53 protein-coding genes (1 of these 53 running past the window's edge) are annotated in these 56,756 nt (G+C 61.2%); 31 read left to right on the top strand and 22 right to left on the bottom strand.

The window, feature by feature from the left end; genetic code table 11:
- The 10 genes from ACTO5E_RS00640 to xylB all read right to left on the bottom strand — a co-directional run.
- Positions 1–898 carry the 5' portion of a hypothetical protein gene (locus ACTO5E_RS00640; RefSeq protein WP_482300667.1) on the bottom strand. Its footprint begins 599 nt before the window's first position, so 898 of the gene's 1,497 nt are visible here — the first part of the coding sequence; its start codon is at positions 896–898; its stop codon lies off the left edge, out of view.
- On the bottom strand, positions 895–1,455 hold the full coding sequence (locus tag ACTO5E_RS00635; protein ID WP_482300665.1) for an RNA polymerase sigma factor: 561 nt from the start codon (positions 1,453–1,455) through the stop codon (positions 895–897). Before ACTO5E_RS00635 ends, ACTO5E_RS00640 begins: the two co-directional genes overlap by 4 nt.
- A gap of 309 nt (positions 1,456–1,764) precedes the next feature.
- Entirely contained in the window at positions 1,765–3,708 is a 1,944-nt protein-coding gene (locus tag ACTO5E_RS00630; protein ID WP_482300664.1) for a S1C family serine protease, read from the bottom strand.
- Entirely contained in the window at positions 3,701–5,380 is a 1,680-nt protein-coding gene (locus tag ACTO5E_RS00625) for a HAMP domain-containing sensor histidine kinase (protein ID WP_482300662.1), read from the bottom strand. The genes ACTO5E_RS00630 and ACTO5E_RS00625 overlap by 8 nt, the downstream gene beginning before the upstream one ends.
- Positions 5,381–5,387: 7 nt before the next feature.
- Entirely contained in the window at positions 5,388–6,083 is a 696-nt protein-coding gene (locus tag ACTO5E_RS00620; protein ID WP_482300660.1) for a response regulator transcription factor, read from the bottom strand.
- A gap of 173 nt (positions 6,084–6,256) precedes the next feature.
- The gene (locus tag ACTO5E_RS00615; RefSeq protein WP_482300659.1) at positions 6,257–6,442 is read right to left on the bottom strand and encodes a hypothetical protein; all 186 of its coding nucleotides are present in this window, start codon (positions 6,440–6,442) and stop codon (positions 6,257–6,259) included.
- Positions 6,443–6,545: 103 nt separating this feature from the next.
- Positions 6,546–6,776: a hypothetical protein gene (locus ACTO5E_RS00610; protein WP_482300658.1), complete on the bottom strand. Its 231-nt coding sequence runs from the start codon at positions 6,774–6,776 to the stop codon at positions 6,546–6,548.
- Between the two features lie 100 nt (positions 6,777–6,876).
- Positions 6,877–7,536 carry a YczE/YyaS/YitT family protein gene (locus ACTO5E_RS00605; protein ID WP_482300656.1) on the bottom strand — a complete coding sequence of 220 codons (660 nt, stop codon included), beginning with the start codon at positions 7,534–7,536 and terminating at the stop codon, positions 6,877–6,879.
- 4 nt (positions 7,537–7,540) lie between these two features.
- The gene (locus tag ACTO5E_RS00600) at positions 7,541–8,419 is read right to left on the bottom strand and encodes a DegV family protein (protein ID WP_482300654.1); all 879 of its coding nucleotides are present in this window, start codon (positions 8,417–8,419) and stop codon (positions 7,541–7,543) included.
- 45 nt (positions 8,420–8,464) lie between these two features.
- Complete coding sequence (gene xylB / locus ACTO5E_RS00595; RefSeq protein ID WP_482300652.1) at positions 8,465–9,991, bottom strand: xylulokinase; 1,527 nt, start codon at positions 9,989–9,991, stop codon at positions 8,465–8,467.
- 499 nt (positions 9,992–10,490) lie between these two features.
- Between xylB and ACTO5E_RS00590 the strand changes: the two genes are divergently transcribed.
- The 6 genes from ACTO5E_RS00590 to trxB are packed head-to-tail and all read left to right on the top strand — an operon-like array spanning position 10,491 to position 15,625.
- Entirely contained in the window at positions 10,491–11,927 is a 1,437-nt protein-coding gene (locus ACTO5E_RS00590; RefSeq protein ID WP_482300650.1) for an NAD(P)/FAD-dependent oxidoreductase, read from the top strand.
- 3 nt (positions 11,928–11,930) lie between these two features.
- Positions 11,931–13,220, top strand: coding sequence for an NAD(P)/FAD-dependent oxidoreductase (locus ACTO5E_RS00585; protein WP_482300648.1), 1,290 nt, complete (start codon positions 11,931–11,933; stop codon positions 13,218–13,220).
- Entirely contained in the window at positions 13,211–13,609 is a 399-nt protein-coding gene (locus ACTO5E_RS00580) for a DUF1667 domain-containing protein (RefSeq protein WP_482300647.1), read from the top strand. The genes ACTO5E_RS00585 and ACTO5E_RS00580 overlap by 10 nt, the downstream gene beginning before the upstream one ends.
- Positions 13,599–14,324 carry an HAD family hydrolase gene (locus ACTO5E_RS00575; RefSeq protein ID WP_482300645.1) on the top strand — a complete coding sequence of 242 codons (726 nt, stop codon included), beginning with the start codon at positions 13,599–13,601 and terminating at the stop codon, positions 14,322–14,324. Before ACTO5E_RS00580 ends, ACTO5E_RS00575 begins: the two co-directional genes overlap by 11 nt.
- 57 nt (positions 14,325–14,381) lie before the next feature.
- Positions 14,382–14,693, top strand: a complete 312-nt coding sequence (trxA, locus tag ACTO5E_RS00570; RefSeq protein ID WP_482300643.1) for a thioredoxin — start codon at positions 14,382–14,384, stop codon at positions 14,691–14,693.
- Positions 14,694–14,719: 26 nt separating this feature from the next.
- Positions 14,720–15,625, top strand: coding sequence for a thioredoxin-disulfide reductase (gene trxB, locus ACTO5E_RS00565; protein ID WP_482300675.1), 906 nt, complete (start codon positions 14,720–14,722; stop codon positions 15,623–15,625).
- A 129-nt stretch (positions 15,626–15,754) separates the two neighbouring features.
- On the opposite strand, the gene ACTO5E_RS00560 is transcribed toward trxB, so the two are convergent.
- The 8 genes from ACTO5E_RS00560 to ACTO5E_RS00525 form a co-directional block, all read right to left on the bottom strand.
- On the bottom strand, positions 15,755–16,183 hold the full coding sequence (locus ACTO5E_RS00560; protein ID WP_482300642.1) for a hypothetical protein: 429 nt from the start codon (positions 16,181–16,183) through the stop codon (positions 15,755–15,757).
- Positions 16,184–16,359: 176 nt separating this feature from the next.
- A complete protein-coding gene (locus tag ACTO5E_RS00555; RefSeq protein WP_482300640.1) occupies positions 16,360–16,794 on the bottom strand; it encodes a cell wall hydrolase in 435 nt (144 codons plus the stop codon).
- A 199-nt stretch (positions 16,795–16,993) separates the two neighbouring features.
- Complete coding sequence (locus tag ACTO5E_RS00550) at positions 16,994–17,866, bottom strand: AraC family transcriptional regulator (RefSeq protein ID WP_482300639.1); 873 nt, start codon at positions 17,864–17,866, stop codon at positions 16,994–16,996.
- Between the two features lie 89 nt (positions 17,867–17,955).
- Complete coding sequence (locus ACTO5E_RS00545; protein ID WP_482300637.1) at positions 17,956–18,378, bottom strand: hypothetical protein; 423 nt, start codon at positions 18,376–18,378, stop codon at positions 17,956–17,958.
- A gap of 58 nt (positions 18,379–18,436) precedes the next feature.
- Entirely contained in the window at positions 18,437–19,012 is a 576-nt protein-coding gene (pgsA, locus tag ACTO5E_RS00540) for a CDP-diacylglycerol--glycerol-3-phosphate 3-phosphatidyltransferase (protein ID WP_482300636.1), read from the bottom strand.
- A gap of 16 nt (positions 19,013–19,028) precedes the next feature.
- Positions 19,029–20,357, bottom strand: coding sequence for a 30S ribosomal protein S12 methylthiotransferase RimO (rimO, locus tag ACTO5E_RS00535; protein WP_482300634.1), 1,329 nt, complete (start codon positions 20,355–20,357; stop codon positions 19,029–19,031).
- Between the two features lie 12 nt (positions 20,358–20,369).
- Complete coding sequence (locus tag ACTO5E_RS00530) at positions 20,370–21,404, bottom strand: NUDIX hydrolase (protein ID WP_482300632.1); 1,035 nt, start codon at positions 21,402–21,404, stop codon at positions 20,370–20,372.
- Positions 21,405–22,334: a YihY/virulence factor BrkB family protein gene (locus ACTO5E_RS00525; RefSeq protein WP_482300631.1), complete on the bottom strand. Its 930-nt coding sequence runs from the start codon at positions 22,332–22,334 to the stop codon at positions 21,405–21,407. It lies immediately after the preceding gene.
- 330 nt (positions 22,335–22,664) lie between these two features.
- Here ACTO5E_RS00525 and ACTO5E_RS00520 point away from each other — a divergent pair, with 330 nt between their 5' ends.
- From ACTO5E_RS00520 to ACTO5E_RS00490, 7 genes are all read left to right on the top strand, one after another.
- Positions 22,665–24,224 (top strand): Na+/H+ antiporter NhaC family protein, encoded by a 1,560-nt coding sequence (locus ACTO5E_RS00520; protein ID WP_482300629.1) that lies wholly within the window; start codon positions 22,665–22,667, stop codon positions 24,222–24,224.
- Between the two features lie 335 nt (positions 24,225–24,559).
- Positions 24,560–25,435 (top strand): polysaccharide deacetylase family protein, encoded by an 876-nt coding sequence (locus ACTO5E_RS00515; protein ID WP_482300627.1) that lies wholly within the window; start codon positions 24,560–24,562, stop codon positions 25,433–25,435.
- Between the two features lie 13 nt (positions 25,436–25,448).
- Positions 25,449–25,958, top strand: coding sequence for an N-acetylmuramoyl-L-alanine amidase family protein (locus ACTO5E_RS00510; RefSeq protein WP_482300625.1), 510 nt, complete (start codon positions 25,449–25,451; stop codon positions 25,956–25,958).
- A complete protein-coding gene (locus tag ACTO5E_RS00505; RefSeq protein WP_482300624.1) occupies positions 25,955–27,325 on the top strand; it encodes an alanine/glycine:cation symporter family protein in 1,371 nt (456 codons plus the stop codon). Before ACTO5E_RS00510 ends, ACTO5E_RS00505 begins: the two co-directional genes overlap by 4 nt.
- Before the next feature lie 659 nt (positions 27,326–27,984).
- Positions 27,985–28,308: a cyclic-di-AMP receptor gene (locus ACTO5E_RS00500; RefSeq protein WP_482300623.1), complete on the top strand. Its 324-nt coding sequence runs from the start codon at positions 27,985–27,987 to the stop codon at positions 28,306–28,308.
- Complete coding sequence (locus ACTO5E_RS00495) at positions 28,308–29,282, top strand: DNA polymerase III subunit (RefSeq protein WP_482300622.1); 975 nt, start codon at positions 28,308–28,310, stop codon at positions 29,280–29,282. The genes ACTO5E_RS00500 and ACTO5E_RS00495 overlap by 1 nt, the downstream gene beginning before the upstream one ends.
- A 48-nt stretch (positions 29,283–29,330) precedes the next feature.
- Positions 29,331–30,197, top strand: coding sequence for a PSP1 domain-containing protein (locus tag ACTO5E_RS00490; protein ID WP_482300620.1), 867 nt, complete (start codon positions 29,331–29,333; stop codon positions 30,195–30,197).
- A gap of 56 nt (positions 30,198–30,253) precedes the next feature.
- Here ACTO5E_RS00490 and ACTO5E_RS00485 read toward each other — a convergent pair whose 3' ends face one another.
- Positions 30,254–31,279 carry a M23 family metallopeptidase gene (locus ACTO5E_RS00485; RefSeq protein ID WP_482300618.1) on the bottom strand — a complete coding sequence of 342 codons (1,026 nt, stop codon included), beginning with the start codon at positions 31,277–31,279 and terminating at the stop codon, positions 30,254–30,256.
- Between the two features lie 417 nt (positions 31,280–31,696).
- Here ACTO5E_RS00485 and ACTO5E_RS00480 point away from each other — a divergent pair, with 417 nt between their 5' ends.
- Positions 31,697–32,305: a helix-turn-helix domain-containing protein gene (locus tag ACTO5E_RS00480; RefSeq protein WP_482300616.1), complete on the top strand. Its 609-nt coding sequence runs from the start codon at positions 31,697–31,699 to the stop codon at positions 32,303–32,305.
- A gap of 278 nt (positions 32,306–32,583) precedes the next feature.
- Positions 32,584–33,801 (top strand): AfsR/SARP family transcriptional regulator, encoded by a 1,218-nt coding sequence (locus ACTO5E_RS00475; RefSeq protein WP_482300614.1) that lies wholly within the window; start codon positions 32,584–32,586, stop codon positions 33,799–33,801.
- A 287-nt stretch (positions 33,802–34,088) separates the two neighbouring features.
- On the opposite strand, the gene ACTO5E_RS00470 is transcribed toward ACTO5E_RS00475, so the two are convergent.
- Together ACTO5E_RS00470 and dtd are read right to left on the bottom strand one after the other, a co-directional pair.
- On the bottom strand, positions 34,089–34,979 hold the full coding sequence (locus ACTO5E_RS00470; RefSeq protein ID WP_482300612.1) for an acyltransferase domain-containing protein: 891 nt from the start codon (positions 34,977–34,979) through the stop codon (positions 34,089–34,091).
- Between the two features lie 150 nt (positions 34,980–35,129).
- Positions 35,130–35,615 carry a D-aminoacyl-tRNA deacylase gene (gene dtd / locus ACTO5E_RS00465; protein ID WP_482300611.1) on the bottom strand — a complete coding sequence of 162 codons (486 nt, stop codon included), beginning with the start codon at positions 35,613–35,615 and terminating at the stop codon, positions 35,130–35,132.
- Between the two features lie 379 nt (positions 35,616–35,994).
- Between dtd and ACTO5E_RS00460 the strand changes: the two genes are divergently transcribed.
- From ACTO5E_RS00460 to ACTO5E_RS00405, 12 genes are all read left to right on the top strand, one after another.
- Entirely contained in the window at positions 35,995–36,219 is a 225-nt protein-coding gene (locus tag ACTO5E_RS00460; protein ID WP_482300610.1) for a FeoA family protein, read from the top strand.
- A complete protein-coding gene (gene feoB, locus ACTO5E_RS00455) occupies positions 36,220–38,298 on the top strand; it encodes a ferrous iron transport protein B (RefSeq protein WP_482300609.1) in 2,079 nt (692 codons plus the stop codon). It abuts the gene before it with no gap.
- 143 nt (positions 38,299–38,441) lie between these two features.
- Positions 38,442–38,708 (top strand): hypothetical protein, encoded by a 267-nt coding sequence (locus tag ACTO5E_RS00450; RefSeq protein ID WP_482300607.1) that lies wholly within the window; start codon positions 38,442–38,444, stop codon positions 38,706–38,708.
- A gap of 183 nt (positions 38,709–38,891) precedes the next feature.
- Positions 38,892–41,642, top strand: a complete 2,751-nt coding sequence (gene secA, locus ACTO5E_RS00445) for a preprotein translocase subunit SecA (RefSeq protein WP_482300606.1) — start codon at positions 38,892–38,894, stop codon at positions 41,640–41,642.
- A 17-nt stretch (positions 41,643–41,659) separates the two neighbouring features.
- Positions 41,660–42,457: a hypothetical protein gene (locus ACTO5E_RS00440; RefSeq protein ID WP_482300604.1), complete on the top strand. Its 798-nt coding sequence runs from the start codon at positions 41,660–41,662 to the stop codon at positions 42,455–42,457.
- 205 nt (positions 42,458–42,662) lie between these two features.
- On the top strand, positions 42,663–43,334 hold the full coding sequence (locus ACTO5E_RS00435; protein WP_482300603.1) for an acyltransferase: 672 nt from the start codon (positions 42,663–42,665) through the stop codon (positions 43,332–43,334).
- A gap of 27 nt (positions 43,335–43,361) precedes the next feature.
- Complete coding sequence (locus ACTO5E_RS00430) at positions 43,362–45,134, top strand: FtsW/RodA/SpoVE family cell cycle protein (protein WP_482300601.1); 1,773 nt, start codon at positions 43,362–43,364, stop codon at positions 45,132–45,134.
- A 448-nt stretch (positions 45,135–45,582) separates the two neighbouring features.
- Complete coding sequence (locus ACTO5E_RS00425; RefSeq protein WP_482300600.1) at positions 45,583–46,947, top strand: penicillin-binding transpeptidase domain-containing protein; 1,365 nt, start codon at positions 45,583–45,585, stop codon at positions 46,945–46,947.
- A 137-nt stretch (positions 46,948–47,084) separates the two neighbouring features.
- Entirely contained in the window at positions 47,085–48,041 is a 957-nt protein-coding gene (locus ACTO5E_RS00420; RefSeq protein WP_482300599.1) for a type I phosphomannose isomerase catalytic subunit, read from the top strand.
- A 28-nt stretch (positions 48,042–48,069) separates the two neighbouring features.
- Entirely contained in the window at positions 48,070–49,029 is a 960-nt protein-coding gene (locus tag ACTO5E_RS00415; protein ID WP_482300598.1) for a sugar kinase, read from the top strand.
- Between the two features lie 225 nt (positions 49,030–49,254).
- Positions 49,255–49,680, top strand: a complete 426-nt coding sequence (locus ACTO5E_RS00410) for a cytidine deaminase (RefSeq protein WP_482300597.1) — start codon at positions 49,255–49,257, stop codon at positions 49,678–49,680.
- Between the two features lie 13 nt (positions 49,681–49,693).
- A complete protein-coding gene (locus ACTO5E_RS00405) occupies positions 49,694–51,004 on the top strand; it encodes a thymidine phosphorylase (protein ID WP_482300595.1) in 1,311 nt (436 codons plus the stop codon).
- 1 nt (position 51,005) lies between these two features.
- Here ACTO5E_RS00405 and ACTO5E_RS00400 read toward each other — a convergent pair whose 3' ends face one another.
- The gene (locus ACTO5E_RS00400) at positions 51,006–51,530 is read right to left on the bottom strand and encodes a peptidylprolyl isomerase (RefSeq protein ID WP_482300594.1); all 525 of its coding nucleotides are present in this window, start codon (positions 51,528–51,530) and stop codon (positions 51,006–51,008) included.
- Between the two features lie 171 nt (positions 51,531–51,701).
- Between ACTO5E_RS00400 and ACTO5E_RS00395 the strand changes: the two genes are divergently transcribed.
- The 4 genes from ACTO5E_RS00395 to tagD all read left to right on the top strand — a co-directional run.
- A complete protein-coding gene (locus tag ACTO5E_RS00395; protein WP_482300592.1) occupies positions 51,702–52,454 on the top strand; it encodes an exodeoxyribonuclease III in 753 nt (250 codons plus the stop codon).
- Positions 52,455–52,688: 234 nt separating this feature from the next.
- Positions 52,689–55,259 (top strand): DNA polymerase I, encoded by a 2,571-nt coding sequence (gene polA / locus ACTO5E_RS00390; protein ID WP_482300590.1) that lies wholly within the window; start codon positions 52,689–52,691, stop codon positions 55,257–55,259.
- 65 nt (positions 55,260–55,324) lie between these two features.
- On the top strand, positions 55,325–56,359 hold the full coding sequence (locus ACTO5E_RS00385; protein ID WP_482300589.1) for an iron-containing alcohol dehydrogenase family protein: 1,035 nt from the start codon (positions 55,325–55,327) through the stop codon (positions 56,357–56,359).
- 66 nt (positions 56,360–56,425) lie between these two features.
- On the top strand, positions 56,426–56,756 hold a 331-nt coding region (gene tagD, locus ACTO5E_RS00380), incomplete at its 3' end, for a glycerol-3-phosphate cytidylyltransferase (protein WP_482300587.1).

Raw genomic sequence — 56,756 nt, 5'->3', positions numbered from 1 at the left:
CCCGCCAGAAGCTCAGGGTCTTCTCTGTCTCCAAGCCTCCCAGGGCGGTGACAAGCACCCCGTCCCGGTCCGCCTGAGTCTGCTGGTTTTGCAGAATATACTCCCGCAGCCCCTCCTGCTCCACCAGAGGGATCTCCTCCGGCTGGTCCAGAATGTTGACCGTGATATAGCCAACCGAGGCGTCCAGTTCCTGAGACTGCCACTGAACGGACAGCCGGCTGGGCAGTTCGCTGTCTGGGTCCTCAAACTCCGGGAAGATATAGCTGCTGCGGTAGCCTTCCAGCTCCGGCACCATTTTTTTCAGCTGGGGGAAGTCCCAGAAGCGGTAGGCGTATTCAATGCCAAAGTCGCTTTCCAGATAGTCGTCCCACAGGGCCCGGTTCTCCGCTGTCTGGCTGTTGTACTTGAAGTACTCCTCAGCGGGCATCCCCTCCTCAAAGCTGGCAATATACTCCTGTCTGAGCTGGTTGGTGGTCAGCCCGGCATTCTCTCCGTCTATTTTTGACGTGATGACAATACCCGGCCCGTCCGCTGCAATCATCACGTCATCGGAGTTCTCGATGCTCCGGGCGTTCTGTGCCGCAGGGTTGTTTTCCCCGGCGTCACGCTTGGTCTTCTCCTCTCCGGCAAGCTCCGCGCCGCCCTCGGCAGGGGCCTGGTGAGAGGCCTCCCCCGCTCCTGCGGCCTCCTCCAACGGCAGGTCAGGGGGTGCAAAGGCCCAGCGCAGAATCAGGGGCAGGCACAACGCCGCCACGCAGGCAGCGGCGGCCAGCCAGGTGCCAAATCCCAGCCCGCGCCGGTGCTCCTGCCGCTGGGGTATGCGCCCGGCCTCCTCTACCAGCGCCGGGTCCAGGCCTTCCAGCTTCTCCAAAAACTCCTGGCCGTCCTTGATCCTCATATATCGTACCCCTCCTTTGAAAGATATTCTCTCAGTCCATTGCGGGTGCGGTACAGGCTGGTCTTCACCTTGCTCAGCCCTGCCCCATAACGCTCCGCAATCTTTGCCACCGGGTCCAGATACCAGTACCGCCGGATGAACATATTCCTGGGCTCCTCAGGCAGGGTGCGCAGATACCGCCCCACCTCCTCAGCCAGCATATGCCCGTCCACCTGGTCCTGGGCGTCCCCCTTGGCAGGAATGCACTGTTCCAGCTCCTTGGTCAGCTGGGCCAGGGGGGCGCTGCGCTTTTGCCGGGTACGCCGGCGGCACAGGTCGATGGTCAGCCTGCGGGTAATCTTCGCCAGAAAGGGAAACAGATACTCCCAGGGCTCATGGGGTGGAATGGCGTTCCAGGCCTGTAAATAGGTGTCGTTTTCGCATTCCTCCGCCGCCTGGGCGTCCCGCAGCAGGTGATAGGCCAGGCTGCGCAGCTGCCCGCCGTATTTTTCCGCAGTGTGGGCAAGAGCTGCCTCGTCCCGGGTCAAAAACAGCTCTACAATCCTCCTGTCCTCCATCTTGACTCCCTCCTTTTGAGCGCGCTCACCCCTGTTATCGCCATTCGGGGAGCGGTGGTCACAGTTTTTTCATAATTTTACCGGCTTTTTTGACAGGACTGCCGGAAGAAGCCATGCTTAGCCCTACATTTCTGTTTCAAATCTCTCTGGGATAAATGCAGAAAGGTAGCCTCTCTGCATTTACCCGCCCCAAAACAGACCGCCCGACATGTCCGACAGGAGGAGGCTCCTGCGCCTGACATATGCGCTGCCGCATCCGGCTCCCCTCCGCAACGGAAAAGGCCCCGGCTTCCCGCCAGGGCCTTTCTGTTAATCCTGGGTCTCCCCCTTGTCCTCCAGCAGGGTGATCTCCACCTCGACCTCCTCCCCGCCGGTCATCAGATTATTCCCCGGCCGGTACAGGGTCACCTTCACCTTGTCCCCGGGCTCATACCGCAGCAGCAGGTTGGATACGTCCCGCAGGCTCTCCACCCGCTGGCCGTCCAGCTCAATGATCACGTCCCCCTCCTGGGCTCCGCTGCCTGCAAAGCCGCTGTCCTCGGTGATCTCCGTAATCTGCAGCCCTCTGGGCAGGCCGTAAATCTGGGACATGGCAGAGCTGATCTCCCGGCACATAATGCCCAGCCGGGTGCGCCCCTTGATATAGCCCCCCGCCAGCAGCTCGTTGATAATGGGCTGGGCGCTGCTCACAGGAATGGCGAAGCCCATGCCCTCGTAGCCCTCGGTGATGATTTTGGAGGAGTTGATGCCCACCACCTGGCCGTACATATTCACCAGCGGCCCGCCGGAGTTGCCCGGGTTGATGGCCGCGTCTGTCTGAATATAGGTCATGCCGTTTTCGCTGTACTTGCCCACCTCCCGGTCCAGGCCGGAGATGATGCCCCGGGTGAGGGAGCTGGAAAACCGCTCGCCGCCAGGGTTGCCAATGGCCATCACCCACTCGCCCACCGAGAGCTCAGAGGCGTCGCCGAACTGGGCGGGAGTAAAGCCGTGGTCGTTGGTCTTCAGCACCGCCAGGTCCGTGGTGCGGTCCACGCCCACCACCACCGCGTCATACTCCTGACCGTCATAGGTGGTCACCTTGACCAGCGTGCTTTTGGAGTTGAGCACCACATGGGAGTTGGTGATAATATACCCATCGCTGGTGGCGATAATGCCCGTGCCGGTGCTCTCGCCGGTCTGGCCCTCCCGGGTAAGCTCCGCGGCCACCGTGACTGTGGAGGGCACCACCTGGTGGTACACGGTCTCCGCGTCCAGAACATTGCCCGCAGGCCGTTCCTGAATCTGAATGCCCTCGGTGTTGGGGGTCACGTCCACCTGGGGACGCTCCGGCTCCTCCTCATCCTCCGGCTCCTCAGAGCTCTCCGGCGGAATCTCCGGGTCGGCGTCCCATTCCCCGTCAAAGGGGTCGTCATAGCCGAACAGGGGGCCGCTGCTCTGGCCGCTGTTCGGGGCCAGGGCCAGGTACACCCCAAAGACCACCAGAGCCAGAACCGTGAGCACTCCTAATATCCACAAAAACACCTTTACGCTCCGGGACATCCGCCGGCGTTCCGGCGGAGGCTGGGGAGCCGCATAGCCTGGGGCATTCCCCCCGTAATAGGGGTAGGCCATGGGCTGGACCGGATACGCCCCCTGCGGGTACTGGGGCGGCGGATAGCAGCCCGGCTGGGCCGGAGCATACCCCTGAGGCTGTCCATACCCAGGCTGGCCCTGAGGATAGCCCTGGGGCTGGCTGTACCCCGGGTATGGCTGGGTAAAGGGAGCGCCCGCCGGGTAGCCCTGGGCGGGATACCCCCCATAGGGCTGCTGCACAGCGCCCGGCATGGGAGAGGGCCAGCCCGGCTGCCAGGGGGTCTGGCTGTTCTGGTCCGGCACAGGCGCCCCGCCTTGTGCTGCCGGCTGACTCCACTGGGGGAACGGCTCTTGGGGCGTAAAGGAAGGGGCCGGCCCCCATCCCTCCCCGGTCAGAGGCTCCGTGCCCTCCGGGGGCAGTTCCTCGGCGGGCTCAGGCTCTGGGGCAGGGGGCCTTTGGGCAAACTCCTCCGGTACAGGGGGGCGCACCGGCTCCGCACCCATAGGCTCCCGTGCCCGGGCGATTTCTTCCTGGTCCTCAGGCCGGGGCTCCTCCTGGCAGGGCGGTTCCTCCTGCTCCAGAGCCTCCGCCGGCACAGGCTGCTCTGGCTGTCCCCCAGCGGGCTGGGCCTCTTGGGACTGCTCCCATCCGTTCTCCTCTCTGCGCTCCTCATTCATCGCTGCTGCTCCTTTCCTTCTCCTCCGGCTCAGGGGCCTTTTCCGCCCCGCCGGCTATCCCGGTCTGCCCGGGCTGCGCCTGTTCTTCAGGCTGGCCGGGCGCTGTGTTTTTGTCTGCTTTTTCGTTTTTGCCGGACTTGCCCGGCCGCTCTCCCCGCTGGCTTTTGCGCAGGCGGGGCTCCTTGATTCGCGGGGCCCCCTCCTTGGCCTTGGGCTGGCTGTCCTTCAGCCGGGGCGCGCTCTGGGGCTTGGGCAGGTAGAACTGGAACCGGCAGAACTGCCCCTGCATGGAGGTGACCTGAATGTTCCCCCCATGCAGCTGCAAAATGGTGCGCACCAGATACAGCCCCAGCCCCATGCCGTTCTTATCCCGGCTGCGGGATTTGTCCCCCTTATAGAACCGGTCGAACACCATGGGCAGGTCTTCGGCGGCAATGCCCGGGCCGGAGTTCTCAATCATCACTGTGGTCCGGTCCACACTGTCTGCGGCCAGCACCTGAATCGTCCCGCCCGGGTTGGTAAATTTTACCGCGTTCTCCACCAGATTATACACCACCTGGTGCAAAAGGTCCTGGTCGCCGTAGACCTGGATGGGCTCCGCGTCCTCCAACCCCTGAATCTCGATCTGCTTTTCGTCAATACTCCGCTCAAAGGTGAGCAGCGTGGCCACAATGGTGTGGGTCACGTCAAACCAACCCGGGTGCAGCTTCATCTCCCCGCTGTCAATGCGGGAAAGGTCCAGCATGGACTTGACCAGCCGGGAGAGACGCTTCACCTCGTCAGACACAATGTGCAGGTACTTGTCCTGCTCTCCCTGGGGAATGGTGCCGTCCAGGATGCCGTCGATAAACCCGGCGATGGTGGTCATGGGGGTTTTCAGCTCGTGAGACACATTGGCAATAAAGCTGCGGCGCATCCCCTCTGAGTTGGACAGGGAGTCGGCCATATGGTTGAAGGAGGCCGCCAGCTGGCCCAGCTCGTCCGCGCTGGCCACCGGCACCCGAACCGAGAAGTCTCCGCCGCCCAGGCTGCGGGCCGCCGCGGACATCTGCCGCAGGGGCTTGACCAGCCGGAAAGCGAACACCCCCACCACGCAAAAGGTGACAGTGAGCGCTGCCCCTGCCGCAGCCAAAAACATTTTGAAGGCCTCCATCTGGGTGTTGTTGATGGAGGAGGGGCTGGTGGCGGCAAACACCACACCCACGCAGGGGCCTCCATCCTGCACGGTCATGGGTAAGCCGATGATGTAATACTTGTCCCGATACAGCCCGCCAAAGTCCCCCCGGCCCTCATAGAGGCCCATAGCGGCCTGGTCCACATAAAAGGCGGGCGCCTCCCTGGGGCTCTCAAGCTTGCTGTGGGCAAAGTTGCCCAGCAGCACTTTGCCGTCCAGGTCTGTGATAAAAATATCCGCGTCAATGCTAGAGGAGAAGCTGGCAATGAACCCCTTCAGGGTGTCCGCCTGCAGCTCATACCGGTCCGGCTCCTTCTCGGTGAGATAGCGGCTGGCAATGCCGGCAATCGAGCCCGCGTTTTTGGTGAGCAGCTCCTTTTTCTCCTGCTGCCAGAACCTGCCGAAAAAGGCCATCATCACCCCGCCCAGCATGACAAAGCTGAGAAAGATGATGGCCATGGTAATGCCAAGATACCGCTTGAAAATGCTTTTCTGCATAGGCCGCTCAGTCCTTTGCTTCAAACTTGTAGCCCACGCCCCACACGGTTTTCAGGGTCCATTTGTCCGAGACCCCTTCCAGCTTCTCCCGCAGGCGCTTGATGTGCACGTCCACGGTGCGGCTGTCTCCGTAGTAGTCAAAGCCCCACACCTCGTCCAGCAGCTGGTCCCGGGTAAACACCCGGTTGGGGTTGGAGGCCAGATGGTAGATAAGCTCCATCTCCTTGGGCGGCGTGTCCACCTGCACGCCCTTTACCTTCAGCTCATAGTTGGTCAGGTTGATCACCAGGTTGTCGTAAGAGACCTCCTTGCTGTCATCCTGCCGGCCCCCGGCTTTGCCGCTGCGGCGGAGCACCGCGTTGATGCGGGCCACCACCTCCTTGGTCTCAAAGGGCTTTACCACATAGTCGTCGGCGCCCAGCTCCAGGCCCAGCACCTTGTCGAAGACCTCGCCCTTGGCAGTGAGCATGATAATGGGGCAGGCTGATTTCTTCCGAATCTCCCGGCAGACCTGCCAGCCGTCCAGGCCGGGCAGCATAATGTCAAGCAGAATCAGGTCAGGAGAAAAGCTGTCAAATTTCCGCAGGGCGCTCTCCCCGTCGTTGGCAAGCTCGGCGGTAAAGCCCTCTTTTTCAATGTAAAGCCTCAAAAGCTCACAGATATTGGTGTCGTCGTCCACAATCAGAATTTTGCTGGAAGCCACGGTCCCACCCCTTTGTTTATTGTTGCAGCTACGAACTCCATCTTATTCTATACCGGAACTGTGGCAAAAGCAAGAAAAACAAGTGAATTTTGTGTGAATCCACAGACAAAGGGCGGCAGGAAAGAGCGGCAAGCCCAAAAAGGCCCGCCAGGTCTCCCCGGCGGGCCTTTCGTCTATTTGCGAATCTCGGGCGTGTTGAACCGGTGGGCAAGGCCTGTCTGGAACCTTCCGGCCACAGTGCGGGTCTCGTCCCGCTGCTGTTTTTTCTTGCGGCCGGACATAATCAGCCACAGGACCACTACCAATGCCGCCACTGCCACAAGAAACAGGACATGGAACAAAACCAGGCTCGGCGCCATACCCGCCGCCTCCTCTCCGCCAAATGCCGGCTGTCAAATCGGAGTCTCCCGCCAAAAACCGTTCAAAGGACTCGGTCCAACGCAAAGCCTTTCATTCCGTCCCTTAGCGGAATTTCCTGGGCAGGGAACGCCCAAGGGCGTTGAAATAGGCCGTTGTCTCAAAGAGCTTTTCGTTTTTGGCTTTGTTCTCTTTCTTTCCGCCGAATGCCCAATGTGTAATCAGACCGCCCACGACGAAAAGAACAACAGCGCCAATCACCGCTAAAAACATGTACAGCAAATCAGAATTCCATTGATACAACATATTCCATAAATCACTGAATATATTCAACATATGACAGACCTCCTTTTGGTCTCGGGTGGATGTTCTTTGTCTATCTATACACATTATACTCTGCTTTCAGGGGGCTGTCAATGTGTGATATGCACAAGGTTTACATAACGCTTTTGTACTCTTTCGCTTTGAGCAGCGGCTCTGAGACATAGCGGTTCAGCAGGGGCAGAATGGGCCCGGTGCCAAAGGCCATCAGCAGCGTGCCAATGCCCACCGAGGCCCCGCAGGCAAAGCCCACCCCCACGCACACCACGTCAATGGCAATGCGCCACCAGCGAAAGGGGATTTTGGTGCGCTCGGGCACAATATAGCTGACACAGTCGTAGGGGGCCATGCCCAGGCCGCAGGTGACATAAAAGGAGCAGCCAATGAGCTGCATGGAAACCCCCAGCAGGGTCATGCCCACCCGGGCGGGGATGCCCAGCGCGCTGGCGGTGATAACCTGGCTCAGCAGCCCCCCGGTGATGTCCGCCGCAAAGCCCACCAGAAACATGTTGCCAATGGTGCCCAGCCCCAGCTTGGACCGGTCTGTGGCCAGCACCACCGCCAGCAGCAGAATGTTGAAAATGGCCTGCCAGACGCCAAAGCTTAAGTGAAGCCGGGAGGACACCCCCAGGTTCAGGGTAGAGAAGGGGTCGCTGCCCATAGCGGCCATCATGAAGAACCCCACTCCCGCGCCCATCACGATGACCGCCGCCAGCATGGCCACGCTGCGTTTGACCAGATGCCGGCCCGCGTACCGGCTGAAAAAATGCTCCATGGGCTCAATCCTCCGTTTCAAACAGAATCCCCAGGGTGTTGGGGCCGCAGTGGCTGGCAATGGTGCAGCTGGCCCTGGTGGCGTGAATTTCCATAAACTCCTCGGCGGACTTGATTGTCTCCCGAACCAGCTCCTCCAGCTCCGGGTCGATGCTGGAATAGGTGATGAAAATGTGGTCCTTTTTGATGCGGGGATACTGAGCCAGCTTGTCCTTCACATAGCTTGGCAGCACCTTGCGCAGATTGCCCCGGTACTTTTTGCCCACATGCATGCTGCCGTCGGTGTTGTCCACCTCAATGCAGGGCTTCAGGCTCAGCAGATTGGCACTTACCGCCGCCACGGTGGAGCACCGCCCTCCCGCCCGCATAAAGTCCAGGGTGTCCAGAATAAAGCTGGCGTGCACATGAGAGCGGTTCTGTTCCAGCCTCTGGGCGATCTCTCCGGCGGAGAGGCCGGCCTTGATCAGGTCCCCGGCGTCAATTACCTGTAAGGCAATGCCTGTGGACAGGCTGAAGCTGTCGATGGGGTAGACCCGGCCGGGCGCGCCGCTCTCCTGAAGCTCTCGGGCGGCCAGCAGGCAGTTTTTGTGGGCGCTGGAAATCGCGCCGCCCAAGTTCAGGTGAATCACGTCGTACCCGGCGTTGACCCAGTCCTGAAAATACTCCACATACTCGCTCATGTTGATGGCTGCGGTCTGGGGCAGGGCCTTACGGTCGTAGTAGGCGGCAAAAATCTCCTTTACAGTGACGTCCACATTGTCCTGGTAGTCCCGGCCCTCCAAAATAATGTGAAAGGGGTAGAAATGCACGTCATAACGGGCTTTCAGCTCCTCGCCGATGTCACAGGTGCTGTCGGCACTGAGGACGATCTTTTTCTCAGGCATAGAAACGCCATCCTTCCTCTATGGGTTTGACGGAAAGGGGCAGGCTCAGCCCAGCTCCGCCAACTGCTTGAAGTTGTCCTTCAGGGCCGGGTACAGACCCCGGTATACCTGGTAGATCTTTTCGTACTGGGCCACATTCTCCCGAATGGGCTCCTGGGGTGGGTTCAGCCGGATCATGCTGTCGCAGGCTTCCTGTACCGAGGGGTACAGGCCAGCGCCCACGCCCGCCAGAATGGCCGCGCCCAGAGCAGGGCCCTCCTTGGACTGGACGGTCTGCACCGGCCGGTTGTATACGTCCGCCAGCATCTGCCGCCACAGGGGAGAGGTGCCCCCGCCGCCGCAGGCCAGCATTTGCCGGGGGTCTACCCCCATCTCCCGCAGCACCTCCAGGCTGTCCCGCTGAGAGTAGACCACCCCCTCCATCACAGCCCGCAGCAGGTCGCTGCGCAGGTGCATGGCCGAAAGCCCGAAGAATACCCCCCGGCAGTCCGGGTCCAGGTGGGGGGTGCGCTCGCCCATGAGATAGGGCAGGTACAGCAGCTTGTTGCAGCCCACCGGCGACTGCTCAGCCTGCTTGTCCAGCAGCACATAGGGGTCGATGCACAGCCCCTGGGCGGAGATGATTTCCGAGAAGCAGAAATTGTCCCGGAACCACTTGAGGGACAGCCCCGCCCCCTGGGTGACGCCCATTACATGCCAGGCCCCGGGCACAGCGCAGCAGAAGGTGTGCACCCGGCCCTTGGGGTCAATGGCCAGCTTGTCGGTATGGGCAAACACCACGCCGGAGGTGCCCAGGGTGGTAAAGGCTTTGCCGTCCCGGACCACGCCTGTGCCCACCGCAGCGGCGGCATTGTCTCCTGCGCCGCCCACCACAGGGGTGCCCGGGCGCAGGCCGGTGAGCTCTGCCGCCTGGCTGTGCACCACGCCGGTGACCTCCGGGGACTCGTAGACCTTTGCCAGCAGAGCAGGGTCAATGTCCAGCTTGTCCAGTACCTCCTGGCTCCACTGCCGGCGGGGGACGTCCAAGAACTGCATCCCCGACGCGTCGGAGACCTCGGTGGCGAAATCGCCGGTGAGCATATAGCGCACATAGTCCTTGGGCAGAAGAATGTGGGCGCACTGGGCGTAGACCTCCGGCTCATTCTCCCGCACCCAAAGGAGCTTGGCGGCAGTAAAGCCTGTAAGGGCCGGGTTGGCGGTGACAGCAATAAGCCGCTCGGCCCCCACTCTTTCGGTGATGGTCTCGCACTGCCTGCCGCTGCGCTGGTCGCACCAGATGATAGAGCGCCGGAGCACCCGGCCCTCCTTGTCCAGCATCACCAGGCCGTGCATCTGCCCGGAAACGCCCAGGCCCTTCACGTCCTTGGGGTCCACCCCGCTTTTTTCCATAACGGCCCGGCAGGTGGCCGCGGCGGCGTGCCACCAGTCCTCCGGGTCCTGCTCCGCCCAACCGTTCTGGGGCTGATAGAGAGGGTACTCCTCTGAGGCGCTGGCAATGACAGCGCCCTCCCGGTCAAACAGAACGGTTTTTGTACCGCTGGTGCCCAGGTCGATGCCAATGATATATTCCATAGACTGACGCTCCTTTTCAGGGTATTATTTCCTATTTTCCAACATTTGGGGACGGATGTCAAGGCGTAGTTGGGGGTTGCGCGAAAAATATCTTTGTGATATGATGGAGGAAAGAAGAAAGACCTTGTACAAAGAGGCGAAAGCCCGGGCCGGAGGCCTGGCGGTCACAGCCCCTGTCAAACGATTTGGAAGAAGCTTAAGGGTCTTTTCCCGAAAGCCCCTCTAAACTGCGGGCAAATCCCCCAGGCTCCTGGTCCTACTAATACACCCAAAACACAGGAGGGCAGGCAAGCGTTATGGTGAATGTTTGCCATAAGGGGCTCGACTTGGTCCCGACCGGTTCGCAGCCTGTCTGCCACTGGCAGACGCTCCCCGTCGAATGGGAGCAGATAGCATAGCCGCCCGGTTCTTCCTCCCCATTCCAGAAAACTCCCCCCACATCCAACCCAATGTCGACCCAAGCAGCCCCTATTTTCCCCCGTCACGAAAGGAGCACCCTATGCCTCAATATGACGCTGTCATCATCGGCGCAGGCGTTACCGGCTGCGCCGCCGCCCGGGCCCTCTCTCGCTACGCGGGCCGCTTTCTTGTGCTCGAGCGCGCCGGCGACCTGTGCGAGGGCGCCAGCAAGGCCAATTCCGCCATCATCCATGCTGGGTTCGACGCCCGGCCCGGCTCCTGGAAGGCCAGGATGAACGTTCAGGGCAGCCGGATGATGGACCGGCTGGCAGAGGAGCTGGACGTGCCCTTCCGGCGCAACGGGGCCCTGGTGGCCTGCCTCAGCGAGGAGGGCCTCCCCCGTCTGCGGGCCCTGTATGACCGGGGGCGGGAGAACGGGGTAGAGGGCCTCTCTCTGCTCACCGGGGCAGAGGCCCGGGCTCTGGAACCCAACCTCACCGGCCAGGTCTGCGGCGCGCTTCTGGCCGAAACCTCGGGCATTGTCTGCCCCTTTGAGCTCACCCTGGGCCTGGGAGAAAACGCCGCCCACAACGGAGTGTGTTTTCTGTTCGACGCCCAGGTCACCGGCCTTTGCCAGACAGAGGGGGGCTGGACCCTGGAAACCACCCGGGGCCCGGTGACCGCCCGGGCGGTGGTTAACGCGGCCGGGGTGTACGCGGGGGAGCTCCACAACCAGGTGTGCAAGGAGAAGCTCCGCATCACCCCCCGCAAGGGCGAGTATTGCCTGCTGGACCGCACCGCCGGAGGGCATGTGAGCCGCACCATTTTCCAGCTGCCCGGCCCCATGGGCAAGGGCGTTCTGGTGACCCCCACCATACACGGCAACCTGCTGGTGGGCCCCACCGCCGCTGATGTAGACGACCCCCAGGACGTCGCAACCACGGCCCGGGGGCTGGCGGAGGTGAAGGAGAAATCCGCCTGGGCTGTGAAGGACCTGCCCCTGGGGCAGACCATCACCTCCTTCAGCGGCCTGCGGGCCCATGAGGCGGGCGACGACTTTATTCTGGGCGAGAGCGCCCCCGGCTTTTTCGACGGGGCGGGCATCGAGTCCCCGGGCCTGTCCAGCGCTCCCGCGATCGGGGAGTATCTGGCGGGGCTGATTGCGGACCGGCTGGGGCTGGCAGTCAACCGCAGCTTTGACCCCTGCCGCCGGGGCATCCCCAAAATTGCCGCCCTGTCTTCGGAGGAGCGGGCCGCAAAAATCAAAGAAAACCCTCTCTACGGCCATATCGTCTGCCGCTGCGAGGAGGTCTCGGAGGGGGAGATTCTGGACGCTGTTCACAGTACCCTGGGGGCCAGAACCCTGGACGGGGTCAAGCGGCGGACCCGGGCAGGCATGGGCCGGTGCCAGAGCGGGTTCTGTTCTCCCCGGGTGATGGAGATTCTGGCCCGGGAGCTAGGCCTCACCCTGGACCAGGTGCGTAAAAACGGGCCGGGCTCGGCGGTTGTACTGGAAAAGACCAGAGAGGGGGACTGAGATATGGACCGGGAGCTTGTCATTATCGGCGGGGGGCCGGCCGGGCTTGCCGCGGCCATTGCCGCCCGGGAGGCCGGGGTCCGGGACCTGCTTGTTCTGGAACGGGAGAAGGAGCTGGGGGGCATCCTGAACCAATGCATTCACAACGGCTTTGGCCTGCACACCTTTCAGGAGGAACTCACCGGCCCGGAGTACGCCGCCCGGTACATAGACCGGGCCCAGGCCCTGGGCATCCCATACCGGCTCAGTACCACGGTGGTGGACCTGCAAAGGCAGGAGGCGGGCCTTGCCGTCGCCACAGTGAGCAAAGGAGAGGGAATGGTGCAGATTAACGCCCGGGCGGTTATTCTGGCCATGGGCTGCCGGGAGCGTCCCAGGGGGGCTTTGAACATCCCCGGCGCCCGGCCCGCGGGTATTTTTTCGGCGGGCACGGCCCAGCGTCTGGTGAACCGGGAGGGCTGGCTGCCCGGCAAACGGGTAGTCATTCTGGGCAGTGGGGACATTGGTCTGATTATGGCCCGCCGCATGACCCTGGAAGGGGCCAGGGTGCTGTGCGTGGCCGAGCTGATGCCCTACTCCGGCGGGCTCAAGCGCAACATTGTCCAGTGTCTTCAGGACTATGATATCCCCCTGAAGCTCAGCCACACAGTGGTGGACGTCCGGGGCCGGGAGCGGGTGGAGGGCGTCACCCTGGCCCGGGTGGACGAAAGCCTGCGGCCCATCCCCGGCACGGAGGAGGAGCTGGACTGCGACACGCTGCTGCTCTCGGTGGGCCTGCTGCCGGAGAACGAGCTGTCAAAGGCAGCGGGGGTGGCCCTCTCTCCGGTAACCGGCGGTCCATTGGTGGACGAGAGCCTGGAAACCGGTACGCCGGGGGTGTTCGCCTGCGGCAACGTGCTTCATGTCCACGACCTGGTGGACTATGTGTCAGAGGAGGCGGCTCAGGCCGGGCGCAGCGCCGCTGCCTATTTGCAGGGCAAGCCTTCCGCCCCGTCCCGCCGGGACATTCCCCTGACTCCCTGCGGCGCGGTGCGCTATACGGTCCCCGCTTTTGTGGACCCGGCCCGTATGCCGGAGGAGGTCACCGTGCGCTTTCGGGTGGGCCGCGGCCTGCGGGGGGCTGTGGTGACGGTGCGCGCCGGCGGCAGAGAGCTTCTGCGCCGCAAACGCCCGGTTATGGCCCCCGGGGAGATGGAGCAGCTCACCCTGAAGCGGCAGTGGCTAACCGGGGACGAGGCAGCGTTGGAAATCTGCGCCCAGGAGGCAAAGGAGGGGGAACCGTCATGCCAATAACAGAGCTTGTGTGCATCAGCTGCCCTCTGGGCTGTCCCCTGCGGGTAGAGACCGACGGGGCGGGCCGGGTCATTGCCGTAACAGGGAACACCTGCAAGCGGGGCGAGGACTACGGCAGGCGGGAGGCAACCACCCCCATGCGCACCGTCACCTCCACCGTGGGGGTGACAGGGGGGACGGCCCCGGTGGCTGCTGTGCGCACCAGGGGAGAGGTCCCCAAAAACAAAATCTTCGCCGTGATGGAGGCCCTGCGGGGGGTTATTGTTCCGGCCCCGGTAGAGCTGGGCCAGGTCATCATCCCCCACATTGCGGGCACAGACGCGGACCTGATTGCCACCCAGCGGGTGGAGCGGCGGGAAGCCCAGGAGGAAAACCAATTTGCTGAATGAAAAAATAACCACCATACTCTTCGACCTGGACGGCACCCTGCTGCCCATGGACACAGAGTCGTTCACCCAGACCTATTTTAAGCTGCTGGCAAAAAAGGCCGCGCCCTATGGCTATGAGCCCAAGACTTTGGTGAATGCAGTGTGGGCCGGCACAAAGGCTATGGTGATGAACGACGGCTCCATAAAAAACGACGCCCGGTTCTGGCAGGTGTTTGCCCAGGAGCTGGGAGAGGACATTCTGCGGCTGCGGCCGGTGTTCGACCAGTTTTACAGGGAGGAGTTCCACGGGGCCCGGGCCGCCACCCGGGAGAACCCCTATGCAAGGCAGGCGGTAGAGGGCCTGAAGGCCAGGGGCTGTCAGGTGGCGTTGGCCACCAACCCGCTGTTCCCTCTGGCAGGTCAGGCCACCCGGCTGAGCTGGCTGGGGCTGGCGCCTGAGGACTTCGCCCTGGTGACCAGCTACGAGAGCTGCTCCTTTTGCAAGCCCAACCCCGCCTACTTTGCCCAGGTGCTGGAACAGCTGGGCCGCAGTCCGCAGGAGTGCCTGATGGTGGGCAACGACGGGCGGGAGGATGTGCAGGCCGCAAAAGCGGCGGGCCTTTCCGTCTACCTGGTGACAGACTGCATGGAGCACACAGAGGGTGTGGACCTCTCTGGAACAGAGCAGGGCAGCTTTCGGGATTTTATGGAATTCGCGGGGCTTTGCTGCTGTTAATTGCCCGGAATCAGGGCATGATATAGAATAAAAACAAAACATCAAGGAGGTACTGTTATGTCTGTTCTTACAATCACTGCTGAAAATTTTGAGGCCGAGGTGCTGCAGTCAACCAAGCCTGTGCTGGTGGACTTTTGGGCGGCCTGGTGCGGCCCCTGCCGGATGTTCTCGCCTATTGTGGACGAGTTCGCGGAGGAAAACCCCGAGGCGGTAAAGGTGGGCAAGCTCAATGTGGACGAGCAGCCTGACCTGGCAGGCCGCTATGGGGTCATGAGCATTCCCACCGCCATTCTGTTCAAAAACGGGGAGCCCGCCGCCACGCTGGTGGGCCTGCAGTCCAAGGCCGCGTTGGAGGAGCTTATCAAATAGTGGAGAATGCAGAGAAGACCTACGACATGCTCATCATCGGCGGGGGCCCTGCCGGCTACACCGCCGCCCTGTATGGGGCCCGGGCAGGGCTCAGCGTGGCCCTGCTGGAAAGGCTGGCTCCTGGGGGGCAGATGGGCACCACAGACCAGATCGACAACTATCCGGGCTTTCCCCAGGGGGTTAACGGCTTTGAGCTGGCTATGGGGATGAAGGAGGGGGCCGAGCGCTTTGGGGCCCGCACCATCTCCGCTGAGGTAACGGCGGTAGAGCTGGCAGGGGACATAAAGACCGTTCACGCGGGCAAAGAGAGCTATCAGGCCAAAGCTGTCGTGCTGGCCACCGGAGCCCAGCCCCGTGAGCTGGGCCTGCCGGGAGAGGCGGCTCTGCGGGGCAGAGGGGTCTCCTACTGCGCGACCTGCGACGGCATGTTCTGCCGGGGCAAAGCCGTGGCCGTGGTAGGCGGCGGCAACACCGCTGTGTCCGACGCTCTCTACCTTGCCCGGCTGTGCGAAAAGGTGTACCTGATTCACCGGCGGGACCAGCTGCGGGCCCCCAGAGGAGACCGGAAGCGGCTGGAGGACACCGGCAAGGTGGAATTCCTTTGGGACAGCCAGGTTGCGGAGCTGCTGGCGGAGGACCGGCTCACAGGCCTGAAGACGGTCAACAAAAAAACCGGAGCCCAGCGGACGCTGGAATGCGCCGGGGTGTTCATTGCCGTGGGCCAGAAGCCGGACACAGCGTTGTTTGCCGGGCAGGTGGACCTGGACGAAGCCGGCTATGTGCTGGCAGGAGAGGACACCCGAACCAACCTGCCGGGGGTCTACGCTGTGGGAGACCTGCGGAAAAAACCACTGCGGCAGATTGTCACCGCTGCGGCGGACGGAGCCGTGGCGGCCCAGCAGGCGGAGGAATACCTGAGCGCCCGGCCCTGAGGCCCCGGCACAGAAAAAAGAGCGGTGCTTCCCGTGGAAGAACCGCTCTTTTTTTGTTGAACCGCCCGGAGTTGCGCGGCCGCGTCCGTGCCGCCGGGTTCAAAAGAGGTACGCCTTTTTTGAACTGCGTTAACTATAACGCCGCCCGCCAGAGCCGTTGTTGGGGTTGGGCAGGAGGTTGTAATTCCACCGGGGCCGGTCGTTGGGCATGTAAAAGTACACAAACTTGATGGAGAAAATGTCGCAGATAATAAAGTTGTTCACCGGCTCGTCATACAGGGTGACAAAGCTGCGGCCCACAAAGTACAGAATGCCCTGCTTGCGCATAATCTGCCCTGTGCCGATGAGAAACTCGATCACCACAAAATTGCCGATGTTCTGGGAGAGAATCATCTGCATGGAGCCCCGCATCTCCTCCGAGTCAAAGTCCTCCTGGGGCGGATGCTCAAAATTGTCCAGCGCCGCCGCGCCGTCGGCCTCGGCCATATAGTCGGCCCTGCTCTGCAGCCGCCGCATGGTCGGGGAATTTCTGCCGCATTCTCTCTGGTTGCTGTTCATGATATGCCTCCCTTTCTGTTCTGGCTGTGCTGCGCTTTCAGGCCTTAAAGCTGCCTTTGGGGTATTTTCACTGTCGTTTTTGGGCGAATTCTGGCAGCTTTCAGGCCCTAAATGGGTCAAAATCTGCCCCAAAGCTGCGGGAAAACAGACCCCCGGAGCCCCTCTGAAAGCAGACTCTAGGTCTCCGCGTAGCTCTCGGTGGGGTTATAGAAGCAGTGGTCTCCCAAGCGAATGACAAAGCGTCCCACCTGAGAGGGGAAAAACTGCCTGCAACTGGGGTTAAAGGGATTGAAATACCACAGGGCAAAGCCCAGGTTGGTCAGGCGGTTCCCGGCAATGGCCCAGTCGGCAATGCTGTAATGTACGTCTGTGGGGCGCATGTTGTAGATGTTCTGCATATTGTACTGTCCCCCCACCATTTCCATGACACAGGTGAACTGCCGGGGCTGGTACACCACCTCCCGGATGGTGTACAGCCGGCCATACTCTCCATAGGTGACCTGTACCCGGTTCATCACCACACAGGCCACAGCCTTCATCCCCGTCTCCCCCTCGCCCCCGGCCTCGCATTCCAGAATGCGGGCCAGAATCTCTCTGTCTGAAAACGCCACGTCCTCCGCCCTCCTTTCCTCCCTCCATTGTATGGCCGGGAGGGGGCGGTTATGCCTGGCCCGGCCGGACAGAAGAAAAAACCGCCGGGAACGCTCCCGGCGGTTTTTCTTTGGAACCTGTACCAATAGGACATTGCGCCCGTTTGACCGGCAAGGCTTTGCTTCATCAGCCTGGCGCGAAGCCGATCCGTGCAGGGTCTTATTTCTTCACAGGCATCCAGATCTCCCACATATACTCCGGCGACAACGGGTCCCCAGCCGGGTAGACCTCCAGGTTGGGCGTGTCCTGGTCCCGCTGGTAGCCGCTTTGGGGGAACCACTCCGTCAGCACCCGGGCGTATGCCTTTGGCACATGGGGGGAGCCGGTGGGCCCCGGGAAGGAGAACACCACCCACTCTGCGGCCGGTACGGTGTACAGCTCCATGCCCGGGGGGCATATGCCCTTGTACGCCGCGCCAATGGCAGTCTCCCCGTCCAAAGCAAAGCTGTAGGCCGCTACCTGCCAGAACGGCGGGCAGTACAGGTTTTCCGCCCCGCCGCCGTTGTACAGCCGGGGGTCATACTCGGCCATAAAGCGCCGCCATAGGGGGCCCAGCGCAGGCTCGCTGTCCATATAGTCCCGGTCAGCGGGCTCCCCCCTGTCTACCAGACCTACAATTTGAAACGCCTCTGTCCGTTCCATCCGAAATTCCAATGCGCTCACTCCTTGAATGGTAAATTGAAAGGAGATGGGCGGGTAGGTCTTCAGGCGGGTCTCCGGCTTTCGGGCCTCTGTGGGCGAAACCCCGTGGAGTTCCCGGAAAGCCCGGGCAAAGGCAGTGGGGGAGTCGTAGCCATATTTCAGCCCCACGTCGACCACTCTGTCCCCGGCCTGCAGGTCGAACACCGCTTGAGACAGCCGTCTGCGCCGGATGTACTCTGACAGGGACATGCCGGTCATAAAGGAGAATATTCTTGAGAACTCGTACACCGAGCAGCATGTCATACGGGCCATGGCCCCGTAGCTTACTCGCTCTGTCAGATGCTCTTCCATGTAGCTGGCCACGCGGTTCATGCTTTCCAGCCAGTCCATACCGCTCCCTCCTTTCTGTCCCTATTCTACCATGCGGGAGGGGCAGTTTCGCCGCATCTCTTGCGAAATGCGGATAGGTCCGGCCCGGGCTACTCGTCAAAGGACACGCCCGTCAGGACCAGATACTGGTCGTAAGCGTCGGTGACAACAACTTCATCCCACAGGTTGTACTGCCGGCCCTGGACGTGGTTCTGGCTCCACACTTGGTACGGCACCGAGAATCCCACCTGCACGCCAATTACGTCCTTCATGTCCCGGCTGGCCAGCTCGTTCTGCAGTTCACCGTCCTCTACCTTGATCGGAATGGGGCGGGGGTGGTCGAGGGTATCGCAGACAATGGCGAGATACCCTGTGTCCCCCCTCTGCTGGTAGCCGGAGGCATGGCACATGACGGCCGAGCTGCCCTCATAGGCAGGGTTGATGCGGATCTCCACGCCGCTGAGCTTGAGGAGGATGGCCAGGGCGGCGAAACAGACGGCCAATGTCAGGATGATTTTGTTTCGCTTACGCATTTTTGCGCCTCCTTTCAAGGGGTTCTTGCCGGGAAAGACCGCCTCTCGGTGGGGGTTATCAGCCTTTGATGACCCCGGCGTTGTCTTTGATGTAGATCACGCCGGAGATCACCGTTACTACGGCCACTCCCCAGCACAGTACCTGAGTGGTCATGGAAATGAGAAACGCGCAGTCCGGCGGCAGTACCGCAGCAGCAAAGTAGTAGAGTAAAATACATACCATTTGCAGCACGGTCTTCACCTTGCCCCACATGTTGGCGGCAATCACCTTGCTTCCCGCCGCGGCCACCATGCGGATGCCCGCCACGGCGAACTCCCGGAACAGAGTCGCGGCCAGCACCACAGGGCTGCATACCCCGTCCAGCATCATATAGATGAAAGCCGCTGTGGTGAGCATTTTGTCAGCCAGGGGGTCGGCAAACTTGCCGAAATCGGTTTCCAGATGATACTTGCGGGCAATTTTTCCGTCCAGCAGGTCCGTCAGACTGGCCAGGGCAAACAGAACCCCTGCCAGGCCGCACATCAGGCGGCTGAACTCCTCTGTGCCGAATTTAGTCAGCGCGGCAAACACCATGAAGACAGGCACCATTGCCACCCGCAGCAGGGTCAGTTGATTGGGCAGATTCATTTTCATGTGCGTTCTCCTCCCGTTAGGCCAGACTGCCGGTCAGGTCGCCGCTCATACAGTCCTCAATCAGCACCGGCACAAAATGCCCCAGGGCGGGGCGTTTGCCCTTTGCAGTGAAAAAGACCTTTCCGTCCACATCCGGCGCGTCCATATAGGGCCTGCCAAACCAGCACTCGGCGTACCGGTCAAAGCCCTCTACCAGCACCGAAAGAGTCCGGCCAATATAGGCGGCGCTCTTTTCCTCGTTGATGTCCATCTGCATCTCCATAAGGATCTCCGCCCGGCGTTCCTTTTCCTCCTCGTCCACCTGGTCTGGCAGAGTGGCCGCGGGAGTGCCCTCCTCCTGAGAGTAGGGGAAGCAGCCCAATCGGTCAAAGCGCATCTCCTTCACAAACTCCGCCAGCTCTGTAAAGTCCTCCTCGGTCTCCCCAGGGAAGCCGGTGATCAGCGTGGTGCGCAGAATCACCCCCGGCACCTTCTCCCGTATTTTTTCGATGAGGGCAGTCAGCGAGGCCCGGTCTCCCCGGCGGTTCATGGCCTTGAGCACCCGGCCCGAGCAGTGCTGCAAGGGCAGGTCGATGTAGGGCAGCGCCTTTTCCTCCGCCGCCATTACCTCCAACAGCTCGTCGGTAATCGCGTCCGGGTAGCAGTACAGCACCCGCAGCCATTTCAGACTGTCAATTTTTGCCAGCCGCTGCAGCAGCTTTGCCAAAGAGTATTCTCCGTACAGGTCGATTCCGTAGCGGGTGGTGTCCTGGGCAATGAGCACCAGCTCCCGGGCTCCGTCTGCTGCCAGAGCCCGGGCCTCCTGTTCTATGTCCTCCATGGTGCGGCTGCGGTAGCCCCCTCGGATAGAGGGAATGGCGCAGTAGGCGCAGCGGTTGTCGCAGCCCTCGGCAATCTTCAGATAGACGGACCAGCTGGGGGTGGACAGTTCCCGGCCGCCGCACAGAGGCAGCTGCTCCTTGGGCGGAAAGGCCTCTAAGCTGCCCTCGTCCAGCATCTGCTGGATGTACTTGCCAATATCTCCGTTGGCTCCAATGCCAAACACCCCGTCCAGCTCCGGAAGCTCCCTGCGCATCTCCTGCTGGTAGCGCTCCGCCAGACACCCGGTGGCCACCAGCTTTTTAATGCGCCCCTCCTTTTTCAGCAGGGCCAGCTCCAAAATTTCATCAATAGACTCCTTTTTCGCGCTGGCAATAAACCCGCAGGTGTTGACAATCGCCACATCGGCCATGGCTACATCGTCTGCCAGCTCAAAGCCCGCGTCCTTCAGGCTTGCCATCAGCATTTCCCCATCCACCTGGTTTTTGGCGCAGCCCAGGCTGATCATTCCAACTTTCACTGCCATTCTAAATTCCTCCTATGTATTCGCGCGGCCTGCCAGCCGGCGCATGGTGTCAAAAAACAGGTCGGTATAGTCTCCCGCCAGAATCACCCGTTGGCGGGCCAGCCGTTCCCACTCCTCCAAAGAGAACCACCGGGCTCCCGCCGTCTCTCCCTGCTGAAGCTTTACCTGACTGGCAGAGCCGTTCCAGCACAGGGCGTACACGTCCATGAATATGTTCCCGAACTGGCGGCGGTGGAGGAAGCGGAGTTCCTCCTCCCGGGCGGCAATGCCGGTCTCCTCAAACAGCTCCCGCACCGCCCCCTGGCGGCTGGTCTCTCCGGCCAGCACACTGCCGCCGGGGCTTTCCCAGGTGTTGGGGGCTCCGATTTTTTCAGGACTGCGCAGGGTGCAGAGAACCCGGCCCTCCCTGTCGTAAATGGTGATAGCCGCCACCAGACAGAACATCCCGGGCGGCAGGGCCGCGCCCCGTTGGCAGACCCGGCCTGTCCGGTTTCCGGCGCTGTCGTAGACGTCCAGCAGCTCGGCAGAAGCGGGCTTGTCTGCGGGAGCTTCTGTCAGCCTATGTACTCCCGCGTAAAACCGCTCGGTATAGCCAGTGGCGAACAGCTCCCCGGCCCGGGCCTTTTGCTCCCACTGGTCCAGGGGCATCCACTGGGCGGCGTCGGTCTCCCCGGACTGCAGGGTCAGGCTCTCCGCCTTCAAATCCCGGCGCAGGCCGTAGTCGTCCATGTACCAGTCCGGCCCTTTTCTCCGGGCCAGATACACCAGCTCCTCCGGCGCAGCCACGATGCCGGTCTCCTCCAAGAGCTCCCGGGCCGCGCCTTCCCGGCTGGTCTCTCCGGCCAGCACACCGCCGCCGGGGCACTCCCACACGCCGGGGCACAGGGTCTTCTCCCTGCTGCGCCGGGTGAGCAGCACCCGCCCCCGGCTGTCCACCACTGTGACAGTTACCGCCAGATGGTAGTCCCCAGGAGCAAGGGGCTGGCCCCTGGGATGGGTGCGGCCGGTCAACGCGCCGTCAGAGTCGTAAATATCCCAAAGCTCCATTTATTTGACATCCTCCTGCTTCTGTTGATTTTTGGTTCTTCCTGCCGTGGCCTCTGTACGGGCGGGGCTCTGGCGTTTCATCTTATACTTCTTGGGCTTGGGCCTCAAAAGAGTAAGAACGTCCTGGGCCAGGCCGCTGGTTGCCAGCCACATGCTCACCTCGCCCCCCAAAAACAGAATGTACATGCAGAAGAACAGCCAGAACATGAGGATGACCAGAGTCGCCAGACTGCCGTAGATGGAGAAGTTGGAGAAATTTTCTACAAACAGGGAGAAGAAGTAGGAGAACAGCACCCAGCCGCCTGCGCCAAAAGCGGCCCCTGCCAGATTGCAGCGGAATTTCACCCGCCGCCGGGGGACAAAGGTGTACAGCAGAATAAAGAACAAAAACAGCATAACAAAGCTTGCCAGGGACTTGAAATTGATGAGCAGCGCCGCCAGCACCGGCCAACGCTCTTGCAAAAAGCGGTAGAGGGTGGAGCCGAACACCAGCAGCAGCGCCGCCGCAATCAGCACCACGGCCAGCATAATCACATAGACCATGGCCATGAGCCGCAGCATGATATAGTTGCGGGGGGTGTCGGCCTCGTAGATGTGGTCCAGCCCCTTGATGACAGCCACCATGCCCATGGAGGAGGACCACACCGCCATAACCAGGGCGGCGGGCAGTACGGCGGAGGACTCGATGGGGCTGGGAATAATCTCCCCCAGCGCGGCGGAGAAAGCGGCGGGAAGCAGCTCCAGCCCGGCCTCAACCATGCTCAGGCCTGAGGAGAAGTGGATGCGCTGCATCAGGGTGAGCAGAAAAGCCAGAAAGGGGAGGAAGGAGGTGATGAGAAAGAACGCGCTGTGGGCCGCCGAGGAGTCCAGGCGGTGGCGGTTGACCCGGTCAATGAACCAGAGGGCGTGTTTTTTGAGAAAGGGCCACATGAAAGCGCGCCTCCTTTGGGAATAGTTTGAGATATTATAACACGGGAGGGGAGGGATGGTCAAGGCTGAGCTTAGGGAAGGAAACCGGGGGAAACAGCCGCTTTGGCCGCAGGCTCCGGGCCAGGGGAAAAGGGGAAGGAGCCTGTGCCGCCGGCGGGGTTGAGCCGGGCGGTCTCCGGTTTGCCTGAGGTCGGTTTATAAACTCAAAGAAAAATTCAGAGTAGTTTATAAATCTCTTGACAAATTTATAAAGGAAGCTTATAATACATTCACAAGACCAGTATGGTCTGAGGAGAAGATCGAACCACGAAAAAGGGGGGTACTGTTTTTATGGGCCTGGAAATGATTGACGCGGGCTGGCTGTCCATTCTTCCGCCGCTGGTGGCCATCACCCTGGCGCTGCTGACCAAGGAGGTGTACTCCGCTCTGTTTCTGGGGGTGCTCACCGGCATGTGCGTCTACAGTTTTTCTACCGGGGGCAGCCTGCTTCAGGCGGTTACATACGCTTTCCAGATGATGGCCGGAAAAATCGGCGACAACGGGATGATGATCATTTTTCTGGTGCTGCTGGGGTCTTTGGTGGTCATTGTCTCCCGCTCGGGGGGCACTGCCGCCTATGGCCGCTGGGCGGTGCGGCGCATCAAAACCAAGCGCAGCGCCAAGCTGACCACCGCCCTGCTGGGCCTGCTGATTTTTCTGGACGACGGCTTCAACTGCCTGACCGTGGGCACGGTTATGCGGCCTATCACCGACAAGCATAAGATTTCCCGGGAGAAGCTGGCCTATCTGCTGGACGCCACTGCCGCGCCCATCTGCATCATTGCTCCCATTTCCAGCTGGGCCGTAGCTGTGGCCAGCGAGGTGGAGGAGGCCGGAGGCCTGGGGGCCTTTGTACAGACCATTCCCTACAACCTCTATGCTATTCTGACCATTGCCATGGTACTGGTCCTCAGCGCCACCAGCTTTGACTTTGGCCCCATGAAGCGGGCGGAGGCCGCTCCCCAGTACCCTGCCGGGGCGGAGGAGGCCGGCTCTCCCCAGGAGGCCGGCGCTGTGGAGGACGCGGCCCAGCCCAAGGGCACAGTGTGGGACCTGGTGCTGCCCATTGTCACCCTGATTGTCACAGCAATTCTGGGCATGGCCTATGTGGGGGGCTTCTTTGAAGGGGTGGACTTTGCCGTAGCCATTGGCGAAAACCCGGTGGCCGGGCTGACCCTGGGCACCTTTGCCGGGCTGCTGATGGCTCTGGCCCTGTACCTGCCCCGGCGGCTGATGACCATGCAGCAGTTTGTGACCGGCATCATCGACGGCATCAAGACCATGATTCCGGCGTTGACCATTCTGATTCTGGCCTGGGCCCTGGGGGGCGTGTGCCGGGAGATGATTGGCACAGGCAATTTTGTCAGCCAGTTTGTCACCAGCATCCGCCTGCCCATGAGCCTGCTGCCGGCCATTGTGTTCGCGGTGGCGGCGTTTCTCAGCTTCTCCATGGGCACCGCCTGGGGAACCTTCGGCATTCTGCTGCCCATTGTATCCATGCTGTGCGCCGGCGCTGAGGGCGGCGGGGCAGTGCTGATGCCCACCCTGGGCGCAACCCTGGCGGGCTCGGTGTTTGGCGACCATTGCTCCCCCATCTCGGACACGACCATTCTGGCCTCCACCGGGGCCCAGTGCAACCACCTGGCCCATGTCTCTACTCAGCTGCCCTATGCGGTGCTGGTGGCCGGGGTGTGCTTTGTGGGCTATCTGGCGGCGGGGCTGACCAAAAACGCCATTGTAACCATTTTGATCTCTCTGGCAGCGTTGGGGGCGGCATTGGGCGCGGCGGCGTTCATTCAACGGCAGCACAGCGCTGCCGCCGGCCCCCGGCGGAGCAGCTCCGCGGGGTAAGAACAACGGTTTGAAATTTTTAGCTCTGGCTTTTGCCTCCGGGCGTTTGGGTCTGCAAAGCGGACCCAAACGCTGCGGGGGCATTTTGTTTTGCCGCTGCGGCTCAAGGTCTTTGGAAAGGCCCGGGCCGCTGTCTTTTTCGGGAGCGCCGCGCCTCTCGGTCCGCCGGGCAGGCGCTGCCAAATGTGCGAGGCCCTTTGCCGCAAAACAGATTGCGGCAGGCAGAGTCTGTCATTTTTTCATAAGCTCCTTTTCTTTGGGCAGAATATTTCACCGCTTCTCCGATTATAAATAGTCAACAGTACACAGACTCTCACGGAAAGGGGGCGCGCCTTATGGGAACTTTGAAAAAACCATACGCGCTGGTGCGGCTGAACCGGCCTCTGCTTCTGGGGCTGCTGGCGATTCTGTCCCTGCTGGGAGCTCTGGCCGCCATGACCGCCCGGGCCGTCTCTGTCCCCGAGGGGGTGGACCTGCCGGTGGTCATGTACCACGCCGTGCTGAAGGACGAGGCCCGCCACGGCCAGTATGTCATCTCTCCCGCCGAGCTGGAGAACGACCTGCTCTACCTGAAGCGTCAGGGCTACACCACTATCCTTGCCCAGGACCTGATCGCCTATACCCAGGGCGCGGACCTGCCGGAAAAGCCCATTCTTATCACCTTTGACGATGGGTATTACAACAACTACCTCTATGCCTTTGAGTTGGCGAAAAAGTACCATTGCAAGTTTGTGCTCTCACCCATTGGCCGCTGGGCCGACTTTTACAGCGAGACCGGCGAGACCAACGCCTATTACACCCACGCCACCTGGGACCAGCTGAAGGAGATGGCGGACTCGGGCCTGGTGGAGATACAGAACCACAGCTACGACCTGCACCGAACCTCCGGCCCGGTGGGGGTCCAACGCCGACAGGGCGAGAGCGGCGTTCAGTATCAGGCCCGGCTGACAGCGGACGTGATGAAGGCCCAACAGGTCATTGAGGACCACCTGGGCCAGGCTCCGGCCGTGTTTGTCTACCCCTTTGGGGCTGTAAGCCAGGGCACGACGGAGATCATCCGGGGCCTGGGCTTTTCCGCAACCTTCAGCTGCCGGGAGAGAATCAACCGGGTGACCCGGGACCCGGAGAGCCTTTACGACCTGGGGCGGTTTCTGCGGCCCTCGGGAGTGAGCTCTCAGACATTTTTTGAGCAGCAGATGAAGCTGTCATAAACGGAGGTCAATCATGCCGACTATGCCGAAAATCTATCTCAAGCCCTCCTCCCGCCCCCACCGCTATCCCAATGGGGGCGATGAGGCCTATTGGATGCACCGGATTGCCGCCGCTGTAAAAAAGGAGCTGGCGGCGCTCTCGGTGGACTGTGTGCTGGGCGGCGAGCCCCAGGACGACTGCGGCCTGCGACTGACCCTGCGCACCCATGCCGCGCCGGAGGAGATGGAGGCCAAGCTTAAGGGCGTGGAGGTCTTTTACTACTCCTACAGCCCGGCGGCAAAGCGGGCGGCGGAGGTGTTTACCGCCTGCCTGAAGGAGGTGTACCCCGAGCCCCAGCTGGTAGAGGCCGCGCCCACCCCTGCCCGGGAGGAGCTGAGAGAGGCCAGAGTGCCCGCCCTGCTGGTGGAGCTGGGTTATCATGACAACCCCCAGGACGAGGCCTGGCTGGTGAACGGGGTAGAGTCCATCTCCGCGGGCCTGGCCAAGGCAGCTGCCGGCTTTCTGGGGGCGGAGGGGCCATGAGCGCGGCCGGACTGTTGGACAGCTTGAGCGCGGCCCTGTGGGGCTGGCATGTGCTGCTGCTGATTCTGGCTGCGGGAGCCTGGTTCTCTTACGAGAGCTGCTTTTACCAGCTGCTCCACATAGGCCGCTGGCTGCGGGCGGCGTTGGGCAGCTCCGGGAGAAAAGGGGAGCAGGGGGGAGCCACCCGGTTTCAGGCGCTGACAGCGGCGTTGGCCGGGTCCATCGGCACAGGGAATATTGTGGGGGTGGCGGCGGCTCTCACTGTGGGCGGGCCGGGGGCGTTGTTCTGGATGGGAGCCTCGGCAACCCTGGGCATGATGACTGTCTTTGCCGAGAACTACTTTGCCGCCCGCTGCCGGGAGGCGGGACGGCCTGCCGGTCAGCATAACCGGAGCAGGCAGGGGGGACGGCGCCCAGCGGGGCCGCTGCATTACATAGAACGGGCGGGGCGGTTTGGCGGAGCCCTGGCGGCGGTGTATGCCCTGGGGTGCTGTCTGTCCTCGCTGGGTATGGGCAATATGGCCCAGATGAACGCCTTTGCCGCCGCCTGTCAGGGCCTGGGACTGCCCGCCCTGCCGGTGGCCCTGGGGGCGGGAGTGCTGGTGTTTTTTGTGGCCCGGGGCGGGCTGGGCTTTGCGGTGAAAATCACGGAAAAGCTGGTGCCCGCTATGACCCTGCTGTTCTTCGCCGCGTCCCTGGGGACGCTCTGGGTGCACCGGGCCAACCTGCCGGCTGCGGTGGGGTCGGTTTTTCAAGGGGCCTTTTCCCTGCGGGCCGGGGCCGGAGGGACGGCGGGCATGCTCATCGCCATGAAAGCCGGGGTGTCCCGGGGGGTGTTCACCAATGAGGCGGGGCTGGGCAGCTCGGCCTTTGCCTATGAGGAGGTCCGGGGGCACAGCCCGGAGGAGCTGGGCTGTCTGGGGATTTTTCAGGTGTTTGCGGACACCCTTGTCATGTGTACGGTGACAGGGCTGTGCATTCTGTGCAGCTGTCCCCCCCAGGGACTGGAAGGGGCGGAGCTGACCTTTTATGCCTACCGCTCTGCCCTGGGGGACCTGGGGGGCTGGGCGGTGAGCCTGTGCACGGCGTTGTTTGCCCTGGCGACCGTGGTGGCCTGGTGCTGCTATGGCCGGGAGGGGCTGCTCTACCTGACAGGAGGCCGGGGAAAGACGCTGTACGGCCCCCTGGCGGCGGCTGCGGCAATGATTGGGTGTGCCGCGCCGGTGGGGGCGGTGCTGCAGGTGGGAGACGCTTTCAACGGGCTGATGGCGCTGCCCAATGTAGCGGCGTTGTTCTGGCTGGCGGCACAGGCCGCAAACCGCCGGAAAGCAGAAAGTGGAGGGAAAAAAGTTCTTGAGGATTCTTGAGAGACTTCTTTCAAGAAGGCTTCTTCGGCTTCATCCCGACACCGGTGTCAGCTTGCAGCCGTTAACCACAAAAGATGCGGCGCAGTCAGCAATGACCCGAGGCAGAGGTTTGCATCCATAACGCAGAGGGCAAAGCTGTACTGCCACACGCGGTGTTGGTGACAAAGTCGACCGGCAGACCACCCGGACCCGGCAATATCAAAGGCTGTAGCTCTACCCTGGCAATACCAAGAGCTCTCTGCGTCTGCGGCGAATTGAAAAGTCCTGCCAGTCCCCGCATAAGAAAAGAGGAACTGCGAAGTGAGTACAATCAACTGGCGAGCCGCTTGTACCCGGCAAATTTGGGGGAGACGCCCCACATATGAAGCCTCTGCCCGCGGCAAACAGAGGATCGCAGTGGACGCCCTTGCCCAGCTGAGGCAGCCAGAGGGACGTTCCGGCAAAACGATGCAGGCCGGTGGACGTCTGCCCGTCAGTCTGCGCGGCTGGCACAGGAGCTCTCCCGCCAGACGGCGGGTTTCCCCTGCCGCCTGTCAGACAGAGGGGAACCAGGCCCCGGCCCTGTGAGCCAGCTACAAAAAAAAGACTGGTAATTTCCAGGAGTTTATGGTAAAATAAATAAAAAGACCTCACCAATCCACAGGAAGGGGAAATTCATTATGAAACTGATCCTGGCTATTGTAAGCAACGACGACAGCGGAGCCGTGTCCTCCGCCCTCACCCGTGAGGGCTTTTCCGTCACCAAGCTGGCCACCACCGGCGGCTTTCTCATGGCGGGCAACACCACCTTCATCTCCGGCGTGCAGGACGAAAAGGTAGATGAGGTCATTGGCATTATCGCCAAGTACAGCAGCCGCCGCACCCAGATCGTCCCCCATTCCTCTACCATGGAGGTGGGCATGTATTCCTCCTTCCCGGTGGAGGTCACGGTGGGAGGCTCCACGATCTTTGTGCTCAATGTGGACCGCTTTGAGAAGGTCTGATGGAATTTCCCGGCTTTTTAGGGAATAAAAGGGGAAAAGAGGCCTTGAACGCCGCGTTTTCCACGGGGCGTTTTCCCCATGCGGTCATTTTGCAGGGAGACCCAGGCACAGGGCGGCATACCCTGGCCCGGCTGCTGGCTCAGGCGCTGGTGTGCCGGGACAGAGAACATGCCCCCTGCGGGGTCTGTCCCAGCTGCGTCCGGGCCCAGGCGGGCAGCCACCCGGACATCCGCAGCTTTGCGGGCAGCGGCGCTTCAGGCAGTCTGACAGTGGAGACGGTGAAGGCGATGACAGAGGACGCCAGCCGTTCCCCTCTGGAAGCGGAGCTGCGGGTCTGTCTGGTAGACATAGGGGACAACACCCTGCCCGCGGCCCAGAACAAGCTGCTTAAGCTGCTGGAGGAGCCCCCTGGAAACACGGTGTTCCTGCTCATCTGTAAAAACGCCCGGTCGCTGCTGGAGACCATTCGCTCCCGGGCACAGATTGTCACCCTGACGCCCCCGGCTTTGGAGGAGGCAGCGGACTGGCTGGTCAAAAACCAGGGCGCAGACCCCAAGGGGGCCCGGGAGCTGGCGACGCTCTGCGGGGGCAACCTGGGCCAGATGCAGGCCGAGGTCCAGGAGGGCGGGGCGGGCAAGGCCTTTGGTATTGCCCAAGAAATGGTAAAGGCCTTGCTTTCGCCGGGGGGACATCCCCTGCTGAAGGCCTCCGCTCCCTTGCTGAAGGACCGGGCCCTGTGCCGGGCGGTGCTGGCCCGGCTGACGGTGATTTTCCGGGACGCCTGCGTCCTGCGGTATGGGGAGGGCCCTGTGCTGGGGGGCGCGCCGGAGCTGGCCCAGCGGCTGTGCGCCCTGCCGGCCCGGCGGCTGGTCCGTCTGCCGGAGCTGACCGAGGAGTACAGCCGCCGGCTGGACCGCAACGCCAACAGCGCGTTGCTGGTCACCTGCCTGTGCGCCCAGCTGCGGGCCGGGTAGGGGAGGCTGCAAGAAAAATATTGGAAGAACCCAGGAGTAGATTCAAACATGGCAGAAGTGATAGGCGTGCGCTTCAAAAGCACGGGCAAGGTATATTATTTTGACCCCTGTGGGGAGAGGCTGAGCCGGGGCGATATGGCGATTGTGGAGACCACCCGGGGGGTGGAGTGCGGCGAGGTGGCCATGGAGAACCGGGAGGTCCGGGACACGGCCATTGTGCAGCCTCTGCGCAAGCTCATCCGCCGGGCCACCCCCGAGGACCTGCGGCAGGTGGAGGAGAACCACCGCAAGGAGAAGTCCGCCTTCAAGGCCTGCGAAAAGCGCATTGCCGCCCGGGGCTTGGAGATGAAGCTGGTAGAGGTGGAGTACACCTTTGACAACAGCAAGATTCTCTTTTACTTTACTGCCGACGGCCGGGTGGACTTCCGGGAGCTGGTGAAGGACCTGGCGGGTATGTTCCGTACCCGCATTGAGCTGCGGCAGATTGGTGTGCGGGACGAGGCCAAAATGCTGGGCGGCATCGGCATCTGCGGACGGCCCTTCTGCTGCGGGTCGTTTTTGGGAGGCTTTCAGCCAGTGTCCATCAAAATGGCCAAGGAGCAGGGGCTGTCTCTGAACCCGGTGAAAATCTCTGGGGCCTGCGGGCGGCTGATGTGCTGCCTGAAATATGAGCAGGAGGCCTACCAGGACCTGCTGCGCACCACTCCCAAGGTGAACGCCATTGTCACCACGCCGGAGGGCAAGGGCGTGGTCATTGACCAGAACCTGCTGACCCGAAAGCTGACCGTCCGCCTGGACAAGGACCCGGAGGGCGCGCCCAAGGTGTTTACAGCGGACCAGGTGAAGGTGCTGCGGGACGGCCGGGTGAAGCTGGACAAGCAGGAGCTGGAGCAGCTGAAGAAGCTGGAACAGTAAACCGCAAAGCAAAAAGGAGCCGGGAGGGGACGCCCCCTTGGGCTCCTTTTGCGTTTTCAGCCTGCCGGGAGGGACGGGTCTGCCCCGTCGGGAGGCGGTGGGGTGGGGGTGTCTGCCCGATACCACTCCTTGGTGGCGTCGTCCCGCTGCACCGGGCACTGGCGGCTGCGCAGCAGCTGGCACAGCTGATACACGTCCACCCAGATTTCCCCGTTGCCCTCCTTCTGGCTCTCGTCAAAGATAATTTGCAGGCCGTAGTGCAGGTGGCTTTGCTCAATGCCGTTGACATTCTCTTTGGCGCTGTAGCCTGTGCGCCCCACATAGCCAATCACGTCCCCGGCCTCCACGGTTTTGCCCACAGCCAGCCCCTGGGCAAAGGGCCGGTCCTTGCGCAGGTGGGCATAGTAGTGGTAGCGCAGGCCGTCGGCGCTGCGTATGCCGATCCGCCAGCCGCCGTACTGGTTCCAGCCCAGATTTTCCACCACCCCGCCCTCCACGGCAATCACCGGGGTGCCCACTGCGGCCATCATGTCATGCCCCAGGTGCCGGCGGCGGTAGCCATATTCCCGGCTGACCCCAAAGTCGTCGTAGTCGCTGTAGGGGAAGGTTTTGGCAATGGGGGAGTAGGCGGTGAGGCCGTAGCACAGCTCCGGGCCGTTTTCGGCAGACTGGGTATACTCCCCGGCAAACCCGCCCAAAACCGCGCCGTAGGCCTCCCGATAGTAGGAAAAGGAGGCCAGCTGGGTAAGGTCCTCTCCGCTTTTTACCAGCTCAGCGGCCTTTTCCAGATCGCTGTCCCGGTAAAGAGAGAAGTCACCCCCATATTTTGCCGCCAGATAGGCCAGCAGGTCCAGCCAGCTCACATGGCCCTGGTCCGAGCCATAAGAGGCGGCGTCCAGGTCCAGCGCCTGTCGGAGCACAGAGGCAGGCACGTCAAAGTCTACCCACTTGATAAAGTCCTTTTTCTCCTGAGAGGCAGCGGCCAGGGCCCGGCCCAGCACAGGAATGAGGGCAAGGAGGAGCAGCGCGGCAATCAGGGCAGGCGCGGCGGTTCGGGCCTTGAGCTTGCAAGTAAAAAACATAGCTTTCCCCCGCTTTCTGTTTCCAGTTTCATTGGTATGCAGGGGAAGGGGGAAATATTTTTGTTTTTCTGTCAGGCGGAGGCGGAGCAGCAGAAACCCTTCCGGCAGGAGGCATCCTGGCCGGACAGAATCAATCTCCCCTGCGCGAAGGGGAGAATCGCTCCTCAGATATTCAGAATATTGCGGCAGCCTTCCACAGAAAATATCACCGGCTGACAACGCGGTAATGAGAACAGTCAAAAGAGAAGGGAGCGTTGAGCCGCGCAGGGCAAAGACTGAAAAAAGTACAGCTTCCCCAGATTTATGCGGTGTTTTGCCCTATGCAACCGCTGGTTGACACATTTCAAGCCCCGCGTTCTTGCGCCGCAACCGGCCGGCGCCTTACAATAGAGGCAAACCAACAAGGAGGATATCAGTATGAACGGTATGAGCACAACAGACATTGGGGAGCGCATCCAGACCCTGCGCAAGGCGGGAGGGCTCTCTCAGGAGGAGCTGGCCGGCCGGACAGGGGTCTCCCGCCAGGCGGTAAGCAAGTGGGAGAGCGGCCAGAGTATGCCGGAGCTGGATAAGCTCCTGTCCCTCAGCGAGCTGTTCGGGGTGTCCGCCGACTATCTCCTCAAAGGCACAGAGCCTGAGAAAAAGGGGATGGACAGCCGCCTTGGCAGCAGGGTGCTCTATGTGGCCTCCACCGCGTTTATTTTTATTGGGCTGTTCTGCGGGTTTGCCGCGTGGTATGAGAACCAGACCCCGGCGGAGATTTTCGGAGCCATGTGCGTTCAGGCTCTGGGCCTGGCGGGGTATTTCATCGGCCGGGCGCTGTCCGGTCAGCGGCCCGCCTTTGCTATCAAATGGCTGAATCTGCTGGGGCTGACCTTCATGCCCTGCTCGATACTGGCGGGGGTGTTCTTTCTGGGGGCGCTCACGCCCTATCCTGTGGATATCCGCCAGATGGCGGTGTTTGCGGCGTTGTACCTAGCAGTGGCGGCGGGAGGCTTTTGGCTGCTGCGGCGCAGAAGAGGTTGAGCGGGAGGCCAAGGGGCGGACCCTTTTGGCCAGCTTCTACCCCAAAATTTGCAGAGCTGCTTACAGCGCTGATGTGTCATTGCGCACTTTACGAATTTTCAGCTTAGAAAATGGCAAAGGGCCTGGGCAAACGCAGATGGGAACTCACCCTAAGACCGGTAAGAGCTTGGACATGTCAGCCTCCGTCTCGCATCCATAGGGTTACAAACTATATTTTCTCTTGCAAAACCTCTGGGGTCATGCTATTCTATATGGTAAGACTGAAGGAGGTGCGTGGGATGGAGAATCAGATTTTGCGGGTCTCGCTTTTAGGAGGACTGCGTTTTGACTATGGAGAGAACCATGTGGACGATACCAGCGGCCACTCGAAAAAGATATGGCTGCTGCTGGCCTATCTGGTGTGCATCCGGGGCCGGGCGGCCTCCCGTGAGGAGCTGGCTGGGCTGCTCTGGCCAGAGGATAAACGTCCCACAAACCTGACCAATGCCATGAAGACCACCCTTTTTCGGGTGCGGGCCAGCCTGGAACAGCTGTATGAGGGGGCGGGGCACCAGCTGGTGCTCTCCCAGGAGTCGGGCTATGCCTGGAACACGGAGCTGCCCCTGCTGCTGGACGTGGACGAGTTCCGGTCCCTGTGCGCCTCCCGGGGGGAGCGTCAGCTGGAGGACTGGCTGCAGGCGGCGGAGCTGTTTGGCGAGGGCTTTCTGCCCAAGCTGCGGGAGAATCCCTGGGCGGCGGAGACCGCCGCTCAGCTGCGGAGGCTTTATATAGAGACTGTGCTGGGAGCGCTGCCTCTGCTGGAGGAACGCCGCCGGTGGAAGGACGCCGCAGAGCTGTGCCGGGAGGCCATTCTGCGGGACCCTCTCAACGAGGAGCTGTACTGCCGGCGCATGTCCGCGCTGCTTCGCATGGGGGAAAACCGGGCCGCTGCGCTGGTTTATGAGGACATGAACCAGTTCTTTCTGTCTCAGGCAGGCGCTCTGCCAGGCGAGGAGGCCCAGACCATTTACCGCCGGGCGGTCAGCGGGGTGAGCAGCGGGGCAGTGGCCTCGGCGGCGATTGTGGACCAGCTCTCGGAGGGAACGCCCTCCGGCGCGTATTTTTGCGAATACGATGTGTTTCGGGCCATTTACCGGCTGCAGGTGCGGGACTCTGCCCGGAGCGGGGAGGAGACCAGTCTGGCGGTGCTGACGGTGGTGCACAAATATGGGGGCGAGCTGAACCGCCGGAGCCTGGACCTGGTGATGGGCAATCTCCTGCGGCTCATCCCGGAGCTGCTGCGCCACGGGGACGCGGTGGCCCAGTGCAGCGCGTCCCAGTATGTGCTTTTGCTGCCCCGGGCAGGCTTTCAGGATGGCCGGGAGGTATGCAGGAGAATCAGCCGTGCCTTTGCCCGCCAGTATCCCCACTCTCCGGCCACCCTGCAAGTGACCGTATGCCCCCTGAAGCCCGGCGAACAAGTGCCCGTCCCCGTTGACGACCCTACGCCGGCGTGAGGCTGAGGTGGCGAAGCCAATACATAGGCACAGCCAATGCGGGCGGCTGGGCCTATGGTCGTGGTTTGCGACAGTGGTAGGCGGCTGGGCTTTTATTGTCGAGGTTTGTGACAGCTGCGGACAACAGGCTTTTTGAGCCAGTGTGACCGGTGGGCGCTGGGGTTGTGGCCCCGGGCTTTTCAGGCTGTGCTTGGGGACATTACATCTGACAGAGTAATTGCATATCATGAAAAAGAGAATCACCCGGCGGTGACTCTCTTTTTTTGATGGAATGATTGTAAACGGCTTCAGCTCTTGATCAGCTTTTCTCCGTCAAACAGGAACGCGCCCCGGGCGCAGCCGGTTTTGCCTCCCGCCAGCAGGTGCTTTTTAAAGGCGCGCTGCATCCGGGTTTTCTCCGGCAGCTCTGCCGGGGCCTTCTCCGCCTCTGGCCCAAACACCCGCCAGGCGTCGTCAAAGCTGCTGTCCTCTGTCTCCAATATGGCAAAATCGTCCATAAAGCTCACAATATTGGAGTCCTCCGGCAGCGCCTTCCGATACCCCGGGTACAGCAGCCAGGAGTGGCACACAAACACCGCGGGCCCGCCCTTCAGCCTGTCCTGGAAAAATTCATAGGCCAGCTTGTAGGAGGCCAGCCGGGCGGCGGCGTCAAAGAGCTCGCCGCTGGAGGGAATGTGAATGTTCAGCACCTGGTCCCCGGGGTTTACCCTGTGCCCGCCCAGCGTAACCGCCGGGCCCCGGTAGGAGATGACCTCATACTCCAGCCGGCCCAGCTTGAAAATGTCCAGCCGGTAAAAAATGGGGTACCAGAAGGCCACAAAGGTGCCCCAAACCCCCTTGTTCTCCTTGCATTCCAGGGTCTTGTAGCACAAGTCGCTGAAGGTGTCGAAGAACACCTGGTCAGCAATGCCCGCCTCTTGGTAAGCCTGGTAGGCCTTCTCAGCGGCCAATGCCAGAAACAGCCCCCACACGGTGTAGACGCTTACGCCGGAGTGCGCCGCCATCTCGTCGATCAGGGGGGCGGTGAGCTGGGTATCAAAATCATTCTCATAGTAAAAGGAGATGGTCCCGGCCATCTCCTCCGGGTCAATCTGTCCGGCAGCAGCCCGGTAGGCCTCCTGGGCCTCCTGGGGGAAGCCGGTTTTTTCCATTAGAAGCTGCAAAAAATTCAGGTTCATAGGGTTACTCCTTGTTTGTTTTGGTGTTGTGTGGGTTGAACAGACCTGTGGGCGCATGTCTGCGAAGCATAAAGGCGCAGAGACTTCTTCCGCCGAAAGCAGGCCAGCGCATGGGCCTTTCATGACCCGCACGGACTTCCGGTCCCGCTTTCAGGCATTGCCGGGGGCAGGCTGGGCGCGGTTTCCGCGGGCCAGCTTCTCTGTGTCCAGAATCAAGGTCACCGGGCCGTCGTTCTCCGCCAGAATCCGCATGTCTGCGCCGAACTCTCCGGTGGTCACCGGCAGGCCCAGGTCCCGCAGGGCGCTGACAAAGCGTTCGTAAAGAGCCTCCGCCTCTCCCGGAGGCGCGGCCAGGTCAAAGGAGGGACGCCGTCCCTTCCGGCAGTCGCTGCCCAAGGTGAAGTTGGAGATGACCATTACCTGGCCCCCCACGTCGGGCAGAGCCCGATTCATCTTCCCCGCCTCGTCTGAAAACACCCGCAGGCCCCAGAGCTTTTCGGCCAGCAGCTGGGCCTGGGCAGGGCTGTCTCCCCGCAAAACGCCCAGAAAGACCAGCAGCCCGGGCCCGGTAGAGCGGGTCTCTGCTCCGTTGATGACGAGGTTGGCGGACAGCACACGTTGTACCACAGCGCGCATGGGGGCACATCCTTTCCCAATGGTTCTGGCAAAAGCCTGCCCATATTATAACAACAAATCTCGCTTTTGTCCATGACAGTGTGCAAGGAAAGGAGAAAAATTTACCGGCCGGATGGGAGCGCGCCTAGCGCGGGAAATAACAGGCTAGCGCAGATATTGTCACTCCTTTCAACAGGCGGCTTGCCAGAAATTCAGCAGCCTTGTGGGGGTGCTTCCATATCCAGCCGTGCCCTTTGTACCCTGCCCGAAAAAATAACTATTGACATTTCCGGCTTTTGGGTTTACAATTTGGTTAGCTAAAGATAACTTGAAGTTTTTTGTGTTATATTGTGTTATATTTTTATAATCAGTTTTATAATAGAGTTAGGAGTGGTTAACTATGACCTTGCTGGACGCGCCTGCCGGTTCCCGGTGCCTGGTGCAGGCGCTGGACCTGCCCATGGAGCTCTCCCGGCGGCTGGAAGCCCTGGGTATGATAACAGGCAGTCAGGTGAATGTACTGCGCAAAAAGCGGCGGGGGGCCATGATCATCACGGTGCGGGGCACTCGCTTTGCGGTGGGAATGCAGATTGCCAGGCACATCACGGTAAAGGAGGAGAAGTGAATGGCGGGAGAAATTGCCATCGGCTTTGCAGGCAACCCCAACTGCGGCAAAACCACCCTGTTTAACGCCTATACCGGCGCGAACCTGAAGGTGGCCAACTGGCCCGGGGTAACGGTGGAGAAAAAAGAGGGGCGTTTTCAGTTTCACGACAGCGAGTACCGGCTGGTGGACCTGCCCGGAGCCTACAGCCTGACCTGCTACACCATGGAGGAGCAGGTGACCCGGCAGTACATATTGAGCGACGAGGTGGATGTGATCATCGATGTGGCGGACGCCTCGGCCCTGCAAAGAAACCTCTATCTCACCCTGCAGCTCATCGAGCTGGGCAAGCCGGTGATTCTGGCCCTGAACATGATGGACATTGTGGAGAAGCGGGGCATGGAGATTGACACCCACCGTCTGCCTGAGATGCTGGGCATCCCGGTCATTCCTGTGTCTGCCCGGCGGAAAACCGGGCTGGACATTCTCATGCACGCGGCGGCCCACCATGTGGGAAAGCCCTCTGACGTGCCCCTGATCCACCACCACGGGGGAGAGGGCGGCGTCACCCGCAGCACCCGCGGGGCGCGTCATAAGCACCAGCACCACGCAGAGTACGCGATGGTCTACAGCGACCTGATTGAGGATAAGATCGACCAGCTAATCGATGAGCTGCAGGCCCGCTACCCCGGCCTGCAAAATTACCGCTGGCACGCCCTCAAGCTGCTGGAGGGGGACCGGGAGCTGCTGGAGAAGTACCCGGTGAACCGGCCTGACGTGCTGGACCGGAGCTATGAGCAGGACATTATCAACCAGAAGTATGACTTTATCGACGAGATCATCCAGGAGGTGGTGGTCAACCGGGAGGAGCGCAGCGCGGTTACCGACAGGGTTGACAATCTGCTGACCCACCGGCTGTGGGGGCTGCCTGTGTTTCTGCTGATTATGGCGGCAGTGTTCTTCCTCACCTTCACAGTGGGCGACTGGCTCAAGGAGTATTTCCAGCTGGGGCTGGACTGGTTCTCGGCAGGGACCCTCCACTGGCTGGAAGCCTGGCAGGTGGCCCCCATGCTCACCTCTTTGATTGTGGACGGCATCATCACCGGGGTGGGGGGCATTCTCACCTTTTTGCCCAACATTATCATTCTGTTTCTGGCCCTGGCCTTTTTGGAGGACAGCGGCTACATGGCCCGGGTGGCCTATGTGATGGACGGCATTATGGGCAGGCTGGGTCTGTCTGGCCGGGCGTTCATCCCTATGATTCTGGGCTTTGGGTGCAGCGTGCCGGCCATCATGGCCTCCCGCGCGCTTGAGAACCGGCGGGACCGGTACAAGACCATGCTGATCACGCCCTTTATGTCCTGCAGCGCCCGGCTGCCCATTTATGTGCTGTTCTCTGAGATGTTCTTTGCAGACCACGCCATGCTGGCGGCCTACTCCATGTATGTGCTGGGGCTGGTGGTGGCGGTGCTGTGCGCCTTTGTCATGGGGCTGCTGGAACGGGGAAGGAAACGCCAGGGCAATGCCCTGCTCATTGAGCTGCCGGAGTACAAGGCCCCCAGCGCCCACACCATTTTCATCTATGTCTGGGAGAAGGTGAAGGACTATCTCAGCCGGGCGGGCACCATCATCTTTGTGGCGTCCATCCTGATGTGGGGGCTGTTGAACTTTGGCCCCTCAGGCTATACCGGCGGCGACATGGCGGACACCTTCGGCTCGCTGCTGGGCAAGGGGCTGACACCCTTCTTCGCGCCGGTGGGCCTGGGCTACTGGCAGATTGTGGTGGCGCTGATCGCGGGGGTGTCTGCCAAAGAAGTAGTGGTTTCCAGCTGCGCGGTGCTGTTCAGCGTAAATAATGTAAACTCGGCAGCGGGCATGGCAAGCCTGTCGGCCATTCTCAGCGGCATGGGCTTTGGCCCGGCCAACGCTTTGGCGCTGATGACCTTTTCGCTGCTGTATATCCCCTGCGCGGCTACCCTGGCCACCATCAAAAAAGAGACAGGAAGCTGGCGGTGGATGCTGGGGGCGGCGGCGTTCCAGGTGGCGGTGGCGTGGCTGGTGAGCTTTGTGGCATACCGGGCGGCGCTGCTGGTGATGTAGGGGGGCTGCGGAAGCAGGCTTTGGCGGGCTGGAAATTTCTCCCCTGGCATAAGACTTGCATTTTTCCTTTTCTTGTGTTATGATAATCCAGCCCCTACATAGGGCGCAACCGTAGAACTTGTACCGATAAAGGAGGGACCCAGATGTCACCGCAAATGGTAGAACTGCACGACGTGGACGTACCCGCTTTTCTGAAAGTGCTGGACAGCTGCGAGGGCGAGGTGTACCTGATGACCCGTGACGGCGACCGCCTGAACCTGAAAAGCAAGCTCTGCCAGCTGGTAGGGCTCACCGCCCTGATTGAGGGCGGCAAGATCGCCGAGGCCTTTGTGATGTGCGAGCGTGAAACCGACGAGTCGAAGCTGTTCCGCTTCAACCTGTACAAGAAAGGCGTGGAGGAGGACAGCTAGGTCCTCGGGGAAAAAACAGAGTGCAAAAGGCCGCTTCCCGAAGGAGGCGGCTTTTTTTGCCCGGACCGGCAGACCAGCCTATGGCGCAAATGTAAATAAAATGTGGCTATTGTTGCAATCTGTGTGCCGGACGTGGTATAATGTCCAGGTATAGGCAGAAATATCGAGATGAGAGGTTCGCGTATGGCAAACAATATATTGACAAAGCTTTTTGGAAATTACAGCAAGCGGGAGCTCAAGCGCATTCAGCCCCTGGTGGACCAGGTGCTGGGCCTGGAGGACCGCTACCGCAAATTGTCTGACGCAGAGCTTAAGGCAGAGACCCCCCGCTTCCGCCAGCTGCTGAAGGAGGGCAAGCCCCTGGACAGCATCCTCCCCGAGGCCTTTGCCGCCTGCCGGGAGGCCATGGACCGGGTGCTCAGCAAGCGGCTGTTTCCGGTGCAGGTTCAGGGCGGCATTATTCTGCACCAGGGCCGCATTGCCGAGATGAAGACCGGCGAGGGCAAAACCTTTACCCTCGCCCTGCCCGCCTATCTGAACGCCCTCTCCGGCCAGGGGGTGCATATTGTCACGGTCAACGAGTACCTGGCCAAGTACCAGGGTGAGATGATGGCCCGGGTGTTCAACTTTATGGGCCTTACCGTGGGCCTTGCCATGACCGGCATGACGCCCCAGGAGAAGCAGCAGGCCTATGCCTGCGACATCACCTATGGAACCAACAATGAGATGGGCTTTGACTATCTGCGGGACAATATGGTCATTTATAAGGACCGCAAGGTGCAGCGGGGCCACCACTATGCCATTGTGGACGAGGTGGACTCCATTCTCATCGACGAGGCCCGCACGCCCCTGATTATCTCCGGCCAGGGGGAGAAGGCCGACGACCTGTATCAGCGGGCCAACGCCCTGGCCCGGGGCCTGAAGCTGGTGCGGGTAAAGGAGACCGACCAGAAGGAGGACAACGACGAGCTCTACGCGGAGTATGACTATATTGTCAACGAAAAGCTGAAAACCTGCTCCCTCACCCGCCGGGGCGTCAAGCGGGCCGAGGAGTTCTTCGGCCTTGAGAACCTCACCGATCCGGACAATATCCGCATCCAGCACCATGTGAACCAAGCCATAAGGGCCTGGGGCATTATGCACCGGGACCAGGACTATGTGGTGAAGGACGGCGAGGTCATTATTGTGGACGAGTTCACCGGCCGCCTGATGTACGGCCGCCGGTATAATGAGGGCCTGCACCAGGCCATTGAGGCCAAGGAGGGGGTAGAGGTGGCCCGGGAGAGCAAGACCCTTGCCACCATCACCTTCCAGAACTATTTCAGAATGTACGAAAAGCTCTCCGGCATGACGGGCACCGCCCTTACCGAGCAGGAGGAGTTCTCTGAAATCTACCGGCTGGACGTGGTGGAGATTCCCACCAACCGGCCCATGATTCGGGAGGACTGTGCCGATGTGGTCTACAAAACGGCCCAGGCCAAGTACCAGGCAGTAATCAATGACATTGTGGAGCATCATCAGACAGGCCAGCCTGTGCTGGTGGGCACTGTCACCATTGAAAAGTCGGAAATGCTCAGCAAAATGCTGAAGGCCCGGGGCGTGAAGCATGAGGTCCTCAACGCCAAGTTCCATGAGAAGGAGGCCCAGATTGTGGCCCAGGCCGGCCGCAAAGGGGCGGTGACCATTGCCACCAACATGGCCGGCCGGGGCACGGATATTCTGCTGGGGGGCAACGCGGAGTTTATGGCCAAGGCCGAAATGCGCAAAAAGGGCTACACAGAGGAGCAGCTGGTGGAGGCCACTGCTTTCAGCGCCACAGAGGACCAGGAGATTCTGGACGCCCGGGAGGAGTTTGCCAGGCTCAACCGGGAGTATGAGGCCCAGATCGCCCCGGAGGCCCAGGAGGTCAAAAGGCTGGGCGGCCTCTATATTATCGGCACCGAGCGCCACGAGAGCCGCCGGATTGACAACCAGCTGCGGGGCCGGGCGGGCCGCCAGGGGGACCCGGGCAAGAGCCGGTTTTACATTGCTTTGGAGGACGACCTGATGCGCCTGTTCGGGGGCGAGCGGCTTTCGGCCATGATGGATAAGCTGCGCATTGACGATGACATGCCTATTGAGGCGGGCATGGTCAGCAACTCCATCGAGGGGGCCCAGCGCAAGGTGGAGAGCCGGAACTTCGGCATACGCAAAAATGTTTTGCAGTATGACGAGGTGATGAACAACCAGCGGCAGATTGTCTACGGCCAGCGGGACCAGGTGCTGGACGGGGAGGACATGAAGCCCGCCATTATGAAAATGATAGAGGAGGCCATTGAGGCCAATGTGAAGCGGTATCTGCCTGAGAATGTCCCCCATGACGACTGGGACCTGGACGGCCTGCGGGAGCACTACATGGGCTGGCTCATCGGGGAGGATGACCTGAGGTTCACCCAGCGGGAGATTGAGGACCTGGAACCGGAGTATGCCAAAAAGGTGGTGTGGGAGAGAGCCCAGGCCCTGTATGAGGAGAGAGAGCAGGCCTTTACCGCCCCCGTGATGCGGGAGGTGGAGCGGGTTGTCATGCTGAAGAATGTGGACCGGGAGTGGATGGACCACATCGACGCTATGGAGCAGCTTCAGGACGGCATCCGCCTGCGGGCCTATGCCCAGCAGGACCCGGTGGTGGAGTACCGTTTAGAGGGCTTTGACATGTTCGACGCCATGATCGACTCCATCCGGGAGAACACGGCAAAGGATATTCTCACTGTGCGGCTGCGCACCCCGGAGGCTCCCCAGCGGGAGCAGGTGGCCAAAGAGACCAGCGCCGGCGCGGCCACAGACGGCACGGTGAAAAAGCAGCCCCAGAAAAAGGCCAAAAAGCCGGGCCGCAACGACCCATGCCCCTGCGGCAGCGGCAAAAAGTATAAGAAATGCTGCGGCCGGGACGAGTGAGGACAGAGGAGGAGACCATGAGACGAGGTAAAAAGCAGGGGGCTTTGGGGGCTGTGCTGGCAGTGTGCCTGGCCCTGACCCTGGCTCTGAGCGGCTGCGAGCTGCTGCCCTCAGACGATTATGTGGATTATGACGTGTCGGCCTATATTCAGGCCCTGCTGGACAGCAGCTATCACAACTCCCATGACAGGTATATTGTGCTGGCCCAAACCGACCTGGCCGGCGCCCAGGTCAACAATAGCTCTACAGTAGAGAACGCCGCGGTGCATTTTTGCAACGCCTACAATCTCTCCCCCACCGAGGGGCAGCTGACGGAGCTGCAGCAGATTATGTCCCAGGTGTTGATGGCCGCCCAGTACACGGTGAAGGATGAGAGCCGGACCGACAAGGGATATTATATTGAGGTGGAGGTCACCCCGGTGATTACCCTGGCTGGGCTGGAGTCGGAGTTTGCCGAGCTGCGCACCCAGGCCCAGGACGAGGCCGATGCGGCCAACAACACAGCCACCCCGACCCCAGAGCCCGAGGAGGACAACGGGGAAGACGAGTGGGGAGAAGAGGATGAATGGGGAGAGGAGGAGGAGCCCACCCCCACCCCGGCGCCTACTCCCGAGCCTGTCAAGGTGGACGCTCACGAGCTGTATGTGGGCAAGGTGATTGAGCACTGCCGGGGGCGGCTGGCCCAGATGGAGTATCAGTCCTCGCCGGTGACCATTGCTCTGGACATCCGGCAGACGGACCAGGGCGAGCTGCAGCTGGACATGAACCAGATTGAGGACATCGACAAGACGGTGCTGCTGTTCAAGCTGACATAAGGCGTTTTGCGCTGTATTTGCCGGCGGCAAGCCCTCTGCTGTCTGACATCCGGTCAAAGGCGCGGCCGGCGAGGGCAGAGGGCTGCGCCTGGCAGCAGCGTTCGCCAAGCGAGCCCGCAGAAGGCTGTCAGGCGTTCCACTTGGCAGCGTCAGGCGGGAGGACCGCAAATTTTCTTGTTCAGAATAATCTTTCGGAGGAATCAACATGGAATACCCCGCTCTTTTCACCACCGCTCTGCTGGACCTGACCCACACTACCGCCGCTCCCCTGTTGGAGAAGGCTCAATACCCCTGGCAGGCCCTGTCCGGTATTGGCGCGTTGATCCGTGCGTTGGGTGAAGCCCTGCCCGCCGGGGAGTATCACCATCCGGAGGAGCTGGTGTGGATTCACAAAACCGTCAAGCGTTTCCCCAACAACTTCATCGCCGGCCCCTGCATCATCGGCCCGGAGACCGAGGTGCGCCCGGGGGCTTTCATCCGGGGCAAAGCCCTGGTGGGGGCCGGGTGCGTGGTGGGCAATTCCACGGAGCTGAAAAACGTCATCCTGTTTGACAGCGTTCAGGTCCCTCACTACAACTATGTGGGCGACTCTATTCTGGGCTACAAGTCCCACATGGGAGCCGGGTCCATTACCTCCAATGTGAAGTCGGACAAAACCCTGGTGGCTGTAGCTGCGGGGGACAGCCGCATAGAAACAGGGCTGAAGAAGTTCGGGGCTATTTTGGGGGACCATGTGGAGGTAGGCTGCGGCTCGGTGCTGAACCCGGGCACGGTGGTTGGCCGGAACAGCCGGGTCTATCCCCTGTCCTCTGTGCGGGGGGCGGTGGAGGCGGACAGTATTTATAAGTGTGCGGGAGAAATTGCGGCCATCCGCTGAGCCCCCTTAAAGGGAATGGAGAATATTTTGGATACTATCATGGATTTTTTGCAGTCAGGGGCCCTGCCCACGGTGCTGCTGGTCGTGCGGGGCCTGGTCCCGCTGCTGGCTCTGTATGTGGTGTGGCGGTGCTACACCTCCTTTCGGGCCGGCCAGCGCCGCCGTGACCCGGTGGTCATGCTGCTGGATGAGAGCTCTGGGGCCCGGTTCCCTGTGCTGTATTGGGAGAACTCGGTGGGCCGCAGCCGAAGCTGCGACATCTGTCTGCCCGACACAGCGGTGAGCCGGGACCACGCGGTGTTCATGCGCCGGGAGGAGGGCTGGTTTGTGTGCGACACCGGCTCTCGGGGAGGCGTGCTGGTCAACGGCAAAAAAATAAAAGGCCCCAAGCTGGTGCGCATTGGCGACAGCATGACCTTTGGCAGCGTCACCCTCACCCTCTATAACATCACCCAGGCCCCCGAAAGCAAGCGGCGGGCCTTTCAGGCTTTGCTGCGTGAGACGGCTTCCCCTGTAAAGCTTATGCTGACAACCACCCTGGTCCACCTGCTGATGGCCCTGCAGGCCGCTGTGGTGTGGACGGGCCGGACGCCCTCCTTTGCGCCGGAGCTGCTTTTGCCTGAGGCGGGGGTGTTGGTGATTGGCTGGGGGCTGTATATTTACTCTATGGCAGGCCTGCACCGGGTGAGCTTTGAGATTGAGACCGCCGCCTATTTGCTGTCGGGCATGGGCGTCAACCTGCTGGCCGCCTGCGACCTGGGCTCGGCCCGCACCCAGCTGGCGGCTATGCTGCTGGGGGTGCTGATGTTCTGCGGGCTCATCTGGTTTATGGACGACATGGACCGGGTGGCGAAATACCGCCTGCCCATTGGCATTGGGGCCCTGTGCCTGTTTGTGGTGAACCTGCTGCTGGGCAGCACGCAGTATGGCTCCCGCAACTGGATACACATTGGCCCTGTGAGCGTACAGCCCTCGGAGTTCATTAAAATCGCCTTTGTGTTTGTAGGCACGTCTACGCTGGACAGGCTTCAGACAAAAAAGAATATCACCGAGTTCCTGGTGTTCACCGGGGCCTGCATTGGCTTTCTGTTTTTGATGCGGGACCTGGGTACGGCGTTGATCTTTTTTGCTACCTTCCTCATCATTGCCTTTATGCGTTCGGGCAGTGTGCGCACCATTATACTCATTCTGGCTGCGGCGGCGCTGGGCGTCTTTCTCATTCTCACATTCATGCCCTATGTGGCGGACCGGTTCAGCGCCTGGGGCCATGTGTGGGAGGACCCCTATGACTCCGGCATTCAGCAGACCCGGGTGATGACCTACATGGCCAGCGGCGGGCTGTTCGGCATGGGGCTGGGACGGGGGCATCTCAAGTATATCTTTGCGGCGGACAGCGACCTGGTGTTTGGCCTGCTGTGCGAGGAGCAGGGGGTGCTGCTGGGCCTGGTGACGCTGTTGGCCATCGCCTTGTTCACCTTGTACGCCCGCAGCGATGTGACCCGCAGCCGGTCCACCTTTTTCTCCATTGGAGCCTGCGCGGTGGCAGGTATGCTGCTGTTTCAGACCGGACTGAATGTGTTTGGTGTGACAGACATCCTGCCTTTGACAGGGGTGACGCTGCCCTTTATCAGTGCGGGCGGGTCCAGTATGGCCTCGGTATGGGGGCTGATGGCCTTTTTGAAGGCCTCGGACGAGCGAACCTATGCGGTGAAGCGGGCGGGAAGCCACAGCCGTGGAGGGAAAGCGGCAGGGAGGCACAGCAGTCCTCCGCCGAAGGGGATGGAGGATATTTATAGCTGAGCAGGGGCTGCGATATATGGGGCGGTAGCCTTTGGCGGGCGATTGACCCGTGTGGAAATACCGCACACGGCGTTTGGTGTGGGTGGCGGTTCGGGAGCTCTTTGCTCACGCGACTTACCCTGCGGGCAAGCCGCGCTCGCCCGGCTCCCGAGGCCAGCGGCAGCGGCCCGCCCCACCCGCCCCCAACGTTCAGGGCCTTAAGGGCATTGTCGAATGTCCGCTTCGCTCCCATTCGATAGGGAACCCCTTACGGTGGTTCCCTACCCTCCTGCGTTTTGGTTAGGATGTTAAGGTCAAGGTCGCCTCCGGCGGCTTAGGGAACTTCTTGAAAGAAGTTCCCTAAGAACCTTCAAGAACTTTTAATCGCGCGCCTGTCGCTTCTGCTTTGCTGGGGGGCCCGCATTGATGGGCTGAGCTCGTTTACTCTATTTTGGGAGGTTATCCCTTTATGAAAACAGTCGGCTTTCGCTCCTTCGCTCTGTATATTCTCCTGTTCGCCTTTCTGGGGGGCCTGGGCTGGCTGCTGTTCGGCCTTGTCGCCCACGGCAGTCAATGGGCCATGCAGCCCTATAACGGCCACATTTACGACCGGGACGCCACTGTCACCCTAGGAAAGATTGAGGACCGGGACGGGGTTCTGCTGGCCTCTACCCAAGAGGGCCGCCGGGTTTACAACGAAAACGAGACCCTGCGCCGGGCTCTGCTGCACACAGTGGGGGACTCCGCCGGGTTTATCAGCACCAGCGCCCAGTACACCCTGCGCACCAAGCTCACCGGGTACAATCTGGTTACCGGGCTTAACGATACGGTCTTCAACCGCATGGGCAGCGGCGTGAAGCTGACAGTGGACGCGGACGCCTGCGCTGCCGCCTATACCGCCCTGAACGGCCACAACGGCGGCGCTATTTTTTATAACTATCTTACCGGCGACATCCTCTGCAAGGTCAGCGCCCCCAGCTATGACCCCATGAATGTGCCCGAGGATATTGACTCCAACGACGCGTATCAAGGCGCGTATTTGGACAACACCCTCTCCGGCTCCTTTACCCCGGGGAGCATCTTCAAGCTGGTAACCTGCGCCGCCGCTATGGAGAAGTGGCCTGACACCTGGAGCGGCCTGACCTATGACTGCTGGGGCTCAGAGGAAATCGGCGGCAGTGCGGTGACCTGCCTGAGCTCTCATGGCACTCTGGACATGAGCGGGGCACTGGGGCATTCCTGCAACCTGTACTTTGCCAAGCTGGCCAATGACATCGGCGCGGGAGACCTGCAAAAGAAAGCGGAGGCCATGGGCTTCAACAAAACCATGGACTTCAGCAGCATTGAGATTGCCCAGAGCGAGCTGCACCTGGAAGGGGCCAATGCCAATGAGCTGGCCTGGGCGGGTATTGGGCAGCACACCCTTTTGGCCAACCCCTACCACATGATGACCCTAATGGGGGCCATTGCCCACGAGGGCCGGTATGTACAGCCCCGGCTCACTGGCGACACAGGTCTTTTTGCCGGACTGGGGGGAGAGAACAGCCGGGACCTGCTGTCCTCTGTGCAGGCGGCGAACCTGAAAAGCATGATGCGCAGCAATGTGGTCAACTATTATGGGGACTATCTGTTTCCGGAAGGCTTGAATGTGTGTGCAAAAACCGGCACCGGCGAGGTAGGAGAGACAAAGGACCCCAACTGCTGGATGGTGGGATTTTGTGACAACAGCCAGTACCCCATTGCCTTTGCCGTGGTGGTGGAGGACACCAACAACAGCCTGGGCGATGCGGGCGGCGTGGTCAGCGTGGTGCTGGGCGTTCTGTCAGGCGGCTGAGGGCCTGTGGCAGAAGCTTAATATGACAACGCTTATTAAAGTCAGCTGCCCCAATCCCATCCTCAGAATACCTTTTGAGAAACCACATGTCCCCAGTCAATAAAAGACAGAGAATAAACCTCAAGGAGGAAACCCCCATGAAAATTGAAAAACTCACCCCTGCCTTCAAGGACTACCTTTGGGGCGGCGCCAAGCTGCGGGAGGTCTACCACAAGCCCTGCGATTTGGAGAAGGTAGCCGAGAGCTGGGAGCTCTCTACCCACCCGGCGGGTCAGAGCAAAATCACCGGCGGCGAGAGGGACGGCATGGAGCTGAGCGCGTACTTTGCGGCGAACCCCCAGGTGCTGGGAGAGCATTGCCAGGCCTTTGAGAGCTTCCCTGTGCTCATCAAATTCATCGACGCCCTGCAGCCCCTGTCCATCCAGGTACATCCCAGCGATGAGTACGCCCTGAAGGTAGAGCATGAGTACGGCAAAACCGAGATGTGGTATGTGATGGACTGCGAGCCCGGCGCTTTTCTCTACTTCGGCGTGAATCGGGAATTGACCCGGGAGGAGTTCCGCCGCCGCATTGAGGACAATACCGTGGAGGAGGTGCTCAACCGGGTAGAAGTCCGCCCCGGGGACGTGTTTTTTATCGAGTCCGGCACCATTCACGCCATTGGGGCGGGCATTCTCATCTGCGAGATTCAGCAGAATTCCAACTGCACCTACCGGGTCTATGACTATGGCCGGACCGGAGCCGACGGCAAGCCCCGGGAGCTGCACATTGAAAAGGCCCTGGACGTCTCCCGGCTGAGCCCTTCGGCCGCAGCGGCCAGGCAGAACGCCCCCCAGGCTGTGCCCGGGGGAGAGGTCACCCGGTTGGCCAGCTGCCGGTATTTCACCACGGACCGGGTGAAGGTGGAGACCGCTCTCACTTTGGAGGCAGGGCCGGAGAGCTTCCTCTCTCTGATTGTCATGGAGGGGCAGGGCTCGGCAGCGGGGCCGGAGAATGTCGTGGAGTTCCGGACAGGGGACAGCCTGTTTATCCCCGCCGGTTCGGGCAGAATAGAGATCAGCGGCCCCTGCACTCTGGCGGCGACCCGGGTGTGAGAGGCCAGTCAAACAAGGAGGGGACAACATGAAAATTATCTTGCTGGGGGAGCCCATGGGCCTGTTTATGGCAGAGGAGACCGGCCCCCTGAGCCAGGCGGGGCGTTTTACCGCGTCCATTGCCGGAGCAGAGTACAATGTGGCAGTGGGACTGGCCCGGTTGGGCCACACCCCCGCCTACTGCACCCGGTTGGGGGATGACCCCATGGGCCGGCGCATTCTGGATGGAATGGAGAAAAACGGCATTGACCAGAGCTTAGTGATGACTGTCCCCGGAGAGCACACCGGACTGATGCTGAAAAGCGCGGTGGAAAAGGGGGACCCGGAGATTGCCTATTACCGGCAGGGCTCGGCCGCGTCGAAAATCACCCCCCAGGATATAGACGGGCTGGACCTTTTTGGGTGCGAGCGGCTGCATGTGACCGGGGTGTTCCCGGCAGTGTCCCCGTCGGCGCTGGGGGCGGTGCGCAGGCTGGTCAGCCGCGCGCTGGCTTTGGATATTGCCATCAGCTTTGACCCCAACCTGCGCCCCCAGCTGTGGGAGAGCGAGGCTCAGATGGCCGGAACTCTGAACAGTCTGGCGGAGAACGCGGAGACCGTGCTGCCCGGGGTGAGCGAGGGGAAAATCCTCACCGGAGAGAGCAGCCCGGAGGGGATTGCCGCCTTTTACCACCGGCTGGGCGTGAAGAATGTAGTGGTCAAGCTGGGGGGCGACGGGGCTTTCTGGTCAGTGAAGGACAGCGCCTCAGGCTATGCGCCGGGGGTGCCGGTGGAGAAAATTGTGGACACGGTAGGGGCCGGGGACGGCTTTGCGGCAGGGGTCGTCAGCGCCCTGGCCGAGGGGCTGAGCCTGGCAGAGGCCGCCCGGCGGGGCAACGCCATGGGGGCCATCCAAATCAGCCACAAAAGCGACAACGAGGGCCTGCCCACCCGTCAACAGCTGGAAGCTGTTCTGTCCGCAGGCAGCGTCCCTCCCACGAAAAACTAACAATGCGGGCCCAAAACCTGGCGTTTCGCACCAGCCAAAGCCGCGAATCAAAAGTTTTTGGGAGTTCTTAGAACCCTTTTTTCAAAAAGGATTCTAAGCCGCCGGAGGCAAGAAATGCCGTAGCCCAAAGCAGCCGCAGGCCTCTAAACATGATACGCTCATTGCGCCTGCCTGGCGGCTTTCCGGACTCCCTTCCATCCCTATGACAAAGGAGCGTGCCAGCTTATGATCAATCTTACCAACGAACTGGCCCAGGCATTGGTCCAGCGGGCTCTGGAAGCCCGGGAAAACGCTTACTGCCCCTACTCGGGCTTTGCCGTGGGCGCGGCCCTGCTGTGTGGGGACGGCACTGTCTACAGCGGGTGCAATATTGAATGCGCCTCCCTGTCGCCAGGGAACTGCGCTGAGCGCACGGCCTTCTTCCGGGCTGTCAACGACGGCCAAAGGAGCTTTGCCGCCATTGCCGTGGCGGGCGGGCCCAAGGGCCAGACGCCGGACTCCTTTTGCGCCCCCTGCGGGGTGTGCCGCCAGGTGATGCGGGAGTTCTGTCAGCCGGACTTCGCTGTTATTATGACCGACGGGGCCCAGCGCAGGGTCATGACTCTGGAGGAGCTGCTCCCTATGGCCTTTGGCCCTGACAACCTGAAATAAGGAGGCGAATCCCATGCGTATGTACGACATCATTCACAAAAAGCGGGAGGGCGGGGCCCTCTCCCCGGAGGAGATTCGCTGGTTTGTCAGCGGCGTGACAGAGGGGAGCATCCCCGATTACCAGATCTCCGCCTTGATGATGGCTGTCTACTTTCAGGGCATGACCCGGGAGGAGACCGTCAGCCTGACCCTGGAAATGGCCCGCTCCGGGGACATGGCGGACCTGTCCTCCATCCCCGGGGTAAAGGCGGACAAGCATTCTACCGGCGGGGTGGGGGACAAGACGTCTCTCATTGCCGGACCTATGGCCGCGGCCTGCGGGGTGAAGCTTGCCAAAATGAGCGGCCGGGGCCTGGGCCACACCGGCGGCACGGTGGACAAGCTGGAGAGCATCCCTGGGGTGAAAATGGACATTCCCCGGGAGAGGTTCTTTGACATTGTCCGGGAGACAGGCATTGCCATTGTGGGACAGTCCGGGAGTTTGTGCCCGGCGGATAAAAAGCTCTACGCCCTGCGGGACGTTACCGCCACGGTGGAGAGCCTGCCCCTGATTGCCGCCAGCATCATGTCGAAAAAGCTGGCCTCTGGGGCGGACGCCATTCTGCTGGACGTGAAAACCGGCTCGGGGGCTTTTATGAAGACCCAGGAGGAGGCCCGCCGTCTGGCCCAGCTGATGGTGGACACCGGCAACGGGGCCGGGCGGCGCACAGCGGCGTTGATTACAGACATGGACATGCCCCTGGGCAGGTACATCGGCAACGCCCTGGAGGTGCGGGAAGCGGTGGAGGCGCTGAGCGGCGGAGGCGACCGCCGTTTGGGCGCTCTGTGCCAGGAGCTGGCCGGGGGTATGGCGCTGCTGGCCGGTCTGGCGGAAAACCGGGAGGAGGCCTTAAATCAGGTCCGGGGGACGCTGGCGGACGGCTCGGCCCTGGGGACGCTGAAGAGTATGATTGCCGCGCAGGGGGGCGACCCGGCGTATCTGGACGATACCAGCCGCCTGCCCCTGTCCCCGGTGTGTGTGGAGGTCCCCATGCCGGAGAGCGGGTATATTGCCAGCCTGAACGCGGAGCTCTGCGGCCTGGCGGCCATGGAGCTGGGCGCGGGCCGGGAGACCAAGGAGGACGCTATTGACTACGGCGCGGGCATTGTGCTGGCAAGGACCAAAGGGGAGTATGGGGAGAAGGGAGAGCCCTTTGCCCGGCTGTATGCCCAGACCCAGGCTCAGTGCCAGCGGGGCCGGGAACGCCTGCTGGCAGCCTTGGACATAACAAAAGAGAGGCCCTCTATGGGGCCCCTCATCCTGGAACGGATCGGGCTGGACTGACTTAATACTCCGGCCCGATGACAGGCTCGGGGTATTCCTCACCGAAGGTCTCCACAGTCACCTTCTCCATAATCTGGTCCTGGTCCGGGCGGTCGTCCCGGTCCCGGGGGGCGTTGACAATGGCCTCGGCCACCTCCTGGCCCTCCAGCACCTTGCCGAAGGCCGCGTACTGCCCGTCCAGATAGGCCGCGTCCGCCACCATAATGAAGAACTGAGACCCGGCGCTGTCCGGCTGCTGAGAGCGGGCCATAGAGATGACTCCCGTAGTGTGCTTCAGGGGGTTCTCAAAGCCGTTGGCGGCAAACTCGCCCTTAATGCCATAGCCGGGGCCGCCCATGCCGGTGCCCTCCGGGTCGCCCCCCTGAATCATGAACCCGGGAATGACCCGGTGGAAGATGGTGCCGTCATAAAAACCCTTGCGGACCAGGGAGATAAAATTGTTGACGGTGTTGGGGGCGGTTTCGGGGCAGAGCTCCACCTTGATCACGCCGTGGTTGGTTTCAATGGTGACGACTGGTTTTTTCATGGAATGACCTCCGTTTTTTTGATATGTAACTGATGCAGATATCCTCACGCCATTATACCACAGTTTGCCATATAAGCCTAGCGCTTTGGGGCGAATTCAAAAATTGTTCACAGGTGCTGACCAGTCTGCCTAATTTTATCTGCTATCACGGGAAAGGAAATGAGAGAATTGATGAAGCTGATTTCATGGAACGTCAACGGCCTGCGGGCCTGCATGGGCAAGGGCTTTATGGAGGTGCTGGAAAAGGAGAGCCCGGATGCAATCTGTCTGCAGGAGACCAAGATGCAGCGGGAGCAGGCGGATTTTGATTTTCCCGGCTACCGGGAGTATTGGAATTCGGCGGAGAAGAAGGGCTATTCGGGCACAGCCATCTTCTCAAAAACAGAGCCTCTCTCAGTGGAGTATGGCCTGGGAGAGGAGGACTTTGACCGGGAGGGGCGGCTGATTGCGGCGGAGTATGAGGACTTTATTCTGGTGACCGTGTACACCCCCAACTCCCAGCGGGAGCTGGAACGGCTGGACTTCCGGATGCGGTTTGAGGACTGCCTGCGGGAGCACCTGGCCCGGCTGCGGGAGCGCAAGCCAGTAGTGGTGTGCGGAGACCTGAATGTGGCCCACCGGCCCATTGACCTGAAAAACGACAGGTCCAACATTGGCAACGCGGGGTATACCTATGAGGAGCGGGGGAAGTTCAGTGAGCTGCTGGCCAGCGGCTTTTTGGACAGCTACCGGTTCTTTTACCCGGACCGGGAGGGGGCCTATTCCTGGTGGAGCTACATGAACAACTCCCGGGCCAACAACACGGGGTGGCGCATTGATTACTTTCTGGCCGACCAGCGGCTGGCCCCCCGTCTGAAGGAGGCTGTGATCTACCCGGAGTATCTGGGCAGCGACCACTGCCCGGTGGGGCTGACCCTGGAATAGAAGCGCAGAGCAGGCGCAATGGAACGGGGCTGCGGCGGAGGTCTTCTGCTGCTCAGGCTGGCAAACTTTCCCTTGCATTTCCGGCCCGGCTGTGGTAAAATACAAGTATACACTTGTTCCCGCCTTTTGCATAAAAAGCGGAGCCCCGGAGACGGTATTCTCCGGGGTTTCTTTATAGTTCCCCCCTCCCGGCCAGCCCCAGCCTGACCGGAATCAACCTTTGGAGGTGTCCCCATGAAGCTCTTAGTCCTGGACGGCAACAGCATTCTCAACCGGGCCTTTTACGGCGTCAAGCTGCTGTCCACCAAGTCCGGCGAGTTCACCAACGGCATCTACGGTTTTCTCACCATGCTGAAAAAGATTCAGGAGGAGACCGGTCCCCAGGCTGTGGCCATTGCTTTTGACCGCCGGGCTCCTACCTTCCGTCACAAAAAGTATGCGGGCTACAAGTCCAACCGTAAGGGCATGCCCGAGGAGCTGGCCCAGCAGCTGCCTGTTCTGCAGGAGCTGCTGGAAGACCTGGGCTATACCACAGTCAGCTGCGAGGGCTGGGAGGCCGACGACATTCTGGGCACTCTGGCCGCTGCCTGTGAGGAGAAGGGCGACGCCTGCGTCATTGCCACCGGCGACCGGGACAGCCTGCAGCTGGTGTCAGGCTCCACCACAGTCCGGCTGGCCAGCACCAAGTTCGGCCAGCCCCAGGTCACGGTATATGACCAGGACAAGATTATGGAGGAGTATGGGGTCACCCCGCCCCAGATGATCGACCTGAAGGCCATTCAGGGCGACGCCTCCGACTGCATCCCCGGGGTGGCGGGCATTGGCCCCAAGGGCGCGGGGGAGCTGGTGAAGCAATACGGCTCGCTGGAAAATATCTACGCCAATCTGGAGGACCCCGGCATGAAGCCTGCGGCCCGGAAAAAGCTGGAGGCCTCCCGGGACAATGCCTTTCTCAGCTACGACCTGGGCACCATCCGCCGCAACGCGCCCATTGACACGGATATTCAGACCTATTTGCTGAAGGAGGGAGACCCCCAGAAGGCCGGGGCTGTGATGGTCCGGTTGGAGCTGTTCAGTCTGATTGAAAAGTTCGGGCTTACCGCCGCGCCTGTGCCGGCGGACACAGGGGCTCCGGCGGGCCGTCCCGAGTTGATGGAGCTTGCCGACGGCGCAGCCCTGCTGCCCCGGTTGGAGGATGAGGGAAAGGCCATCTTCTTCTGTCAGTGGGCCAAGGGCGGAGAGCTGGAACAGCTGGTTTTCGCCCACAAGGATGTGCTCTGGCGGGTGAAGCCGGACGCTGCCTTTCTGCGGGCCTTTCTCCGGGAGCCCCGAATTAAAAAGTATACCCACGACGTGAAGCCCCTGCACCGGTTGGCTCTGAGCCTGGGCTGTAAAACAGAAGGAACGGTGATGGATACGGCCCTGGCCGCTTATCTGCTGAACCCCTCTGCCACTGGCTACGATGTGACCCGGCTGGCTGCGGAGTATGGGGTGGCCCTGCCGGACTTTGAGGAGCCGGAGCTGAACGCTGCCGCAGCAATGCCTGAGCTTTGCGCCGCCCTTACAAAGGCCATTGACAAGAACGGCCAGCGGGAGCTGTTGGAGAGCATAGAGATTCCCCTGGCCTGGGTGCTGGCCAAGATGGAGCATGTGGGCTTTTATGTGGACCGGCAGAGCATTGAGGAGTATGGCAGACAGATGGAGGAGCAGGTCAACAGCCTGCACGACTCCATCATCGCTCAGGTGGGTTATGAGTTCAATATCAACTCTCCCAAGCAGCTGGGGGAGGCCCTGTTTGAGAAAATGGGTCTGCCCCACGGCAAAAAGACCAAAACAGGCTGGTCTACCAATGCCGACGTGCTGGAAGGCCTGCGGGCCGAGGCCCCAGTGGTGGACGAGATTTTACGCTACCGCACAGTGGCAAAGCTCAAGTCCACCTATTGCGACGGGCTTTTGAAGGTCATTGGGCCCGACGGGCGCATCCACTCCTCCTTTAACCAGACAGAGACCCGCACCGGGCGCATTTCCAGCACCGAGCCCAATATGCAGAACATCCCCGTGCGCACCCCTATTGGCCGGGAGCTGCGGAAGTTTTTCGCGGCGGAGCAGGGGGTGCTGGTAGACGCGGACTACAGTCAGATTGAGCTGCGGGTGCTGGCCCATGTGGCTAACGACGCTGCCATGCGGGAGGACTTTCTGGCAGGCCACGACGTTCACGCGGCCACAGCGGCCAGGGTGTTCAACATGCCCCAGGACTTTGTCACCCCGGAAATGCGCAGCCGGGCCAAGGCAGTTAACTTTGGCATTGTGTACGGCATCGGGGCCTATTCTCTGTCTCAGGACATTGGCGTCAGCGTGAAGGAGGCGGACGCCTATATCAAAGAGTACCTGCGCAACTACGCGGGGGTGGACGCATATATGCAGGATGTGGCAAAAAAGGCCAAGGAGCAGGGCTATGTGGAGACCATTTTCGGGCGGCGGCGCTATCTGCCGGAGCTGAAGAGCAGCAACTTCAACATGCGCTCCTTTGGGGAGCGGGTGGCAAGGAACATGCCCATTCAGGGGGCTGCGGCGGATATTATCAAAATCGCCATGATTCGGGTGAGCAGCCGGCTGGAGCAGGAGGGCCTGCAGGCCCAGATGATTTTGCAGGTGCATGACGAGCTGATTGTGGAGTGCCCCCCCCAGGAGCAGGAGCAGGTGAAGGCGCTGCTGACCGAGGAGATGGAGGGGGCGGTGAGCCTGTCGGTGCCTATGCTGGCGGAGGCCAACGCAGGCCGCACCTGGTATGAGGCAAAGGGCTGACAGAGAGGGCAGGCTCAGATTCCTATGGCTCCTGAAAAAGAGGCAAAGTATAAGGAGGGGACGCAGTGGACAATTCTGAAGTGTTGAAAATCGGCCCGGGCTATCTGAGCCGGGTGGGGGAGACCTTGGCCGCCAACCGGGTCTCCGGCAAGCTCTTATATGTGTCCGACCCGGTGGTGGACAAGCTGTATGGCCAAAGGGTGCGGCCTCAGCTGGAGGAGATTGGCCGGGTGAAGGAGGAGGAGATTGACAGCAACACCATTGCCTACGCCATGTCCGTGGCCGAGCGGGTGATTGCCACCGACGTGGACTGCATTGTGGGCATGGGCGGGGGCAAGGTGCTGGATGTGTGCAAATACGCCTCTTACATCTCCAAACGGCCTCTGCTGTCCATTGCCACCACCATGGCCAACGACGGCATTGCCTCGCCCATTGCGGTGCTGCTGAAAAGGGACAAGAAGCCCAAAAGCCTGGGCGCCGCCGTGCCCTCCATGCTCATTGTGGATACAGAGGTGATTCGTCAGGGGCCCCCTCAGCTGATTAAGGCGGGCATTGGGGACACGATCTCTAACTACACCGCCCTGCTGGACTGGGAGCTGGCAGTGGAGCGGGGCCGGGAGGAGATGAACGGCTACGGCTATCTCATGTCAAAAACCTCTCTCGACGCGCTGATGAAGACTCAGTATTCGGAGATTGAGCCGGGGTTCATTCAGGTGCTGGCCAACTCGTTGGTGCTCTCGGGCATTGCCATGAAGTTTGCGGGCACCAGCCGCCCGGTCAGCGGGGCCGAGCATCTGTTCAGCCATGCCCTGGATTATTTCAGCGAGACCCGGAACCTCCACGGCATTCAGGTGGCCTTGGGCGCTGTGGCAGTGCTCATGCTCATTGGCCGCAGCCCGGCCCCTCTGCTGGAATACCTGGGACGCTTCGGGGTGGATATCAACCCCCGGCGGCTGGGCATTGACCAGGAGACCTTTGTGTACTGTATGCAGCACGCCACAGAAATGCGCCAGAACCGGTATACCTATCTGCACGAGACGGACTTAAGCACCGAGCGGGTGCGGGAAGTCTACCGGCGGCTGGACGAAGCCACCCGGTGAGAAATGAAAAAGCCGATAACTATGTTCAGCATATCGATTTACTTTTGATGGGGAAAGGAGGATAGGATGAGACGAGTCATTACCTACGGCACCTTTGACCTGATCCACTACGGCCACATCAACCTGCTCAAGCGGGCCAAGGAATTGGGGGACTATCTGATTGTGGCCCTGTCCACAGACGAGTTCAACTGGCGCTCCAAGGGCAAAAAATGCTATTTTACCTATGAGGAGCGGCTGCGCCTGTTGGAGGCCATCCGCTATGTGGACCTGGTCATTCCCGAGGAGTGCTGGGAGCAGAAGGTGGAGGATGTGCGGCTCTACAAGGTAGATACCTTTGTAATGGGAGACGACTGGCAGGGAAAATTCGACTTTTTGAAGGAGCACTGCCAGGTGGTCT

Source organism: Acutalibacter sp. (assembly GCF_056800975.1).
Note: the sequence above shows the minus strand (reverse complement) of the source record. Positions and strands in the feature narration are given on the sequence as shown.

Excerpts from the sequence above, each read along its gene's own strand:
- ACTO5E_RS00480 (WP_482300616.1), top strand. The coding sequence starts at position 31,697 with ATGAACGGTATGAGCACAACAGACATTGGGGAGCGCATCCAGACCCTG.
- ACTO5E_RS00580 (WP_482300647.1), top strand. The coding sequence starts at position 13,211 with ATGCCAATAACAGAGCTTGTGTGCATCAGCTGCCCTCTGGGCTGTCCC.
- ACTO5E_RS00625 (WP_482300662.1), bottom strand. The coding sequence starts at position 5,380 with ATGCAGAAAAGCATTTTCAAGCGGTATCTTGGCATTACCATGGCCATC.
- ACTO5E_RS00520 (WP_482300629.1), top strand. The coding sequence starts at position 22,665 with ATGGGCCTGGAAATGATTGACGCGGGCTGGCTGTCCATTCTTCCGCCG.
- ACTO5E_RS00615 (WP_482300659.1), bottom strand. The coding sequence starts at position 6,442 with ATGGCGCCGAGCCTGGTTTTGTTCCATGTCCTGTTTCTTGTGGCAGTG.
- polA (WP_482300590.1), top strand. The coding sequence starts at position 52,689 with ATGAAGCTCTTAGTCCTGGACGGCAACAGCATTCTCAACCGGGCCTTT.
- ACTO5E_RS00550 (WP_482300639.1), bottom strand. The coding sequence starts at position 17,866 with ATGGACTGGCTGGAAAGCATGAACCGCGTGGCCAGCTACATGGAAGAG.
- ACTO5E_RS00485 (WP_482300618.1), bottom strand. The coding sequence starts at position 31,279 with ATGTTTTTTACTTGCAAGCTCAAGGCCCGAACCGCCGCGCCTGCCCTG.
- pgsA (WP_482300636.1), bottom strand. The coding sequence starts at position 19,012 with ATGAAAATGAATCTGCCCAATCAACTGACCCTGCTGCGGGTGGCAATG.
- ACTO5E_RS00585 (WP_482300648.1), top strand. The coding sequence starts at position 11,931 with ATGGACCGGGAGCTTGTCATTATCGGCGGGGGGCCGGCCGGGCTTGCC.
- ACTO5E_RS00410 (WP_482300597.1), top strand. The coding sequence starts at position 49,255 with ATGATCAATCTTACCAACGAACTGGCCCAGGCATTGGTCCAGCGGGCT.
- ACTO5E_RS00610 (WP_482300658.1), bottom strand. The coding sequence starts at position 6,776 with ATGTTGAATATATTCAGTGATTTATGGAATATGTTGTATCAATGGAAT.
- ACTO5E_RS00590 (WP_482300650.1), top strand. The coding sequence starts at position 10,491 with ATGCCTCAATATGACGCTGTCATCATCGGCGCAGGCGTTACCGGCTGC.
- ACTO5E_RS00530 (WP_482300632.1), bottom strand. The coding sequence starts at position 21,404 with ATGGAGCTTTGGGATATTTACGACTCTGACGGCGCGTTGACCGGCCGC.
- ACTO5E_RS00525 (WP_482300631.1), bottom strand. The coding sequence starts at position 22,334 with ATGTGGCCCTTTCTCAAAAAACACGCCCTCTGGTTCATTGACCGGGTC.
- ACTO5E_RS00420 (WP_482300599.1), top strand. The coding sequence starts at position 47,085 with ATGAAAATTGAAAAACTCACCCCTGCCTTCAAGGACTACCTTTGGGGC.
- ACTO5E_RS00515 (WP_482300627.1), top strand. The coding sequence starts at position 24,560 with ATGGGAACTTTGAAAAAACCATACGCGCTGGTGCGGCTGAACCGGCCT.
- trxB (WP_482300675.1), top strand. The coding sequence starts at position 14,720 with ATGCTCATCATCGGCGGGGGCCCTGCCGGCTACACCGCCGCCCTGTAT.
- ACTO5E_RS00600 (WP_482300654.1), bottom strand. The coding sequence starts at position 8,419 with ATGCCTGAGAAAAAGATCGTCCTCAGTGCCGACAGCACCTGTGACATC.
- ACTO5E_RS00505 (WP_482300624.1), top strand. The coding sequence starts at position 25,955 with ATGAGCGCGGCCGGACTGTTGGACAGCTTGAGCGCGGCCCTGTGGGGC.
- ACTO5E_RS00400 (WP_482300594.1), bottom strand. The coding sequence starts at position 51,530 with ATGAAAAAACCAGTCGTCACCATTGAAACCAACCACGGCGTGATCAAG.
- ACTO5E_RS00500 (WP_482300623.1), top strand. The coding sequence starts at position 27,985 with ATGAAACTGATCCTGGCTATTGTAAGCAACGACGACAGCGGAGCCGTG.
- feoB (WP_482300609.1), top strand. The coding sequence starts at position 36,220 with ATGGCGGGAGAAATTGCCATCGGCTTTGCAGGCAACCCCAACTGCGGC.
- ACTO5E_RS00635 (WP_482300665.1), bottom strand. The coding sequence starts at position 1,455 with ATGGAGGACAGGAGGATTGTAGAGCTGTTTTTGACCCGGGACGAGGCA.
- rimO (WP_482300634.1), bottom strand. The coding sequence starts at position 20,357 with ATGGCAGTGAAAGTTGGAATGATCAGCCTGGGCTGCGCCAAAAACCAG.
- ACTO5E_RS00435 (WP_482300603.1), top strand. The coding sequence starts at position 42,663 with ATGGAATACCCCGCTCTTTTCACCACCGCTCTGCTGGACCTGACCCAC.
- ACTO5E_RS00440 (WP_482300604.1), top strand. The coding sequence starts at position 41,660 with ATGAGACGAGGTAAAAAGCAGGGGGCTTTGGGGGCTGTGCTGGCAGTG.
- ACTO5E_RS00605 (WP_482300656.1), bottom strand. The coding sequence starts at position 7,536 with ATGGAGCATTTTTTCAGCCGGTACGCGGGCCGGCATCTGGTCAAACGC.
- ACTO5E_RS00630 (WP_482300664.1), bottom strand. The coding sequence starts at position 3,708 with ATGAATGAGGAGCGCAGAGAGGAGAACGGATGGGAGCAGTCCCAAGAG.
- ACTO5E_RS00395 (WP_482300592.1), top strand. The coding sequence starts at position 51,702 with ATGAAGCTGATTTCATGGAACGTCAACGGCCTGCGGGCCTGCATGGGC.
- ACTO5E_RS00405 (WP_482300595.1), top strand. The coding sequence starts at position 49,694 with ATGCGTATGTACGACATCATTCACAAAAAGCGGGAGGGCGGGGCCCTC.
- ACTO5E_RS00545 (WP_482300637.1), bottom strand. The coding sequence starts at position 18,378 with ATGCGTAAGCGAAACAAAATCATCCTGACATTGGCCGTCTGTTTCGCC.
- ACTO5E_RS00415 (WP_482300598.1), top strand. The coding sequence starts at position 48,070 with ATGAAAATTATCTTGCTGGGGGAGCCCATGGGCCTGTTTATGGCAGAG.
- ACTO5E_RS00490 (WP_482300620.1), top strand. The coding sequence starts at position 29,331 with ATGGCAGAAGTGATAGGCGTGCGCTTCAAAAGCACGGGCAAGGTATAT.
- ACTO5E_RS00450 (WP_482300607.1), top strand. The coding sequence starts at position 38,442 with ATGTCACCGCAAATGGTAGAACTGCACGACGTGGACGTACCCGCTTTT.
- ACTO5E_RS00460 (WP_482300610.1), top strand. The coding sequence starts at position 35,995 with ATGACCTTGCTGGACGCGCCTGCCGGTTCCCGGTGCCTGGTGCAGGCG.
- ACTO5E_RS00495 (WP_482300622.1), top strand. The coding sequence starts at position 28,308 with ATGGAATTTCCCGGCTTTTTAGGGAATAAAAGGGGAAAAGAGGCCTTG.
- ACTO5E_RS00560 (WP_482300642.1), bottom strand. The coding sequence starts at position 16,183 with ATGAACAGCAACCAGAGAGAATGCGGCAGAAATTCCCCGACCATGCGG.
- xylB (WP_482300652.1), bottom strand. The coding sequence starts at position 9,991 with ATGGAATATATCATTGGCATCGACCTGGGCACCAGCGGTACAAAAACC.
- ACTO5E_RS00510 (WP_482300625.1), top strand. The coding sequence starts at position 25,449 with ATGCCGACTATGCCGAAAATCTATCTCAAGCCCTCCTCCCGCCCCCAC.
- dtd (WP_482300611.1), bottom strand. The coding sequence starts at position 35,615 with ATGCGCGCTGTGGTACAACGTGTGCTGTCCGCCAACCTCGTCATCAAC.
- ACTO5E_RS00475 (WP_482300614.1), top strand. The coding sequence starts at position 32,584 with ATGGAGAATCAGATTTTGCGGGTCTCGCTTTTAGGAGGACTGCGTTTT.
- ACTO5E_RS00425 (WP_482300600.1), top strand. The coding sequence starts at position 45,583 with ATGAAAACAGTCGGCTTTCGCTCCTTCGCTCTGTATATTCTCCTGTTC.
- trxA (WP_482300643.1), top strand. The coding sequence starts at position 14,382 with ATGTCTGTTCTTACAATCACTGCTGAAAATTTTGAGGCCGAGGTGCTG.
- ACTO5E_RS00470 (WP_482300612.1), bottom strand. The coding sequence starts at position 34,979 with ATGAACCTGAATTTTTTGCAGCTTCTAATGGAAAAAACCGGCTTCCCC.
- secA (WP_482300606.1), top strand. The coding sequence starts at position 38,892 with ATGGCAAACAATATATTGACAAAGCTTTTTGGAAATTACAGCAAGCGG.